Source organism: Micromonospora sp. WMMA1976 (assembly GCF_027497335.1).
GTDB lineage: Bacteria > Actinomycetota > Actinomycetes > Mycobacteriales > Micromonosporaceae > Micromonospora > Micromonospora aurantiaca.
Window position 1 is genome coordinate 2670098 of sequence record NZ_CP114912.1, and the last position, 57671, is coordinate 2727768.

A 57671-nucleotide genomic window follows, 5' to 3' on the forward strand; every position below is an offset into this window, starting at 1 on the left:
GAGCTGCCAGACGCAGGTGTCCGGGCAGTCCAGCGGGCAGGCACCGGGGTGGGTGGTGACGGGGGCCATGGGCGGATGCTACCCCCGGTTCGTGGTACTGCCGCCGCTCGTCGTGGCCGGGGGCGTTTGGCCTCGGCCCCGGCGGGTACCCGCCGGGGCCGAGCGGGGTGGGCGTGGTGCCCGCCGCCGGCGAGGGGAGGGGTGGGATGCGGTTCCCCCTGTTCGTCGAGGCGGTGGCGCGGCGGGCCGAGTTGCCCGCCGACGAGGCCGCGACGGTCTCCCGTGCCGTGTTGCAGACCCTCGCCGACCGGATCACCGCGGACGAGGCGACGGACCTGGCCGCGCAGCTGCCGGACGACGTGGGCGGCTATCTGGAGCCCGCCGGCACCGCCACCACGGGTGGCGCTGTCGACTTCCTGTACCGGGTGGCCGAACGCGCGGCGGTGGACCCGGCGGTCGCCGAGGTGGGTGCCGTCGCGGTGCTCGCCACCCTGCGCGACACGGTGACGGTGGGGGAGTTCCACGACCTCGTCGCGCAGCTCCCGAAGGGCTTCGACGCCATGGTGGACCCCATCCCGCGACCGCCGTACGATGTCTGAGCAGGCTCCCCGCGACCCGGGTCGAGCTGCGGCACCGAGGCCGTCTGCGGCGAAGATTCCACGGCCTGGAAGTATTTTCACCGTAAAATAACTTGTCGCCGGTCACCTACGCTGTAAATCGTCTACGCGCTAGAGGGATGATCGGACGAATTCCTCCGTCCGAGGTTCCAAGGTGCCGTCCCCTCTTCGGCTCGAGCCTCGTCGCCGCTCTTCCGGCGCAGGAATCGAGCCATATTCTGCTTCCAATGTGAAGTCCTGGGGGGGATCAATGATCACATTCGTCGATTGCTGCCTGCCTGCCCTCTGTGGAGCGCGACCCGCATCCTGACATGGCAGAGACGATGATCATCAATCGTTTCGGCGCGATCACGGCGGTACACGGCGGACGTCCGGCACTTCTCGGTGAGACCCACGAGGTCACCTACACCGAGCTGGCCGGGGCGGCCGGCGGGCACGCTGCCGTGTTCGCCGCCGCGGGCCTGCGCGCCGGAGACCGGATCGCGCTGCTCACCGCACACGGTGCACCGACCGTGGCGGCGATGCTCGGCGCCCTCGCGACCGGATGCGCGTACGTGCCGCTGGATCCGGGCTTCCCGGTCGCCCGGCTGCGCCACATGGTCGACGCCGCCGGCGTCACCGCAGTGGCCTGCGCCGCCGAGCACCGCGACCTGGCGTCCACACTGGCCGGCGAGCGGCCGGTCGTCCCGCTGGACGAGGTGCCGCCGGCGCCGCTGCACCCGGTCGCGGCCGACCCGGACGCGCTCGCGTACGTGCTGTTCACCTCCGGCTCCACCGGCGTGCCCAAGGCGGTCGGGCAGACCCACCGCAACCTGGCCCACGTCGTCGACAACCAGATCGCCGCGCTCGGTGTCGGGCCCGACGACCGGCTCAGCCTGCTCGCGTCGTTCAGCTTCGACGCCGCCATCCCCGACCTCTACCCGGCGCTACTCACCGGCGCCGCCGTCGTCCCGGTCGACCTGCGCCGTCAGGGGCTCGCGTACGCCGTCGAGCAGCTCGACCGGCATCGCGCCACGGTGCTGCACTGCACGCCCACCGTGTACCGCTTCCTGCTCGACACGCTCGGCGCGCGCCGGCTGCCCACGGTGCGGGCGGTGCTGCTCGGCGGCGAGCAGGCAACCTGGGCCGACGCGGCCCGCGGCCGGGACCGGTTCGCCCCCGAGTGCGTGCTCGTGAACGGCTACGGCGCGACCGAGATGACGTTCGCCGCCCGGCACGTGCAGCCGCTGTCCGAGGTGGACCCGGACGCCCGCGGGCCGCTGCCGGTGGGCGTCGCGTTCCCCGGCTACCGCCTGGACCTCGCCCCGGACACCGGCGAGATCGTGGTCCGCAGCCGCCACCTCGCCCCCGGCTACCTCAACCAGGACAGCGACCGGTTCGGCGTCAACGCCGACGGGCTGCGGTCGTACCGCACCGGTGACCTGGGCCGGCTGCTGCCCGGCGGGGAACTGGTCTGCCTCGGCCGGCTCGACCGGCAGGTCAAGGTGCGCGGCCACCGGGTCGAGCTGACCGAGATCGAAGCCGTGCTGTCCGCCCAGCCCGGCGTCGCGGGCGTCCGCGCCATCGTGCGCGACGGCGAACTGCTCGCGTACGCCCGGCCGGCCGGTGCCCGCCCGGACCCGGTGGCGCTGCGCGCGGCGCTGACCGCCGCGCTGCCCGACTACGCCGTGCCCCGAGCGGTGGTGGTGGTCGACGAGTTCCCGCTCACCGTCACCGGCAAGGTCGACGAGCGGGCGCTGCCCGACCCGGTGACCGAGGTGCCGGCCGAGGAGGCACCGGCCACCGACACCGAACGCGCCGTGCACGACATCTGGTGCGCGGTGCTCGGCCGCGACGCGGTCGCCCGCACCGCCAGCTTCTTCGACGTCGGCGGGCAGTCGCTGCTGCTGGGCCAGGTGCAGCAGCGCCTCGCCGAGCGGTTCGGCGTACGCCTGCCGATGCTGCGCCTGTTCGACCACCCGACCGTCGCCGCTCAGGCGGCGCTGCTGGACGCCCCGCCCGAGGCGGTCCGCGCCCCGGTGCTGCCCACGCCCGCCGCGCCGGTGCGCGCCGCCCGCGAGTACACCGGCGACGAGATCGCCGTGGTCGGCGTCGCCGGGCGGTTCCCCGGCGCGCCCGACGTGGCGACGTTCTGGTGGAACCTGTGCACCGGAGTCGACTCGGTGCACGACCACACCGACGAGGAGCTGGCCGCGCTCGGCGTCGGCCCCGGCCTGCGCGCCGACCCCCGGCACGTCCGCGCCGCCGGCCGGCTCGACGGGGTGGCCGACTTCGACGCCGAGTTCTTCGGGTTCGCCGCCGACGAGGCGGCCCGCACCGACCCGCAGCATCGGCTGTTCCTGGAGACCGCCTGGGAGGCGCTGGAGGACGCCGGGCACGACCCGGAGCGCTTCCCCGGGCTGGTCGGCGTCTACGCCGCCACCTCGGCCAACCGCTACTTCCTGTTCCACCTCATGGACAACCCGGCGGTGGTCGGCGACGTCGACCCGGACGACTGGGAGGCCCGGCTCGTCGGCCGCCAGTTCACCGACCACCTGCCCGGTCAGGTGGCCTACCGGCTCGGCCTGACCGGCCCGGCGATGGCCGTGCAGAGCGCCTGTTCCAGCTCGCTGGTCGCGGTGTGCGTGGCTGCGCAGAGCCTCGCCGACTACCAGTGCGACCTGGCGCTGGCCGGCGGGTCCACGGTGATGTGGCCCCGGCACCGCGCCACGCCGGGCGGGCTCGCCTCGCCCGACGGCCGGTGCCGCGCCTACGACGAGGGCGCCGCCGGTTCCGGGTTCGGCTCCGGCGCGGGCGTGGTGGCGTTGCGCCGGCTCGCCGACGCGCAGGCCGACGGCGACCGCATCTACGCGATCCTGCCCGGCTGGGCGGTCACCAACGACGGCCCGGACCGGGCCGGCTTCGCGGTGCCCGGCCCGGCCGGACAGGCAGCCGCCGTCGCGGGCGCGCTCGCCACCGCCGAGGTCGCGCCCGGCGAGGTCCGCTTCGTCGAGGGCCACGGCAGCGGTACGCCACTGGGCGACGCCATCGAGGTGGCCGCGCTGCACGAGGTGTACGCGGGCGCCGCGCCCGCCGAGTCCACAGCGCTCGGCTCGGTGAAGACCAACATCGGTCACCTCGACGCCGCGGCCGGCATCGCCGGGCTGATCAAGACGGTGCTCGCCGTCCGGCACGGGGTGATCCCGCCGAACCTGCACTTCACCCGCCCGCACCCGGAGATCGACCTGGCCGCCGGGCCGTTCTACGTGCCCACCAAGGCGCGGGACTGGCCGGACGACGCGCGCCGGGTCGCCGGGGTCAGCGCGTTCGGCCTGGGCGGCACCAACGCGCACGTCGTGGTGGAACAGCCGCCGCCCGCCGAACCGGCCGACCCGCCCGGCGAGGGACCGTGGCTGCTGCCGGTCTCCGCGCGTACCCCGGCGGCGCTGCGGGCCGCGCTCGCCCGCCTGCGCGGCCACCTGGCCGGGGTCGCCCCGGCACTGTCCGACGTGGCCGCCACGCTGGCGCTGGGCCGGCGGGCGTTCGCCCACCGCGCGGCGGTGATCGCCGCCGACCTGCCGGCCGCGCTGACCGCGCTGGACGTGCTGCTGGACACCGGCGCCCGCATCGCCGGTGACGGCGGCCCGCTGCGCGAGACGGCAGCCGAGTGGGTCGCCGGGCGCGACGTCGACTGGCACGCGCTGCACCCCGAGGGCACGGTCCGGCGCACCGGACTGCCCACCTACCCGTTCCAGCGCCGCCGGCACTGGATCGACCCCGTGCAGAAAGGTCCGCGGTGAACTGGTTCGTCTCCGCCGGAAGCCGACCCGAGGCGCCGGTGCGGTTGTTCTGCCTGCCCTACGCCGGAGCGGGCGCCAGCGCGTTCCGGCGCTGGGCGGCCGAGTTCGGTGCGAGCGTCGACGTGGTGCCGGTGCAACTGCCCGGCCGGGAGAACCGGATCACCGAGGACCCGCGCTTCAGCGTCGCCGAGGTCGCCGACGCCATCGCCTCCCGCGCCGACCGCCCGTACGCGATCTACGGCCACTCGATGGGCGGACGGCTCGGCTTCGACGTGGTCCGCGAGCTGCGCCGTACCGGCCGCCCGCTGCCGCTGCGGCTCTACGTCGGCGGCGCCCGCGCCCCGCACGTCGCCACGCCCGGCCCGTTCGACGGGCTGTCCCGGGCCGGCGACGACGAGCTGCTGCGCCGCCTCGGCGAGGGCGGCGGCCTGCCCGCCGAGCTGCTCGACCACCCGGAGCTGGTGGAGCTGCTGCTGCCGCTGCTACGCGCCGACTTCGGCCGGGTCGACGACTACCGCCACGTCCCCGGCGAGCCGCTGCCGGTGCCGATCGTCGTGTTCGCCGGCCGCACCGACCGGGCGGTCAGCCGGGAGCAGAGCGCCGCCTGGGCCGAGCACACCGCTGCCGGGTTCACCCTGCACGAGCTGGACGGCGGGCACTTCTTCCTGCACGACCGGCTGACCGAGCTGGCCGCGCTGATCCGGGCCGACCTGACCGCCGCGCCCACCGACACCCGCCCCGGCACGCCGGACGCGGGTCCGGACCCGGTGCGCGCCGCCGGCCGCGGGACCGCCGGCGCCGCGCACCGGGTTCCGCTCGGCGACACCGGCTGGTCGGTGTGGCGCGACGCGGTGCTGCGGACCACCGGCTTCCCGGCCGACGGGCTGGAGCTGTTCGCCGCGCCCCGGGCCGCCGCCGCGGCCGACGAGCTGCTGACCACCGGCGCGGATGAGGACCGGTTCACAAAGGAGTTCGAGGAGGCGCTGCGTGCCGGCGCGCAGCGGTTCAGCGAGCTGGCCGCCGATCCGCTGCTGCGCGAGGCGGTCACCTGGCAGAACCGGGGCGCGCTGGTGGCGTTCGACGGGCTGGTGCGCGGCGGCGCCGACGCGGCCCGCAACGTGCGCCGACGCGACCGGGAACGGGCGCTGCTGAAGTACTGGCAGCGCTACTGCGGCAAGAACGAGACCGTCGGCTTCTTCGGCCCCAGCTGCTGGGTCACTGTCGATCCCGCGCAGCCGGAGGTTGCCCGGGTCAACCCCGGCGACAGCCTGACCCGGCGGCGCTGGGTGTGGTTCGAGTCGTGGGCGCTGTCCGCGTACGCCGAACGGCTCGGCGCGGACCTGGCCGTACGCCGGTGGTGGCCGCCGATGCTGCGGGCCCACCTGGCGGTCCGGGACCGCGACGTGCTGCGGCCCGGCCGGCCGCCGCTGACGCTGACCCCGGTGGAGGCCGCCCTGCTGCGCGCGGCCGACGGCCGGCGCGGCGCCGCCGACCTGGTCGCCGACCCGGCGATCGGGCTGCGCCGCCCGGAGGACGGCTACGCGCTGCTCGACCGGCTGGTCGAGCGGGAACTGATCACCTGGGACGCGGCCCTGCCGGTGAGCCCGGACGCCGAGCGGGTACTGGCCGACCGGATCGACGCGATCGGCGACGAGCCGGCCCGCGCCGCCGCCCGCGCCGGGTTCGACCGGCTGCGTGCCGCCCGCGACGACGTCGCCGTCGCGGCCGGTGACGCGGACCGGCTGCGGACCGCCCTGGACGCGCTCGACGCCACGTTCACCGAGCTGACCGGCGTGCCCGCGGTACGCCGGGCCGGGCAGATGTACGCCGGCCGCACGGTCTGCTACGAGGACAGCGCCCGCGACCTCGACGTGGTGTTCGGCGCGCCGCTGCTGTCCGAACTGGCCGCCCCGCTGGACGTGCTGCTGCGTGCCGCCCGCTGGCTGGCCAACGCGCTCGCCCGCGCCTACCTCGACGTGCTGCGCGGCCTGTACGAGGAGCTGCGCGCCGAGTCCGGTGCCCCGGTGCCGCTGGCCGACCTGTGGTTCCTGGCCCAGGGCATGTTCTGGGGCGACGGGGAGCGGCCGGTCGACGCGGTGGCGGCGGACTTCGCGGCCCGTTGGGCCGGGTTGTTCGGCCTGGACACGCTGCCCGCCGGCACCACCGACGTGCGGCTGCGCGCGGCCGACCTCGCCGGCCGGATCGACGCGGTGTTCCCCGGCGAGGGGCCCGAGTGGTCGAACGCCGCCATGCACAGCCCCGACCTGCAGATCTGCGCCACCGACGCGGAAGCGCTGCGGCGCGGCGACTACACGGTGGTGCTCGGCGAGCTGCACGCCGCCTGGTCGTCGTTCGACTGCGCGGTGTTCACTCCGTCGCACCCGGACGTGGAGCGGCTGCGCGACGCGCTCGCGGTGGACATGGGGCAGCGGCGGGTCCGGCTGCTGTTCCCGGCCGACTGGCCGCGGCGGACCAGCCGTACCGCCGAGTCGCTGACCGGCCCGGCCGACCGGCACCTGGCGTTCCTCGACGCGCCGGGCGCCGACCCGGCCCGCGTGCTGCCCACCGTCGACCTCGTCGTCGACGAGGTGGACGGCGAACTGGTCGCCACCGCCTCGGACGGTCAGCGCTGGCCGCTCGTCGAGATCTTCGCCGAGCCGCTCAGCGCGCACGCCGTGGACGGGTTCAAGCTGGTCGCCGCCGCGCCGTACACGCCCCGGATCACCGTGGACCGGCTGGTGCTGGCCCGGCAGACGTGGCGGACCACAGTGGGCGAGAGCGGCCTCGCCGTGCCCAACGGCGAGCGGGACCGCTTCCTCGCCGTCCGGGACTGGCGGCGCCGCCTCGGCCTGCCCGAGCAGGTGTACGTCAAGTTCGGCACCGAGACCAAGCCGTGCTTCGTGGACCTGTCCGCGCCGGCGTTCGCCACCACGCTGTGCGCGATGGTGCGCGCCGCCCGGGTCGACGGCGGCGACGACGTGTCGTTCACGGTCAGCGAGATGCTGCCCGCACCGGAGCAGGCGTGGGTGCCCGACGGGGCGGGCCGCCGCTACTTCAGCGAGCTGCGCCTGCACATCACCGACGCCGGGCGGGAGGACCACCGGTGAGCCACCTGCTGCCCCTGGGCGACACCGGCTGGTCGGTGTGGCGGGACGTGGTGCTGCGTACCGCCGGGTTCCCGGCCGCCGGGCTGGACCGGTTCGCCGCGCCGGACTGCGCCGCCGCCGCGGACGCGCTGCTCGCCGGCGACACCGGCGCCGAGGTGTTCGGCAAGGCGCTGGCCGAGGCGTTCGCCGAGTCCTCCGCGGTAGCCGGTGAGCTGGCCGCCGACCCGCTGCTGCGCGAGGCGGTCACCTGGCAGAACCCGGACATGCTGATCGCGCTGGACGGGCTGCTGCGCACCGACCCGCAGGTCCGCAACGTGCGCCGCCGCAAGCGCGAGCTGAGCCTGCTGCGCTACTGGCAGCGCTACTGCGGCAAGGCCGAGACCATCGGCTTCTTCGGCCCGGTCTGCTGGGGCACGTTCGAGACCTCCCTCCGCGGGGTGCACACCGTGCCCGGCGACGCGCTGGTGCACCGGCGGCGGGTGTACTTCGAGGCGTGGGCGCTCATCGCGTACGCCGACCGGCTCGCCGACGACCTCGCGGTGCGGCGCTGGTGGGCGCCCGCCCTGCAGCCGCACCTGACCGTCGCCGGGCGGGAACTGCGCTGGCCGCTGCACCCGCCGATCGCGCTGACCCCGGTCGAAGCGCTGGTGCTCGGCGCCTGCGACGGGCGGACGCCCGCTGTGGAACTGGCGCAGCGGCTGTGCGACGCCGGCGAGGTACACGGCGCCGACGACGTCTACCTGCTGCTCGACCGCTGGGTCGAGCGCGGCCGGCTCAGCTGGGGCGCGAACCTGCCGATCGCGCCGGACGCCGAGCGGGTGCTCGAAGCGCGGATCGCCGCGATCGGCGACGAGCCGGTCCGCGCCGCCACGGCGGCCGAGTTCGGCCGGCTGCGCGCCGCCCGCGACGAGGTGGCCGCCGCGGCTGGCGACCCGGACCGGCTCGGCGCCGCGCTCGCCGCGCTCAACGCCGGGTTCACCGCCGTCACCGGGCGCCCGGCCACCCGGCACAGCGGGCAGATGTACGCCGCCCGCACCGTCTGCTACGAGGAGACCGCCCGCGACCTGGAGTTCCGGATCGGGTCGGCGGTCATCGACGCGCTCGCCGAGCCGATGGCGGTGGTGCTGCGTACCGCCCGCTGGTTCACCGGCGAGGTGGCCGCCCGCTGCGGCGAACTCTTCACCGAACTGCACGAGGAACTGGCCGCCGACGGCCCGGTGCGGCTCGCCGACCTGTGGCTGCTGGCCCAGGGCACGCTCGTCGCCCCGGACGGCCCGATCGGCCGGGCCGGCGCCACGCTCACCGCGCGCTGGGCCGAGCTGTTCGGCCTGGCCGACCTGCCTGAGGGGCAGGCGGAGCTGCGGCTGCGCGCCGCGGACCTGACCGAGCGGGCCCGGGAACTGTTCCCGGCGACGCGGCCCGGCTGGCCGTCGGCCCGGCTGCACAACCCCGACGTGCAGCTCAGCGCCGCCTCGCCGGAGGCTGTCGAGCGCGGCGACTTCCTGCTGGTGCTCGGCGAGCTGCACCCCGCCTCGGTCGCCTTCGACAGCGCGGTGCTCAGCCCGTTCCACCCGGACCCGGCCGCGCTGCGCGCCGACCTCGACGCCGACCTGGGTCCGGTCCGGCTGCGGGTGCTCTGGCCGGACAGCTTCCCCCGCCGCACCACCCGCACCACGTACGCGCTGACCGGCCCGGCGGACCGCCAGCTCGGCATCGACACCGCGCACGGCGCCGACGTGGACCGCCTGGTCCCGGCCACCGCAGTGCTGGTCGAGCGCACCGGTGACCAGCTCACCGCGGTCTTCCCCGACGGCGCCCGCTGGCCGCTGATGGAGGTCTTCGCCACGCTGCTCGGCTCGCTGCTGCTCGACGCGTTCAAGCTGCTCGGCGCCGCCGCGTACACCCCCCGCATCACCATCGACCGGCTGGTAGTGGCCCGGCGTACCTGGCGCACCACGGCCGGGGCGTGTGGGCTGGGCGGCCACGCCGACGAGACCGCCCGCTACCTGGCGGTACGCCGCTGGCGCGCCGGGACCGGCCTGCCCGAGCGGGTGTTCGTCAAGGTCGGCACCGAGATCAAACCCTGCTACGTGGACCTGACCGGCCCGCTGTACGCGCAGTCGCTGTGCGCGATGGTCGACGCCGCGCTGCGCACCGGCCCGGACGTGCCGGTGGTGGTCTCCGAACTGCTGCCCGCACCCACCGAGGCGTGGGTGCCCGACGCCCGGGGCCGCGGTTACGTCAGCGAACTGCGCCTCCAGATCACCGACCCGGCCGAGCACCTTGGAGCACTCCGGTGACCGACACCCTGACCGTCAGCGCCGTCCACGGCCCGGACCTGCCGTGGCCGGACGCCACCCTGGCCGACCTGATCACCGCGCAGGCGGCCCGCACCCCGGACGCGGTGGCGGTGCGCCAGTGGGACACCCGGCTCACCTACCGGCAGCTCGTCAACCGGGCCGCCGGGGTGGCCGCCGCGCTGCGTGAGCACGGCGTCGGCCCGGGCGACCGGGCCGGCGTGTGCGGCGCGCGCACCCCCGACCTGGTGGTCACAGTCGTCGGCGTGCTGCTCGCCGGCGCCGCGTACGTGCCGCTGGAGCCGGGCGGCCCCCGGGCCCGGCTGCGCGGGATCGCCCGCGACGCGGGCGTCCGCGTGGTGGTCGGCGACGCGGCGGCGGCCGAGTTCGGCGACGAGCCCGGCGTGACGGCGCTCGGCCTGCCCGGCCCGGCCCCGCTCGCACCCTGCCCCGCCCGACCCGGCGATCCGGCGTACGTGCTGTTCACCTCCGGCTCCACCGGCCGCCCGAAGGGCGTGCTGACCACCCACCGCAACGCGGTCGAGTTCGTCACCGGAGTGAGCGCGCTGACCGGCGCCGACGCCTCGGTGCGCAGCCTCGGCATCGCCTCGCTCGGCTTCGACGCGGCCACCATGGACCTGTTCGTGCCGCTCACGCTCGGCGGCGCGGTGCAGCTGCTCGGCGCCGACGACCGGGCCGACCCGGTACGGCTGGCCCGGTTCGTCGCCGAACACGAGGTCACCTGGGGCTTCATCACCCCGACCGTGCTGTCGCTGCTGGACCCGGCCGGGTTCCCGTCGTGGCGGGTGCTGCTCTGCGGCGGCGAGGCGGTCCCGGCCGAACTGGTCGCCCGCTGGGCGCCGGGCCGCCGGTTCCTCAACGGCTACGGCCCGACCGAGACCACCGTGCTGGCGGTCACCTGCGACCTCACCCCGGTCGACACCGACCCGATGCCGATCGGCCGGCCGCTGCCCAACCACCGGGCGTACGTGGTCGACGCCGACCTGTGTCCGGTGCCGGCGGGGGAGACCGGCGAGCTGCTGATCGGCGGGCCCGGCCTGGCCGACGGCTACCTGAACCGGCCCGGCCTGACCGCCGAGCGGTTCGTGCCCGACCCGTTCGGCGGGGCACCCGGCGAGCGGCTCTACCGCACCGGTGACCTGGTCCGGCAGGGCCCGGACGGCCGGATCGTCTACCTCGGCCGCGCCGACCGGCAGGTGAAGGTGCGCGGCCAGCGCATCGAGCTGGGCGAGATCGAGGCGGTGCTGGCCGCCTGCCCCGGCGTCGAGCGCGTCGCGGTGGAGGCGGTGCCCGGCCCGGCCGGCGCCGAGCTGGTCGCGTTCCTCACCCCGGCCGGCGCGCCGGACGACGACGAGCTGCGGGCGTACGCGGCGACGCGGCTGACCACCGCGATGCTGCCGGCCCGGACGGTGCGGCTGGACGCGCTGCCGGTCAGCGCGACCACCGGCAAGCTGGACCGGCCGGCGCTGCGCGAGCTGGCCGCGACCGCCCCGGCCGCCGTCGCCGACGCGCCCGGCGACGACGACCCGGTGACGGCGGCGGTCCGGCGCGTCTGGACCCGGCTGCTCGGCGCCGCGCCCGCCCCGGACAGCGACTTCCTCGCCGCCGGCGGCAACTCCATCGCCGCGATGCGGCTGGTCGCCGCGCTGCGCGCCGAGCTGGGCCGGCGGGTCGACACCCGGGTGCTGTTCGCCGACCGCACGTTCGCCGCGCTCGTGGACCGGGTCCGCGCCGCCGACCCCGCCGACGCCGACGGGCTCACCACCGGCAACCCGCCGACGCTGTCCCCGCCGCAGCGGCGGCTGTGGTTCATGGACCAGCTCGCCCCGTCCAGCGCGCCGTACAACATCGCCGTCGCGCACCAGCTGCGCGGGCCGCTGGACGTCACCGCGCTCGGTGCCGCGCTGCGGGCCGTCGCGGAACGGCACGACGTGCTGCGCTGGCGCATACCGCAGAACGGCGGCGTGCCGTACGCGGTCCGCGAGGAACCCACCGACGTGGCGGTGCCGGTGGTCGACCTGACCGGCGCCGCCGACCCGGACGCCGAACTGGCCGGCATGCTCGCGGCCGGCGCCGGGCACGCGTTCGACCTGGCCACCGGGCCGCCCTGGCAGGTGGCCGTGTACCGGCTCGCCGCCGAGGAGCACGTGCTCGCGGTGACTGTGCACCACGCGGTCTTCGACGGCTGGTCGGAGGCGCTGCTCTACGACGAGCTGGCGCTCGCGTACGCCCGCGCGCTCGGCCGGTCCGTGCCGGGCCGCCCGCCGCTGCCCGCCACGTACGCCGACTACGCGGTGTGGCGCGCCGACCGGGACCGGCGCCGGGGCGAGACGGACCTGGCCTGGTGGGCCGCGCACCTGGCCGGTGCGCCCACGGTGCTGGACCTGCCCCGCGACCGTCCCCGCCCGGCCGTGCAGACGTACGCCGGCGCGGAGGCCGCGGTGCGGCTGGACGAGACCGCCGACCGGGCCGTGCGCGACCTGGCCGGCCGGCGCGGCACGACTGTCGCGGCGGTGCTGCTGGCCGCGTTCGGCGAGCTGCTGCGGCGGGTCACCGGCGACGACGAGCACGTGCTCGGCGCGATCGTCGCGGACCGGCGGCTGGCCGCGTTCGACGAGGTGATCGGGTTCTTCATCGACACCGTGCCGGTGCGGGTCCGCTCCGGCGGCGCGAGCTTCGCCGAGCAGGTCGACCGGGCCGCCGCCGAGCTGCACGAGGTCACCGCCCACCCGGGCGCGCCACTGGAACGCATCGTCGAGGCGCTCGGCGTGGGCCGGGACACCTCCCGCGCCCCGCTGGTGCAGGTGCTGTTCAACGTGCTCAACTTCGTCGCGCCCCGGCTGACGCTGACCGGCCTGGCCGTCGAGCCGGTGCCGGTGCCCAAGCCCGGGTCGCCGTTCGACCTGACCGTCTACGTGGTGGAGCGCGACGGGCGGGCCGGCGTCGAGGTGGTGCACAACCCGGACCTGTTCACCGGCGACCGGATCGAAGCGCTCCTGACCGACCTGGCCGCCCTGGTCGGCGCGCTCGCCGCCGACCCGGACGCCCCGGCCGCCGAGGTCGCGCCCGAGCTGCCCCGCCCGGCGGTACGGGTCGCGGCGCTCGGCGCGATGAGCGTCGCCACCGCCGAACCGGCCCGCGCGCCGCTGCCCGCCGGGTCGGACGCGCTCACCGCGACCGAGGAGCTGATCGCCGGGATCTGGCGGGACGTGCTCGGCCGCGACGCGGTCGGCGTGAGCGACAACTTCTTCGACATCGGCGGCCACTCGATGGCCCTGGCCGCCGTGCACGCCCGCCTCACCGAGGCCACCGGCCGCTCGATCACCATGCTCGACCTGTTCCGCCACCCGACCGTGCGGGCGCTCGCCGCCAGCCTCGACGGGGCCGCCGACCGGCCGGAACTGGCCCGCGCCGCGATGCGCGCCGCCGCCCGGCGGGGACGCGCCCGCCGCACCCCGCCACCACGCCGACCTCACCCGTGACGCGATCCCTTGTGAATGAAGGAACCCCCATGCAGAACGACATTCCCGCCGACGACGGCGTCGAGCCCATCGCCATCGTCGGGCTCGCCGCCCGCCTGCCCGGCGCGGCCGACGTCGACGAGTTCTGGCGCAACCTGGTCGACGGCGTGGAGTCGACGACCGAACTGACCCGCGAGGAGCAGCTCGCCCGCGGCGCCCAGCCGCAGGAGGTCGACGACCCGGGGTGGGTCAACCGTGCCCCGCTGGTGGACGGCTACGACGAGTTCGACGCCGGCCTGTTCGGGATGACCGCCCGCGAGGCCGAGATCACCGACCCGCAGCACCGGCTGTTCCTGGAGACCTGCTACACCGCCCTGCAGAACGCCGGCTACGACCCGGGCCGCTACGACGGCGCGGTGGGCGTGTACGCCGGCACCGGCGGCAACACGTACCTGCACCGCAACGTGTACCGCAACAAGCGCGTCGGCGGGAACCCGCACGGCGCGGTCTCGCTGGCCACCGGGAACTCGCCGAACTACGTGGCCACGAACGTGTCGTACCGGCTGGACCTGCGCGGGCCCAGCATGACCGTGCACACCGCCTGCTCGACCTCGCTCGTCGCGTTCCACCTGGCCTGCGAGGCGCTGCGCAACGGCGAGTGCGACATGGCCCTGGCCGGCGGCGTCAACATCGAGCTGCCGCACGTCGGCTACCTCGGCATGGACGGCTTCACCTCGCCCGACGGGCGGTGCCGGCCGTTCGACGCCGGAGCGAACGGCACGGTGTGGGGCAGCGGCGTCGGCGTGACGCTGCTCAAGCGGCTCTCCGACGCGATCGCCGACGGCGACACCATCCGCGCGGTAGTGCTCGGCAACGCCATCAACAACGACGGCGCCGGGAAGGTCGGCTTCACCGCCCCCAGCATCGACGGGCAGATGGAGGCCGTCGCCCAGGCCGTCGAGCTGGCCGGCGTCGACCCGCGCAGCATCAGCTACGTCGAGGCGCACGGCACCGGCACCGCGCTCGGCGACCCGATCGAGGTCGCCGCGCTGTCCGCGGTCTACACCAAGGACACCGACGAGCGCGGCTGGTGCGGCATCGGCTCGGTGAAGTCGAACATCGGCCACCTCAGCCAGCCCTCCGGCATCGTCAGTGTGATCAAGACGGTGCTGGCGATGGAGCACGGGCTGATCCCGCCGACCATCAACTACGAGTCGCCGAACCCGGCCATCGACTTCGCCGACACCCCGTTCTACGTGGCGAACACGCTGACCAAGTGGGACACCGACGGTGGACCGCGCCGTGCCGGCGTCAGCTCCTTCGGCATCGGCGGCACCAACGCGCACGTGGTGCTGGAGGAGGCCCCGGCCGCCGACCGGCACGAGCCGCCGGCCCGCCCGGCGCAGCTGCTCCAGGTGTCGGCGAAGACCCCGACCGCGCTGGACACCGCCGTGCGGCGGCTCGCCGACCACCTGGAGAGCGGCAGCGACGTGGCGCTCACCGACGTGGCGCACACGCTGCGCGTCGGCCGCCAGGTGTACGCCCACCGCGCCGCCGTCGTCGCCGGTGACCCGGCGTCCGCGGCCGCCGCGCTGCGCGAGCGGCGCAAGGGCCACCGGGGTGCCGCCGAGGGCGCCGCGCCCCGGGTGGCGTTCCTGTTCAGCGGTCAGGGCTCGCAGTACGCCGGGATGGGCGCCGAGCTGTACGCGCAGGACACCGCGTACGCCGCCGCCGTCGACGAGTGCGCCGAGCTGCTCCGTCCCGAGCTGGGCCTGGACATCCGCGACCTGATCCTGGGCCGCGACCCGGAGGCGGCGGACAAGCTCACGCAGACCCGCTACACCCAGCCCGCCCTGTTCACCGTCGAGTACGCCCTCGCCGCCGCCTGGCGGGCCGCCGGGGTCACCCCGGCCGCGATGATCGGCCACTCCATCGGCGAGTACGTGGCCGCGACGGTCGCCGGGGTGCTCGACCTCGCCGACGCGCTGCGCGTGGTGGCCGCCCGGGGCCGGCTCATGCACTCCCTGCCCGCCGGTTCGATGCTGGCGGTCACGCTCGACGAGTCGGAGGTGACCGGCAAGCTGCCCGAGGGCCTGTCGGTGGCGACGGTCAACGGCCCCGGCACCTGCGTGGTCGCCGGTGAGACGGCGCTCGTGGAGGAGTTCGCGGCGAGCCTCGGCGGCAAGAACAAGTCGAAGGTGCTGCGCACCTCGCACGCGTTCCACTCGCCGATGATGGACCCGATCCTGGACGAGTTCACCGCGCTGATGGCCACCGTGCCGCTGCGCGCCCCGGCGGTGCCGTTCGTCTCGAACGTGACGGGCACCTGGATCACCGAGGCGCAGGCCACCGACCCGGCGTACTGGGCCGCGCACCTGCGCCGCCCGGTCCGCTTCGGCGCGTGCGTGGCGACGCTGCTCGCCGAGGGCACCTGGGCGCTCGTCGAGTGCGGCCCGGGTCGGCAGCTGGCCAACCTGGCCCGGATGCAGGTCGCCAAGGCCGCTGAGGCGCAGCGCGCGCTGACCCCGCTGGGCAGCCTGCCCGGCCCGGGCGAGCCGACCGGTGACCTGGCGGCGCTGCTCGGCACGGCCGGCGCGCTGTGGTGCGCCGGGGTGCCGGTGAGCGTCCCGGCCGACCCGCACGCGCGGCGGGTGCCGCTGCCCACGTACCCGTTCGAGCGGCGCCGCTACTGGATCGACCCGGACCCGGAGCACGAGCCGGCGGCGGCGCCCGTCGAGACCGGCCCGCGCCCGCTGCCGGAGTGGTTCGCGGTGCCGGTGTGGCGGCAGGCCGCGCCGGCCCGCACGGCCGAGCCGCTGGGCCGCTGCCTGGTGCTGGCCGACGGTCCGCGCGGCGACGCGCTCGTGGCCGCGTTGCGCGCCGCCGGCGACGACCCGGTCGAGGTACGCGCCGGCGAGGCGTTCACCGCCACCGCCAACGGCTTCCGGCTGCGCCCCGGTGTACGCGCCGACGCCGAGGAACTGGTCGCCGCGCTCGGCGCCGACCTGCCCCGGCGGATCGTGCACGCGTTCGCGCTCGACGGTGACCCGGCCGGCACCGACGCGGCGGCCGCCTGGGCGGCGCAGGAGCGCGGCTTCCTCGGCGCGCTGCACCTGGTGCAGGCCCTGGCCGGCGCCGGTGTGACGGCCGACGAGGCGGGCGTCCGCCTGGACCTGGTCACCGCCGGCATCGGCGACGTCCGCGGCGACGACCTGACCCGCCCGGAGCACGCCACGCTGGCCGGCCTGGCCCGGGTGCTCCCGGCCGAGCTGCCCGGCCTGACCGTGCGGCTGCTCGACACCGACCCGGCCGCGCGCGGCGTCGCCGCCCTGGTGGCCGAGCTGCGCAGCCCGGTCGACGCCGAGCACCCGGAGGTGGCGCTGCGCGGCGACCGCCGCTGGCTGGCCGGCTACGAGCAGGTCACAGTGGCCGCCGAGGACGAGCCGGGCGTGCTGCGCGAGGAGGGCCGCTACCTGATCACCGGCGGCCTCGGCGGCATCGGCGTCACCCTCGCCGAGGACTTCGCCCGCCGGGCCCGCGCCAAGCTGGTGCTGCTGGCCCGCTCCGGGCTGCCCGAACGGGACGAGTGGGACGCGCACCTGGCGGTGCACGGCGGCGCCGACCGGGCCGGACGGGCCATCGCGGCGATCCGCCGGATGGAGGCCGCGGGCGCCGAGGTGCTGGTGCTCGCCGCCGACGTCACCGACACCGACGACCTGCGCCGGGTCCGCGACGAGGCGGAGCGCCGGTTCGGCGGGCTGGACGGCATCGTGCACGCCGCGGGTCTGCCCGGCGGCGGCATGGCCGAGGTGAAGGACCGCGACGAGGCGCAGCGCGTGCTGGCCCCGAAGCTGGCCGGCACCCTGGCGCTGGCGCGGGTCTTCGGCGACCTGCCGCTGGACTTCGTCGTGCTCTGCTCCTCGATCACCGCGGTGATCGGCGGGTTCGGCCAGGTCGACTACTGCGCCGCGAACAACTTCCTGGACGCGTTCGCGCGTTCCGGCACCGGGTTCCGCGCGCCGGTGGTGTCGCAGAACTGGGGCGGCTGGGCCGAGGTCGGCATGGCGGTGGAGACCGCCGCCCCGGCTGCGTTCCGGGCCGCCGGGCGGGACACCGTGACCACGGCGGTCGCCCACCCGGTGCTCACCACGATGGTGGCCGGGCCGGACGGCACGGTGCTGCACGGACTGGTCTCGGCGGACACCCACTGGCTGCTCGACGAGCATCGGATCGGTGGGGTGCCGGTGGTGCCGGGCACCGCCCACCTGGAGTCGGTGCGCGCCGCGGTGGTCGCCGCGCTGCCCGCGCCGGGGCCCGACGCCGCGGTGGAGCTGCGGGACGTGGTGTTCCTGGAGCCGTTCTCGGTGCCGGACGGCACCGTGGCCCAGTACCGGGTCGAGCTGACCCCGGCCGAGGACGGCACCGACTTCACCGTCGCCAGCCTCGCCGCCGGGCAGGCGCGCACCCACGTCCGCGGCACCGCCGGGTGGACCACCGACGCGGCCCCGCCGGCCGCCGTGCCCGCCGTCGCCGGGCGGCGGGTCGACGACGACGCCTCGTTCGGCCGGGGACGCACCAGCATGCTCACGTTCGGCCCGCGCTGGGCGGCGCTGGCCGAGCACCACCTCGCCGACGGCGAGGAGCTGGCCCGGGTGCAGGCCCCCGCCGCCGCGGTCGGTGACCTGCCCTCCTGGGGCATGCACCCGGCGCTGCTGGACGTGGCCACCGCGTTCGGCCGTGGGCAGGGCTCCGGCACCTACCTACCGCTGTCGTACGGCCGGATCGTGGTGCGCGGCGCGCTGCCGGCGACGTTCCACAGTCACCTGCGGCACCGGCCCGCCGCCACCGACGAGGTGGTCGCCGCCGACCTGTCGCTGCGCGACCCCGACGGGCGGGAGCTGGTCTCGATCAGCGACTTCGTGCTGCGCCGGGTCGACCAGGACGCGGTCACCGGCAACCTGGGCGAGTCCCCGGCGGCGGACGCGGACGCCGCGGCGCCGGTCACCGAGGACATCCGCCCGGTCGACGGCGCGGAGGCGTTCCGCCGCAGCCTCGCCGCCGGTCTCGGCGCCCAGGTGGTGATCACCACCCGCACCGTCGCCGACATCCGGCGCCGCGCGGCCCGGGTCACCACCGACAGCCTCGCCGAGGAGACCGACGCGCCGGCCGGCACGACGGCGGCCACCGGAGGCGGCTCGGCGGCGCCCGGCACCGAGCTGGAGAAGACGATCGCCCAGGTGTGGCGCGACGGCCTCGGCGTCACCGACGTCGGCGTGGACGACGACTTCTTCGCCCTCGGCGGCAACTCGCTGGTGGCCGTGCAGCTCATCGCGGCCATGCGCAAGGCGACAGGCGTACGGCTGCCGATGCGCAGCCTCTTCGAGACCCCCACGGTGGCCGGCCTGGCCGCCCGGATCGAGGAGCTGCGCGCCGAGGCGCCCGCCGACGCACCGGCCGCCCCGGCGGCGATCCCGGCCATCCCGCGGCTGCCCCGCGGCTGACACCCCCGATCCAGAACCAGGAGACACCGCACCATGAGCGAGACAACCACGACGCTGCCGGTGGTCGTCGAGAGCGACGGCCGGGCGCTGACCGACCTGATCGCGGCCCGGCGCGCCGAGCTGCGGGACACCCTCGTCACCAGCGGCGGGCTGCTGTTCCGCGGCTTCGACGTGGGCGGCGTGGACGGCTTCGACCAGGCCGTCCGCGCACTCGCCGGCGAGCCGCTGACCTATACCGAGCGCTCCTCGCCCCGGCACTCCATCAAGGGCCGGGTCTACACCTCGACCGACTACCCGCCGGACGAGGAGATCTTTCTGCACAACGAGAACTCGTACCAGGCGCGCTGGCCGCTGACGCTGTTCTTCTACTGCGTCACGCCGCCGGACACCCAGGGCGCCACGCCGCTGGCCGACGTGCGCCGGGTGTACGAGCTGATCGACCCGGCGGTCCGCGAGGAGTTCATCCGCCGCCGCTGGATGCTGGTGCGCAACTTCCACGGCGACTTCGGCACCCGCTGGCAGGAGGTGTTCAACACCGAGAGCCGCGCCGAGGTCGAGGCGTACGCGGCGGACAACGGCATCACCGTGGAGTGGGTCGGTAAGGACGGCCTGCGTACCCGCGCGGTCCGCGACGTGGTGCACCACCGGCCCGGCTCGGACACCCCGCGCTGGTTCAACCACGCCACGTTCTTCCACCTCAGCACCCTGCCCAAGGACTACCAGGAGGGGCTGCTGGCCATGTTCGGCGCCGCCGGGCTGCCGTCGAACACCTACTACGGCGACGGCGGCGAGATCCCCGCCGACGTCATGGACCACCTGCGCGCCGCCTACCGGGCCGCCACCGTCCGCTTCGACTACCAGCGCGACGACGTGCTGGTGGTGGACAACATGACCGCCGCGCACGGCCGGGAACCCTTCACCGGTCCCCGCAAGATCGCCGTCGCGATGGCCGAGCCGTACACCCCCGAGACCGCAGGAGCGAACTGACATGGCCGAACCCCGATTCCTGGTCGTCCGCAACGACGAGGAGCAGCACTCGATCTGGTCGGCCGACCGGGACCTGCCCGCCGGCTGGCACGACACCGGTTTCGCCGGCACGCGCGAGGAGTGCCTGGCCCACGTCGACGAGGTGTGGACCGACATGCGTCCCCGCTCCGTGCGCGAGGCCCTCTCATGAGCACGAGCCAGGAGTGGACCTTCCCGGCCTCGTACGCCCAGGAGCGGGTGTGGATGGCCAACCAGCTCGACGCCGGGTCGCCGGTGTTCAACGTCTCCTTCCCGTGGCTGTTCCCGGCCGGCGTGGACGCCGACACGGCCGGTGACGTGGTCAACCGGGTGATCGCCCGGCACGAGGCGCTGCGTACCCACCTGCGGACCGACGACGGCGCGCTGGTGCAGGTCGTGCGCGCCCACGAGCCGGCGTCGCTGCCCGTCACCGACATCACCCACCTGCCGGCCGGTGAGCAGCGGGCCGAGTTCGAACGCATCCGCGGCGAGATGGCCCGCACGCCGATCCCGCTGGACGCGGCACCGCTGTGGCGGGCCCGGCTGATCCGGATGGAGGAAGGGCTGGCGCTGGCGTTCGTGGTGCACCACGCCGTCTTCGACAGCCACTCGGCGGTGCTGTTCCACGCCGAGCTGGTCGCGTTCTGCGAGGCCGCGCGCACCGGCGCCGAGCCCGCCGTGCCCGAGCTGCCCATCCAGTACGCCGACTTCGCGGTCTGGCAGCGTCAGCAGCTCACCGGCGAGGAACTGGACCGGCAGCTCGCGTTCTGGACCGGTCACCTGGCCGGCGCGCCGCCGGTCACCGGGCTGCCGCTGGACCGGCCCCGCCCAACCCAGCTCGGCTTCGCCGGTGACGAGGTGCGCTTCACGCTGCCCGACGGGCTGCTGGACCGCGTCGGCGCGCTGGCCACCGGCGCGCAGGCTACGCCGTACATGGTGCTGCTGGCCGGTTTCGCGGCGCTGCTGTCGCGGATCTCCGGCGACGCCGACGTGGTGGTCGGCGTCTCCACCGCGGGCCGGGACAATCCGGAGCTGACGCCGCTGATCGGCATGTTCGTCAACCCGGTGGCGCTGCGCTGCGACGTCTCCGGTGACCCGACCTTCGCGGCGCTGCTCGGCCGGGTCCGCAACGGCCTGATCGACGCGATGGAGCACGGGCAGACGCCGTTCCAGAAGATCGTCGAGGCGGTCGACCCGCAGCGTGACCCGTCGGTGCAGCCGATCTTCCAGACCGCGCTGAACTGGATCCCGGACTCCGGCCTCGACCCGGTGGAGCTGGGCACCACGAAGGACGACCTGGCCTTCGACATCACCACCGGCGACTGCCGCCTGGTCTACCGCACCGAGTTGTTCGACCGGGCCACGGCCGAGACGGTGGTCGACCGCTACGTACGGCTGCTCGCCGCCGCGGTCGCCGAGCCGGAGCGTACGGTCGGCGCGCTGCCGCTGCTCACCGACACCGAGCGGGAGCGGGTGCTCGGCACCTGGAACGACACCGTCCACGACGTGCCGGTGACCACTGTGGTCGACGAGGTGCAGCGGCAGGCCGCCGCCACCCCGGACGCGGCGGCGCTGGTCTGCGACGGCGTGACGCTCGGCTACGGCGAGCTGAACACCGCCGCGAACCGGCTGGCCCGGCTGCTGGTGGCGCGCGGCGCCGGCCCGGAGACCCGGGTCGCGCTGGCGCTGCCCCGCTCCTGCGACCTGGTCGTGGCGATGCTGGCGGTGCTCAAGGCCGGTGCCGCGTACGTGCCGGTGGACACCGCGTACCCGGCCGGCCGGATCGCCTACCTCCTGGCCGACGCCGCGCCCGCGCTGGTGGTGACCGCGCCGGACACCGCCGCCCTGGTGCCCGGTGACGCGCTGGTGCTCGACGGCGAGGTCGGCTCGGACCAGTCCGGCGACGACCTCACCGACGCCGACCGGGTCGCGCCGCTGCGCCCGGAGCACCCGGCGTACGTGCTCTACACCTCCGGCTCCACCGGCCGCCCGAAGGGCGTGATGGTCGAGCACCGGGCGGTGACCGCGTACCTGGCCTGGGCCCGCGCCACCTACCCGGGGCTGGCCGGGGTGGCGCTGCTGCACTCGCCGGTGTCGTTCGACCTGACCGTGACCGGCCTGCTCGGCACGCTCACCGCCGGCGGCACGGTACGGCTCGCCGCGATCGACGAGCCCGCCGCCCGCGCCGGTGGCCGGCCCGCGTTCCTCAAGGTCACGCCGAGCCACCTGCCGCTGCTCGACGGCGAGCTGTCGCCGACGGCCGACCTGGTGATCGGCGGCGAGGCGCTGACCGGCGAGCAGCTCGCCGCATGGCGGGCCGCGCACCCCGACGTGGCCGTCATCAACGAGTACGGCCCGACGGAGGCCACTGTGGGCTGCGTCGCGGCCCGGATCGCCCCCGGTGAACCGGTCCCGGCCGGTCCGGTGCCGATCGGCACGCCCACCTGGAACACTCGGGCGCTGCTGCTCGACGCCGCGCTGCGGCCGGTGCCGCCGGGCGTGGTGGGGGAGCTGTACGTCACCGGCACCCAGCTCGCGCGCGGCTACCACGACCGGCCCGCCCTGACCGCCGAGCGGTTCCTGCCCTGCCCGTACGGCCCGCCCGGCGCGCGGATGTACGCCACCGGCGACCTGGCCCGCTGGCGTGCCGACGGCACGCTGGACTACCTGGGCCGCCGCGACGACCAGGTCAAGGTGCGCGGCATGCGCATCGAACTGGGCGAGGTGGAGGCCGCGCTGCTGGCCCACCCGGACGTGCGCGCCGCCGCCGCGGCGGTACGCACCGACGGCGGCGAGCCGACGCTCGTCGGCTACCTGGTGGGCCCGGCCCACGAGGACTCGGTCCGCGCCGAACTGGCCCGCGAGCTGCCCGCGCACCTGGTGCCGGCCGCCCTGGTCCGGCTGGACGCGCTGCCGCTGACGCCGAACGGCAAGCTGGACCGTGCCGCGCTGCCCGCCCCGGCGACGACCGAGGCGGCGCAGGACAGCTACGTCGCGCCCCGCACCGACGCCGAGGCACTGGTCGCCGAGGTGTACGCCGAGATCCTCCAGGTGGAGAAGGTCGGCGCCCACGACGACTTCTTCGCCCTCGGCGGCAACTCGCTGCGCGGCATGCGGGCGATGGCCCGGATCCGCGCCGAGGTGGACGTCGACCTGCCCATGCGGGCGCTGTTCAGCAGCCCCGTGGTGGCCGACCTGGCCGCCCAGATCGAACAGCGGATCGCCGCCGAACTCGACGGGCTCTCCGACACCGAGGTCGCCGCGCTGCTCGCGGCGGAAGAGGGAACCAACTGATGACGGACCTGAAGGATCCGGCCCGCGAGGCGGCCCGGCAGGCGCTGATCGCCAAACGGCTACGCGCCCGCCAGGCCGCCCCCGCGGCCCGGATCACCCCCCGCCCGTCCGGCGCCGAGGTGCCGCTGTCCTACGCCCAGGAGCGGGTCTGGTTCATGGACCAGCTCGCCCCGGGCGAGGCGGCGTACCACATCGCGGTGCCGCTGCGGGTGCGCGGACCACTCGACGTGGACGCGTTGCGCGCCGCCCTGACCGCCCTCGCGGACCGGCACGAGTCGCAGCGCACCCGCTTCCCGGCCGACGCCGACGGCCGCCCCACAGTGGTCGTCGCGGACACCGCCGACGTGCCGCTCACTGTGGTGGACGCGCCCGACGAGGCGGCCGCGCAGGCGCTCGTCGACGCGGCGGCGGCCGAGCCGTTCGACCTGGCGAACGGGCCGCTGCTGCGGGCCCTGCTGATCCGGCTCGCCGCCGACGACCACGTGCTGTTCCTCGCCCAACACCACATCGTCGGTGACGGCTGGTCGGTGGACGTGCTGCTGCGCGACCTGATCACGCTCTACCGGGGCGGCGAGCCGCCGGCCCTGCCGATCCAGTACGGCGACTTCGCCGTCTGGGAGGCCCAGGAGCTGGACGGGCCGCAGGCGCGGGCGCACGTCGACTACTGGAAGCAGCGGCTGGCCGGCATCACGCCGCTGGAACTGCCGCTGGACCGGCCCCGCCCGGCCACCCAGACCTACCGGGGTGACTTCGTCGAGTTCCAGCTCGACCCGGCCGCCACGGAGGCGCTCAACGCGCTCACCCGCGACAGCGGCGGCACGCTGTTCATGACGCTGCTCGCCGCGTACCAGGTGCTGCTGGCCCGGCACGCCGGCCAGGACGACTTCGCCATCGGCGCGTCGGTGGCCGGCCGGTCCGCGCCGGAGCTGGAGAACGTCGTCGGCATGTTCATCAACATGCTGCCGCTGCGCGCCGACCTGGCCGGCGACCCGACGTTCGCCGAGCTGCTGGAACGCACCCGCCGTACGGTGCTCGACGGGTTCGAGCACGCCGAGGTGCCGTTCGCCAAGGTGGTCCACGAGCTGGGCCTGCCGCGCGACGTCAGCCGCTCACCGGTGTTCCAGACCATGTTCGTGCTGCAGAACTACGAGATGGGCCGCTTCCGCGGCGTGTCCCGCACCGACGAGGTCACGTTCTCCTGGACCCCGATGGAGTTGCAGGCCACCCGGTTCGACTTCGAGCTGCACGCGGTGGAGACCGTCGACGGTCTCTGGGGCAAGCTGGTCTTCAACACCGACCTGTTCGACCGTGCCACGGTGGAGCGGATGGCGCAGCGGTGGACCGCGCTGCTGGACGCGGTCGTCGCCGCGCCGGACACCCCGGTGTCCCGGCTGCCGCTGCTGCCCGCCGCCGAGCGGGACCTGCTGGCCGCCTGGAACGACACCACCGCCGACTTCCCGCGCGCCGAGACGCTGCACGGCCCGATCGAGGAGCGCGCCGCGGCCACCCCGGACGCGGTGGCGGTCACCATCGACGGGCACAGGCGCACGTACGCCGAGCTGAACGCGCAGGCCAACCGCGTCGCGCACCGGCTGCGCGTGGCGGGCGTCGGCCCGGAGACCCTGGTCGGGGTGTGCGCGGAACGGTCGGTGGAACTGGTCGCCGGCCTGCTCGGCGTGCTCAAGGCCGGCGGCGCGTACCTGCCGCTGGACCCGGAGTACCCGGCCGACCGGCTCGCGTTCATGGTCGGCGACGCGGACGCGCCGGTGGTGCTGGTCCAGTCGCACCTGCGTGACGTGCTGCCCGACACCGGCGCCACGGTGCTCGAACTGGACGACGCCACCGTGTGGAGCGGTCAGCCCGAGACCGACCCCACGCCGGCCGCCGGGCCGGAGAACCTGGCGTACGTCATCTACACCTCCGGCTCCACCGGCCGCCCGAAGGGCGTGCCGAACACGCACCGGGGCATCGTCAACCGGCTCGACTGGATGCAGAAGACGTACGGCCTCGGCGCCGACGACGCGGTGCTCCAGAAGACCCCGGCGAGCTTCGACGTGTCGGTGTGGGAGTTCTTCTGGCCGCTGCGCACCGGCGCCCGCCTGGTGCTGGCGAAGCCCGGCGGTCACAAGGACGCCGGCTACCTGCGCGACCTGCTGGTGTCCGAGCGGATCACCACCGCCCACTTCGTCCCGTCGATGCTGACCGTCTTCCTCGCCGAGGACGGCGTGGAAGCGGCCACCGCGCTGCGCCGGGTGATCTGCTCCGGTGAGGAGCTGCCGCCGGCCTCGGCGGCCGACTTCACCGCCCGGCTGCCCTGGTGCGGCCTGCACAACCTGTACGGCCCGACCGAGGCGGCCATCGACGTGACCGCCTGGGCGTGCGAGCCGGACCGGCTGGCCGAGGTGACCAGCGTGCCGATCGGCGCGCCGATCGCCAACCTGCGGCTGCACGTGCTCGACCCGTCCGGCGCGCAGTGCCCGGTCGGGGTGGCCGGGGAGCTGCACATCGGCGGTGTCGGGCTGGCCCGCGGCTACCACCGCCGGCCGGCGCTGACGGCGGAGAAGTTCGTCCCCGACCCGTTCTCCGGCGAGCCGGGCGCCCGCCTCTACCGCACCGGTGACCTGGCCCGCTGGGTCGCCGGCCCGGACGGCGCCGGGGTGATCGAGTTCCTCGGCCGCATCGACCACCAGGTCAAGCTGCGTGGTCTGCGCATCGAGCTGGGCGAGATCGAGAGCGCGCTGCGCGACCAGCCGGGCGTCACCGAGGCCACGGTGATCGTCCGCGAGGACAGCCCGGGCGACAAGCGGCTCACCGCGTACCTGGTGGGGGAGGCCGAGCACGCCGCGCTGAAGGCGGCGCTGAAGGACACGCTGCCCGAATACATGGTGCCGGCCGCGTTCGTCACGCTCGACGCGCTGCCGCTGACCCCGAACGGCAAGCTGGACCGCAAGGCGCTGCCCGCGCCGGTGGTCACCCGCGAGGCGTCGGTGGCGCTCGTCGAGCCGCGCGACGACACCGAGCGGGCGCTCGCAGCGATCTGGTCCGAGGTGCTGGGCGTGGACACGCTCGGCATCGACGACGACTTCTTCGACCTGGGCGGGCACTCGATGCTGGCCACCCAGGTGGTCGCCAAGATCCGCAAGGCGGAGCTGGGCGGCCGGGCGGTCGGCGTGATGGACCTGTTCCAGCAGCGCACCATCCGGGACCTCGCCGCGTTCATCTCCGGTGACGCCGCGCACGAGGGGCCGCGCCGGCTGCTCTACGAGCTGACCAAGCCGATCCCGGCGGGCAAGCGGGTGCTGACGTACGTCTGCGTCCCGTACGGCGGCGGCAGCGCCATCGTCTACCAGCCGCTTGCCGACGCGCTGCCGGCCGGGTACGGGCTGTGGTCGCTGGCGATCCCCGGCCACGACGTGGGTCTGAGCGAGGACGCGTTGCCGTTCGACGAGCTGACCAGCCGGGTCGCCGACGAGATCCTGGAGCGGGTCGAGGGGCCGATCGCACTGTACGGCCACTGTGGCGTGGGCAGCGCCATCCTCGCCGACGTGGCCCGCAAGGTCGAGGCGGCCGGCCGGGACCTGGAGGCCGTCTACATCGGCGCCATGTTCCCGTTCGCCCGTCCGAAGGGCGTGATCGCGGCGCTCCGCGACCGCCTCGAGCGGCTCAGCAGCAACAGGCACTCGGCGAGCTGGCTGAAGTCGATGGGTGTGGACACCGACGAGCTGGACCCGGAGCAGGCCGACCGGATCATCAGCAACATGCGGGCCGACTCCCGCGCCTCGGAGGAGTACTTCACCCGGCTGCTGGACCAGCAGGCGGCGAAGCTCCGGACGCCGATCATCTCGGTGGTCGGCTCCGAGGACCCGGTCACCGACTACTACCGCGAGCGGTACGCCGAGTGGCAGTTCCTCAGCGACACGCTCGGCCTCGTCGTCCTCGACCAGGCCGGGCACTTCTTCCTCAAGTACCGCGCCGAGGAACTCGCCGAGATCGTCACGCAGGTGCACCCGGCGGTGGTCGCCGGTGACGTCGGCGCGCTGACGCCGGAGGCCCGTGGTGAGGACGCCGGCTGGGTGGTGGCCGACACGCTGCGGGTGGGGGAGGCCCGCAAGCCCACCAAGACGGTCAAGCCGAGCATGGGCCGGTTCATGGCCATCACGACCGGCCAGCTCATCTCCAGCACCGGTTCCGCGCTGACCGCGTTCGCGCTGCCGATCTGGTTGTTCAACCGCACCGGCTCGGTGGCGAACCTCGGCCTGCTCTGGGCGCTTGCGCTGATCTGCGGCGTGCTCATGCTGCCGGTGGCCGGCGCGCTGGTCGACCGGGTCAGCCGGCGGCGGATCATGATGACGGCGAGCTGCTTCGCCGGGTCCGTCCAGCTCGTGCTGGCGACCCTGTTGTGGACCGACAACCTGGTGCTCTGGCACATCTACATGCTGGTGGCGCTCAGTTCGGTGGCCGGTTCGTTCCAGCGGATCGCGTTCCAGTCGGCGGTGCCGCAGCTGGTGCCCAAGCGCTACCTCGGGCACGCCATGGGCATCACCCAGCTCTCCACCGGTGTGGCCACGCTGCTCATGCCGGCGTTCGCGGCCGGCCTGCTCGCCACCATCGAGCTGAAGGGCATCCTGCTGGTCGACGTGGCCAGCTACGTGTTCGCGGTGCTCACCCTCGCCGTGGTCCGCTTCCCGGACGCGCTGGGCTGGCGGCCCCGGGAACGCCTGCTGGTGGCCATCGCCAACGGCATGCGCTACTCGTGGCGGCATCGCGGGTTCCGGCTGATGCTCGGCTACTTCGCGTTGGGCAACATCTTCCTGGCGCCCGCACTGGTGCTCATCACGCCGCTGGTGCTGTCGTTCGGCAGCCCGACCCAGGTGGCGCAGGTGGCGCTGGCCGAGGCGGTCGGCGCGGTGCTCGGCGGCGTGCTCATGTCGCTGTGGGGCGGTCCGCGCAAGCGCCGCATGATCGGCGTGCTGATCGGCAACCTGGGCACCGCGATCGGGTGCGTGCTGATCGGCCTGGACGCGTCGGTGGCGATGATCTGCGTCGGCTTCTGCTGGCTGGCCATGTCGATGACCACCGCGCAGTCGATCTACGCGACGATCGTCCAGGTGAAGGTGCCGCAGCGCTTCCACGGCCGGGTGTTCAGCCTCAACCAGACCATCTCCTGGTCGACGCTGCCGATCGGGTTCGCGCTGCTCGCGCCGGGCGCCACCGCGCTGTTCGAGCCGATGCTCGCACCCGGTGGGGCGCTCGCCGGCTCGGTGGGCGCGGTGATCGGCACCGGACCGGGCCGGGGCATCGGTTTCGCGTACATCTGCTTCGGCGCGGCGCTGATCCTCATCACGCTGGGCGGTTTCGCGATCCGGCTGCTCCGCCGGTTCGACCTGGAGGTGGAGGACTCCCTGCCGGACGACCTCATCGGTGCCCAGGAGCGTGAGAAGCGCCTGGCCGCCAAGGCCGAGAAGAAGGAACTCGTCTCGGTCTGACCCCGCCTCCCATCCGGTTGATCAAGGAGTTCGTGTCCGGTCCGGGCCTCCCCGGCCGGCACGAACTCCTTGATCACCGGGGCTAGCATCGGTGCGATGAGCGAGGACGTCACCGACGCGCTGTTGCGGGAGATAGGGCGCCTCGATCCGTGCGCCGCCGTGGTCGAGGCCGGTGAGCAGGACGTCGACGGCCTCACCGACTACAGCCCGGACGGTCACCAGGCCCGCGCCGACCTCGCCGCCCGCGCCCTGCGCCGGATCGAGACGCTGCCCGCGACCCCGCTGCACGCTCACCTCGCCGAACGGCTGCGCGCCCGGATCGCCTTCCACGACGCCGGGGAGGACCTGCGGGAACTGCACGTCGCGGCCACCGGCCCGCTCCAGCTCATCCGCCAGTGCGTCGAATCAGCGGTGCCGGGCCGCGACGCCGGGCGCGCGGCCTCCGAGGACGGCTGGGCCCGCGTCGGCGCGCGCCAGGCCGCCGTCCCGGCCGCACTCGACGGGTACGCCCGGAGCCTGCTTCTCGCCGCCGGGCGCGGTCACCTGCCGGCCCGGCGTCAGGTGGAGCTGGTGACGCGGCGCTGCCGCACCTGGATCGACGAGGACACGGCGCTCGTGCAGCGGTACGGCGACGGCCCGCAGCGCGCCTCGTTGCAGGCTGCGGCGCAGGGCGCGCGGGAGGCGTACCGGCGGTTCGCCGCGACGCTCACCGCGGACCTGGCGCCGCTCGCGCACGACGACGAGGCGTTCGGCCCGCAGCGGTACGCCCTCTGGGTGCGGACCTTCCTCGGCACCGAACCGGACCTGCGCGAGCTGTACGAGTGGGGCTGGGACGAGTTCGCCGCGATCGAGGCGGACCTGGTCGCCGAGGCGAAGGCCCTGGGCGGCACCGTGCCCGAGGTGCGGGACCGGCTCGACCGCCCCGACGCGCCGGGCGCGCTGGCCAGCCGGGACGAGTTCGCCGCCTGGCTCCAGGAGCTGCTGGAGGCCACCACCGAGCGGATGCACGGTGTCCACTTCGACATCCCCGCGCCGCTGCGGCGCATCGAGTCAAGGGTCACCACGTCCGGCGGCACCGCCTACATCGCGCCGTCGCGGGACCTGACCCGGCCGGGCCGGGTCTCGTGGCTGCTGCCCGACGGGCAGGAGTACTTCTCCACCTGGTGGGCGTACAGCACCGCGTACCACGAGGGCGTCCCCGGCCACCACCTGCACCTCGGCTCTGAGGCGTGCCGGGGCGGCCCCGGGCAGCGGCTGAACCTGCTCGGCGGGCTCTCCGGCGCGCAGGAGGGCTGGGCCCTGTACGCCGAGCGGTTCATGGACGAACTCGGACTCTACGAGCAGCCGGGCGCCCGGCTGGGGCACCTGTTCATGCAACTGCTGCGGGCGGCCCGGGTGGTGCTCGACATCGGCCTGCACCTGAAGCTGCCGATGCCCTCCGGCGGCGCGCCGTGGACGCCGGACGCCGCGCTGGACCTGTTGCGCGACCGCTGCCACCAGGGCCCGTACGCACCACTGGAACTGGCCCGCTATCTGGGCCGGCCGGGGCAGGCGCTCACCTACAAGGTGGGGGAGCGGGTGTGGCGGGACGGCCGCGCGGCGTTCCCCGGCGATCGGCGCGCGTTCCACAACCGGGCGCTGGAGCTCGGCTCCTTGGGACTGGACCAGCTCACCAGCGCGCTCGCGGCCTACCCGGCGTCGCCGGCGGGCAGCTCCTCCGGGTCGGCCACCCAGGCGGAGTAGACAGGCAGCGCGTGCCACGGCCCACCGGCCGGGTCCGTGGTCACCGCGACCACCGCGTACGGGTGACCGAAGCGCAGCTCCGCGATGCGGGCGACCCGCTCCGGCGGCGCGCTGGTCACCGTGAAGAACCCGGTCACCGCGGCCGCCTCGAAGCCGTAGCGGCCGAACCGGGCCACCGCGGACTGCGCGGCGTCGAACCCCGGCCCGGTCATGCCCAGCAACTCGCCGAGCGCCCGGGCCGCCGCGTCGAAGCCGAACCCGGGCGCGGTCAGGTCGTGCCGGTTACGCGCCGACCAGCAGGGCAGCACCGCGGTGGCGCGTTCCACCCGGGCGTCCGCCGCGTACGTTTGGATCGGCTCCTCCCGCACCGTCCACAGCGGCGTCTCGTCCAGCGGAAGGTCGTACAGCGAACGGCGGTCCGGCGTGGAGTCCGGGATGAGCGCGGCGGCGCTCGCCAGTTCCTGCGCGGCGGCCAGCACGTCGGCGGCGGGCACCTCGGGTGCGGCGGCCACCGAGACCACGAGCATCCCGGCGCCGTCGTCGCCGGTTTGCGCCGGCACCGCGTGCACCGCCACGTCACCGGCGCGGTCGGTGGCCGCCACCCAGCAGCGGTGCCCGGACGGCGGCGTACGCAGCACCCGGCTCAGCCGCCCGGACCAGGCGCTGCCCGCGCCCAGCTCCGCGCCCGGGGCGGTGTCGAACGGGTCGGCCCACGACACCCGGGTCGCGAGCGCGCTGGCCAGGACCAGCAGGGTGTCCGGGGCGAGGTCGACCGGGAAGCTGTCGATCAGCCCGCCGGTACGCTCCCGGGCCCAGGCGTCCAGCGCCGCCTGGTCCGGCAGCGGACCGCGTTCGGTGCTCGCCGGCAGGGCGGCCCGCCAGGCGGCCAGTTCCGCCGCCGGGGCGCGTTCCCACAGCGCGGTGGCGGCGGCGACCATCGAATGCGGGGCGGCGAGCAGCGCCCGGGCCTCGGCGGCGGCGTCGTCCGGGTCGGCGTCGAGTGCCTCGGCCAGCGCCGCCCGGGTCTCACCGGTGGCGGCCGGGCCGGTCAGCGCCAGCAGCAGCCAGGCACCGAGCGGCGAGGCGACGTGGTGGGTGTCACCGGCGGCGCGGTGCAGCCGCTCGGCGTAACGGGCCAGGGGTGCGCGCAGGGGAGTCACGGCTCCACTCTGCCCGCCGGCGCGCCCCGTGTCAGGACCACAGCTCGAACGGCTCGTCGATCTCCGTCCCGGCCAGGAACGCGGGCAGCAGGTCCGGCAGTCGCCCGGGATAGCAGCGCGGCCGTTCGGCGAGCACCTCGGCCAGCGGCCACCAGCGGAACCCGAAGTAGTCCTCCACCTCGTAGTCCAGCCGCAGCGCCTCGTCCACGTCCGGTCCGGGGCCGGGCAGCCGTACCGTCACGACGACCTCGTCCTGGAGGTGGCGGCGTTGCCGGTGCCGGAAGCTGGCCCGCCGCCGCCACGTCGGCGCGCCCACCTCGTCCGGGCCGATGACGATGCCGGTCTCCTCGCGCAGTTCGCGTACCGCCGCCTCCCGGTACGTCTCGCCCGGGTCCAGGCCGCCGCCGGGTAGCTCCCACCACACGCCGAGGTCCGGGTGGTCCGGGTCGCGGGTGTGGAACAGCAGCAGGTGGTCGGCGGCGTCGAGCACCACCAGCCGCACCGCGCTGCGCTCGAACAGCGGCAGATCGTCCGGCAACTCCACGCCCCCACTGTAAGGAAGGGCCTCCTGTTAACGCCTCCGGTAGTAGAAAAGCCCCTATTGACAGCGCGCCTCGCGGCGCCCGCCCGGTGCCGGGGTCGCTCAGCCGGCGTCGACGATCCGGGCCACCTCGACCGGCAGCGGGTACGGCCGCTCCACCGGCAGCGGCGCCAGCCGCAGCGAGCGTTCCGGGTCCCACTGCACCCGCACCGGGCTGACCCGCAGGCTGTGCCGCCAGGCGTCCCGGTCCGGGTGCAGGCGTGGGTCGTAGCTGCTGAGGCAGGCGTGCCGCAGGGCCCACTCGAAGCCGGACCGGCTGATGTCGACCGCCAGCACCCGTTCCTGGCCCGGCTTGAGCGCCCAGCCGCAGCGGTACATCATCCAGCGGAACGACGGCTTGATCCAGGTCATCCGCTCCCGCTTGAACGGCGGCACGAACCGCCCCGCCCGCAGCGCCGCGTCGGCGATCTCCGGCGGGTACGCCTGGTAGACGGTGACCGACGTGTCGGTGTACGCGGCGCGGATCTGGTGGCGGGGCACTGTCACCAGGGCACGATGGCACCGCGTACCCGCTCCGGCGACCCGATTCCGGGCCCGGCGCCCCGGCCGATAGGCTGCCCGCCGTGGCAGGTCTGTTGAGGAACGTGGCGTCGAAGCTCGGCCGGATCACCCGGGGCGTGCCCGCCCCCGCCCGCCCCGGCGGACCGATCCCGGCGCAGGTCGCGCGCCGCCGCCAGGTCAGCGCGTTGCAGCGTCGCGAGCTGTCGTACGCCCCGGAGCCGGACGGGCAGGCCGACCCGGGCGAGATCGTCTGGACCTGGGTGCCGTACGAGGACGACCCGCGCCAGGGCAAGGACCGCCCGGTGCTGGTGGTGGGCCGGCACAGCCGCACGCTGTTCGGGCTGATGCTGTCCAGCCAGAGCGACCGGGACGGCCAGCGGCACTGGCTGGCGCTCGGCCCGGGGGAGTGGGATCGGGACGAGCGGCCGAGCTGGGTTCGCCTGGACCGGGTGCTCACCATGCGCGAGGACAGCATCCGCCGCGAGGGCGCGGTGCTGGACCGGCCCCGGTTCGACCGGGTCGGGCAGGCGTTGCGCGCCGGCTACGGCTGGCGCTGACCCACCGGACAGAGCCGCCCCGGCGACCCCGCGACGAGCTGGCGGACGAGCCGCTCAGCACTCCGCGACGAGCTGGCGGGTCGGGCGGGACGCGCCGAGCGTCTTCGCCTCGTACATGGCCGCGTCGGCGCGGCAGAGCGCGTCGGCGAGCTGCGTGGGGCAGTGCACCGGCGCCAGCCCGACCGAGGCGGTGACCTGGATGCTGCGCGCGCCGAGCGGGATCGGCGCGGCGAGCGCCTCGCAGAGCCGCCGGGTGGCGTGCTCGATCCACCGGCGGTCCGGCGTGGGGCTGGCGAGCAGTCCGGCGAACTCGTCGCCGCCGAGCCGGGCAACCAGGTTGGGGCCGGCGAACGCGGCGAGCCGCTGCGCGACGCAGACCAGCACCTGGTCCCCGGCGGCGTGCCCGTAGCGGTCGTTCACCTGCTTGAAGTTGTCCAGGTCGAGCACGACCGCGACGAGCGGCTGGCCGGCGGGGTCGGTGAGCAGGGCGGCGGCCAGCCGGAAGAACGCGCGGCGGTTGGGCAGCCCGGTGAGCGGGTCGTGGCTGGCGGCGTGCCGTTCGGCGGCCAGCTCGGCCTGGAGCAGCTCGATCTCGGCTTCGGCGCGCAGCGCGCGGCGGCGTAACTGCCAGGCGGAGACGAGTGCGCCAGCCGCGGAGATGCCGGAGGCGATGGTCATCGGATCCGCCAACGCGTCCTCCTCACCGCAGTCCCGAAGCCGCGCGGAGCGGCGTCCCCGGGGCCGGGTTCAGGTCACCGTACGTGAGCGAACCGGCACACCGTATTTCGAGTATCATCCTCTCCGTCCATTGCAGATGCAATAGCAGATGCACGTGCATCTCACTCCTCAGTCGACAGACGTCGCCACCCACCGCTCCTCCCCGCGGCCTCGGCTGGCTCATCCCGAAGGACGCCCATGCAGCATCCCCCGAACGGCGTGCCCGTGACCGAGTTGCCACCGATGCGCTGGCTGAAGAGCCGCCGCAGCAACCCCAGCGGCAACTGCGTCGAACTGGCCGAGCTGCCCGACGGCGGCGGCATCGCGGTCCGCAACTCGCGGCACCCGGAGGGCCCGGCGCTCATCTACACAGTGGACGAGATCGCGGCCTTCGTGCTCGGCGCGCGGGACGGCGACTTCGACCACCTGATCCCGCCGTCCCGTACACGGGACTGACTCCGTCCGTCCGGAGGAGTTCACCTCACTGTCGGTTCATGGCATGCTTACTCGTCGGTCCGGGAGGGTGCCCGGCCGGGTCGGTCGGGATGCGAGGGCGGTCAGGTGGCGACGGTGCCCGTCGAGGGTGGTCCGACAAGCGGTCCGACAGTGCTGCGCATGCTGCTCGGCGGGCAGCTGCGCCGGCTGCGGGAGAGTGCCGGCGTCAGCCGGGAGACCGCAGGCTGGGAGATCCGCTCGTCGGAGTCGAAGATCAGCCGGATGGAGCTGGGCCGGGTCGGCTTCAAGGAGCGCGACGTGGCCGACCTGCTCACGCTCTACGGCGTCACCGCGCCGGAGGACCGCGACGCGCTGCTCAAGCTGGCCCGCGACGCGAACAGCCCGGGCTGGTGGCACCGCTACGGCGACGTGCTCCCCGCCTGGTTCCAGTCGTACCTGGGCCTGGAGGCGGCCGCCGCGCTGATCCGCACGTACGAGGTGCAGTTCGTACCCGGCCTGTTGCAGACCGCCGCGTACGCCCGGCAGGTGATCCTGCTCGGCCACCGCGGCGCGTCGGCGGCGGAACTGGACCGGCGGGTGGAGCTGCGGATGCAGCGCAAGGAGCTGCTGCGGCGGCCCAACCCGCCGCAGCTGTGGGCGGTGCTCGACGAGGCGGTGCTGCGCCGCCCGATCGGCGGCGCCGCGGTGATGCGCGAGCAGATGGACGCGCTGATCGAGGCGACCTCGGGCCCGCACGTACGGTTGCAGATCGTCCCGTTCGCCGCCGGCGGGCACGCCGCGGCCAGCGGCGCGTTCAGCATCCTGCGCTTCGGTGACGCCGACCTGCCCGACATCGTCTACATCGAGCAGCTCACCAGCGCCATCTACCTGGACAAGCGCGACGACCTCGACTTCTACGCCGAGGCGATGGAACGGTTGTGCGTGGAGGCGGCGCCGCCGGAGCGGACCCCGGAACTGCTGGCCCGCCTGCGCGACGAGCTCTACCCGGCCTGACCGGCGCGGTGGCGGGCAGTAGCATGACCGCCGACCGGAGACAGCGGACGGTGGCACCCGAGTCGTGGAGGCGGCCTTGACCAGCGACGCACCAGGTACGGCACCCGAGTCGGGCCGGATCGACACCACTGTCGCGCATCCCGCCCGCCGGTACAACTACTGGCTCGGCGGAAAGGACAATTTCCAGGCCGACCGTGACTCCGGCGACGCGATGGCCGCGCGGTTCCCGACCATCCGGATCAGCGCGCTGGAGAATCGGCGGTTCCTGCGCCGCGCGGTGCGCCACCTGGCCGGTGAGGCGGGCATCCGGCAGTTCCTGGACATCGGCACCGGCATCCCCACCGCCGACAACACGCACGAGGTGGCGCAGGCGACCGACCCGCGCGCCCGGGTGGTCTACGTCGACAACGACCCGATCGTGCTGGCCCACGCCCGCGCGCTGCTCACCAGCTCCGCCGAGGGCGCCACCGCCTACCTCGACGCGGACCTGCGCGACCCGGAGCGCATCCTCGCCCACCCCGACCTGCGCCGCACGCTGGACTTCTCCCAGCCGGTCGCGTTGATGCTGCTGGCGGTGCTGCACTTCGTGCCCGACGGCGAGGACCCGTACGCGATCGTCGGCCGCCTGCTGGACGCCCTGCCCGCCGGCAGCTACCTGGCCGCCTCGCACGCCACCCACGACTACCTGCCGGCCGAGGTGGCCGCCGAGGCGAAGGCGGCGGCCCGCGGCGGCGGCCCGCACGGTGTGATCAACCTGCGCAGCCGGGAGGAGGTCGTGCGCTTCTTCGACGGCCTGGAACTGGTCGAGCCGGGCATCTGCTCGGTCGCCGAGTGGCGCGCCGACGGCGAGCCCGAACCGCGCCCGTCGGTGATCGACGTCAGCATGTACGGTGGGGTCGCCCGCAAGCCCTGACGCCGGGCTCCGGGCCGGGCGGTTGACGGGCACGGGGACCGGACGGGCACACTGGAGGCATCATGTCGCCGTTCACGCCCGCCCTGCGCTTGCACGACCGGTACGTCCTGCGCGAACGCATCGGCCTCGGCGGGATGTCCGAGGTGTGGCGCGCCGACGACGAGGTGCTGCACCGGCCCGTCGCGGTCAAGGCCCTCGCCGGGCAACTCGCCGCCGACCCGCAACTGCGCGCGGTCATCCAGCGCGAGGCCCGCGCGGCGGCGCGGCTCACCCACCCGCACGTGACCCAGGTGTACGACTACGGCGAGGCGACGCTGGACCGCGGCGTCGTCGTCCCGTACCTGGTGATGGAGCTGGTGGAGGGTCAGACGCTCGCCGACCGGCTGAACGGCGGGCCGCTGGCCTGGCCGGACGCGGTCCGTACGGCCGGGCAGGTCGCCGGGGCGCTGGCCGCGGCGCACCGGATCGGCGTGGTGCACCGCGACGTCAAGCCGGCGAACGTGATGCTCACCGAGACCGGCGCGAAGGTGCTCGACTTCGGCATCGCCGCGCCGGCCGGCCCGCACCCGGTCACCGGGCAGACCGGCGCGCTGCTGATGGGCACCCCCGCCTACTTCGCCCCGGAACGTCTCGACCCGGGTCCGGCGAACCCGGCCGGCGACGTGTACGCGCTCGGCGTGCTGCTGTATCGCAGCCTCACCGGCCTGGCGCCGCTGCCGGTACGCAGCTGGGACGACGTGCTGGACGTGCGGCGCAACCGGCCGCCGGTGCCGCCGCCGCGGGTGCCCGGTCTGCCGCCGGAGATCGCCGACCTGGTCCTGGCCTGCCTGGACGTGGACCCGGAGCGGCGGCCCACAGCGGCCCGGCTCGCCGACCGGCTCGGCGCGGGCCGCCCGGTCGACCCGCCGACCGCGATCCTGCCCACAGTGGCGCCGGCGGCGCACCCGCCCACCCTGGTCGAGCGGTCCCCGGCCGCCGCGTCCCGCTCGGTCCCGCCGGCACGTCCCGTCGCGCCGCCGCGCCCGGCGGTCTCGTCGAACCGGCTGCTCGGACTGCTCGTCGCCGGTGCCCTGGTGCTGCTGCTCGCGGTGGTGGGCTCGCTGGTGTGGGGTGACGGCTCCGGCACGCCGCCGGCCGCCGCGCCCACCGCCGGCCCGTCGACCGGCGCCGCCGAGCCGCCCGCCCCGGAGCCCAGCAGTGCCGCGCCGCCGTCGACTGTGCCCGAGCCGGTGACGCTGCGTCAGCTCGGCGATCGGTTCGGTGAGCTGATCGACCGGGCCGAGTCGATCGGGCTGGTCGACCGCAAGACCGCCGACGACCTGCGCAAGAAGGCCGCCGAGCTGGACCGGGGCAAGCCGAAGGACCGGGGCAAGCGGGTCGAGGACCTGCGCGAGAAGATCGACGACGCGGCCGAGGACGAGAAGATCGACCCGGTCACCGCCACCGCGCTGCGCAAGCTGCTCGACGGTTACGAGCGGCTGCGCGGCGGCACCGACGAGGGCTGAGCCGCCGCCGGCCCGACAGTTCTGATCATCTCTGTGACGAGGACGGCCGCCTCGGGCAGCAGCTCCGGATCGGGCGCGCGACCGGCGGCCCGGTGCCGGACCGCCTCCATCAGCCGGTCGAGCGGCCCGGACACGGCGACGTACGCGGACAGCAACTCGCCCGCCGCCACCCGCAACGGGTGCCCCGGAGTGACGGCGACCTCCGCGAGGATCAGCGCTGTCGTCGTCCGGTCCAGTGCGGGCGGACCCTCGGCGCTGTCGGTCCAGTCGATGACCACCGGACCGGTGGCCGTCAACAGCACGTTGTCCGGGTGCAGATCGAGATGCAGGATGCGGACCGCCGGATCGGCCGACCGAAGGGCCGGCAGCGCGTGCAGGCGGGCGTGCAGGTCGGCCAGCATGCGGGCGCCCGCCGGCGCGGTGACGGTGCCCGCGCGGAACGCCTCCACCAGCGTCGGGCCGGTGATCCGGTCGAGCACCAGGTCGGCGCCGTCGGCGTGATGCACCCGGGGCACCGGATAGCCAGCCCGGCGCAGGTGCCGCATCACCTCGGCCTCGGCCCGCACGTCGCCACCGGCGCGGTAGCGGCGCAGCACCCGGCCGCCGGGCAACAGCCACACGTCGGCGGTGCGGCCGGTGGCGAGCGGGGCCGGCGGCGGGCCGCCCGCCGCAGCCGGTTCCGGGGCGGCGCCCTCTGACGATGCCATCGTTACCAGCGTAGGTGATCCGTCCTCAGTGAAGCGTCGCCGCGAGCACCTCGCCGGTGCCCGTACCGGCCCGGGCCACCGGCTCGCCGTCCGGCGACCAGATCCCCGAGCCACCCGCGGCCCGCGCGTACCCGCCCCCGGTCGAGCCGGCGAAACTCGCCGTGACCACCCACACGCCGTGCGCGGCGGCGACCCGGCGGGCGCGTTCGTCCGGCACCGCCGCGTCGTCCGCCGACTCCAGCACGCCGGCCAGGTAGGCGTCCGCGCCCAGCGCCACCGTCGCCGCCGCGTGCTCCGGCGTGCCGGTGTCCTTGCACACCGCAAGCCCCAGCCGCCAGCCGTCCACATCGAGCACCGCAGGCTCCCGGCCCGGTCGCATGTGCCGCGGCTCCGCGCCACCCAGGCACATCTTCCGGTACGCGACCCGTACGCCCCCGGCGTCGACCGCGAGCACCCCGATGTGCGGGCCGGGCACCGGCGCCCCGGCCAGCGCCAGCGTGCCGGTCTCGGCGCAGGCCGCCCGCAGCGGCGCGAGCCTCGGGTCGGCCGGGTCCAGCGGCGCGGCGGTCAGCTCGTACCCGGTCAGGGACATCTCCGGGAAGACCACCACGCGGGCCGCGGCGGCGCGCACCGCGTCGGCGTGGCGGGCGGCGTTGCCCTCGACGTCGTGGGAGCGGGTGAGCGGCTGGGCGACGGCGATCCGCAGCGGCGTACGCATGGCGTACACGATAATGGTTTCCATGACGCGTGGTCGTCCGCGGCTTCGCCCCGTAACGTTGGTCCGATGATCGGAAACGCACAGCTGCTCGCCGTCCCCCGGGTGAGCACCGCGCGGGCCGCGGAACCGTCCGGCGACGGGGTGACCGGATGGGTCACCGGCCTGATGGAACGGCTCGGTGGCCCGGGCGCCGGCCTCGCGGTGGCGCTGGAGAACCTGTTCCCGCCCATCCCCAGCGAGGTGATCCTGCCGCTGGCCGGCTTCACCGCGAGCCAGGGCAGGATGAGCCTGGTCGGCGCGATCGTCTGGACCACGATCGGGTCGATCGTGGGCGCGCTGGCGCTGTACTACATCGGCGCGGCCCTCGGGCGGGACCGGATGCGCGCCCTCGCCGCGCGGCTGCCGCTGATCAAACTGGAGGACGTGGACCGCACCGAGGCGTGGTTCCTGCGCCACGGCGTCAAGGCGGTGTTCTTCGGCCGGATGATTCCGATCTTCCGCAGTCTCATCTCCATCCCGGCCGGGGTGGAACGGATGCCGGTGCCGGTCTTCCTGCTCTACACCGCGCTCGGCAGCCTGATCTGGAACACCACGTTCGTGCTCGCCGGGTACTTCCTCGGCGAGCAGTGGCACGTGGTCGAGGCGTACGCGGGCACGTTCCAGAAGCTGGTCATCGTGGCCGTGCTGGCCGGTGCCTGCTGGTTCGTGGTCAGCCGGGTCCGCCGCTCCCGCCGCACCGCCGGGGCCGCGCCGCAGGAGGCGGAGGCGCCGCCGGAGCCGCAGCCGACCCCGCAGGGCACCGTCTACCGGGGCGGCTGGTACTCCCGCGCCGAGGACTGAGGCGGGCTCAGCACGGCGGGTAGAGCGGGCGGGTGCCGGTGCCGGCGGCCCGGGCCGCCCGGTCGCTGAACCGGCAGCCGAAGTCCGGCGCCGCCACCGCGCGCCGGTCGGTGACCGCGTCACCGGCCGGCCGCTTCCCGGTACGCACCCAGCGGACCAGGTCGTCCCAGGCGGCACCGGCCTCGGCCGGGCTGAACTCGCAGTGCTGCGCGGTGCGCACCGCCCGCTGCACCAGCAGCCGGGACCGGCCGTGCCGGGCCACGTCCCGGGCGTACGCCTGCTCCATGCCGAACGGCACGAACAGGTCGCCGAGCCCGTGCAGGCTCAGCACCGGCACGGTGGGCCGCCCGGCGATCCGGGGCACCTCCGTCAGACTCGGCGAGAGCCGCTGGCGCAGGTTCTCCGGCGCGACCCGCTGCACCGTCGCGTTCAGGTTGACCGGCTGGTTCGGCGCGTACCTGGTGAACAGGTTCGTGGCGAGCTGGCCGGGCCGCCGGGCGGGGGAGCCGTCCGCCTCGCCGACAGCGATGCCGAACAGGAAGTCCTTCCAGACCGCGAACGCGGCGTCGGCGCCCGGCCGCGGCCCGCCGGAGCGCTCCGCGGTGACCGCGCGCAGCTGCTTTCCGAGGTCGTTGGTGGTGTCCGGGCCGCCCGGGGTCAGCCCGGCCAGGCCGAGCGTGACCTGGATCCGGGGCACCGCCGAGGTCAGGTAGTCGGGCGGCGTCGGGTATGCGCGCACCCCCGCGAGGGCCTGCGCCACCAGGTTGTAGTCCAGGAAGAAGTCGAACAGCTCCTGGTCGCCGAGCACCCCGCACATCGGCAGCGCCCCGGCGTAGAAGCCCGGGTACTGCTCCAGCGACCGGCCGATGACGTGACCGCCCATCGACACCCCGGCGATCAGCACCCGGTGCGGGCGCCGGACGGTACGGCTGAACAGGTCGGCCAGGGCGCGGGTGCTGCGCACCCCGGAGCGCACGTCGTAGCCGTTGCGGTCGTACGACGACGACGCCCACGCGTACCCCTGCGCCACCAGGCGCTGCCGCAGGTCGTAGGCGGGCGGCTCGGGCGACAGCTCGGTGCCCTGGCCACGGTAGCCGTGCGACCACATCACCAGCTCGCCGTTCCAGCGCGCCGGGATCTCGATGACGTACCCGGCGTTCGCGTGCACGCCCTGCCGCACGGTGGTGGCGGCCCCGCCGACGACGAGCGGCGGCAGCGGCGGGTTGACGATGGTGTAGCCGGGCAGCGGGCCGCTGCCGTCGTCGCGGCCGGTGGCGGCGGCGGGGGCCGCGCCGGCGAGGCCGAGCGTCAGCGCGAGGGCAGCGCCGACGGCGAGCACCCGGCGGCGGACGGGTGAGGGCTGCATCGCTGCTCCCCGGGGGACGGGTGCCACCCCGGGACGGGGGTGACGACGCGGGACGGATGCCTACCAGCCGGTAGCGACCTGAACCTAGGCCGGGCGTCGAGGGCTGTCAATCACTGATTGACCACGCCGTCAGCGTCCGTCCCGTCGCCCGCTCACACCAGGCCGTGCGCCAGCATCGCCTCGGCCACCCGCCGGAACCCCTGGATGTTCGCCCCGGCCACGTAGTCGCCGGGCAGGCCGAACTCCTCGGCGGTCGCCCAGCACCTGTCGTGCACGTCCCGCATGATCTCGCGCAGCCGCTGCTCCGACTCGCCGAACGTCCACGTGTCGCGGCTGGCGTTCTGCTGCATCTCCAGCCCGCTCACCGCCACACCGCCGGCGTTCGCCGCCTTGCCCGGGGCGAACCGCACCCCGGCCCGGCCGAGGATCCGCACCGCCTCCGGCGTGGTGGGCATGTTCGCCCCCTCCACCACCGCGACGCAGCCACCGGCGACCAGCGCGGCCGCCTCCGCGCCGCCGATCTCGTTCTGCGTGGCGCAGGGCAGCGCCAGGTCGCAGGGCACCTCCCACACGTTGCGGTCAGCGACCGCCACGGCGTTGCGCGCGTGCTCCGCGTACTCGGCCAGCCGGCCCCGGCGCTGCTCCTTCAGCTCGCGCAGCAACGCGAGGTCGATGCCCTTCTCGTCGACCACGTAGCCGCCGGAGTCCGAGCACGCCACCACCGTGCCGCCGAGCTGATGCACCTTCTCGATCGCGTAGATGGCCACGTTGCCGGAGCCGGACACCACGACCCGCTTGCCCTCCAGGCTGTCCCCGGCCTGGCGGAGCATCTCGTCGGCGAAGAACACCGCCCCGTACCCGGTCGCCTCCCGGCGCACCTGCGCGCCCCCGTACGCCAGGCCCTTGCCGGTGAGCACGCCCGCGTCGTACCGGTTGGTGATCCGCTTGTACTGCCCGAACAGGTAGCCGATCTCCCGGCCGCCCACCCCGATGTCACCGGCCGGCACGTCGGTCTGCGGGCCGATGTGCCGGTACAGCTCGGTCATGAAGCTCTGACAGAACCGCATCACCTCGCGGTCGGAGCGGCCCTTCGGGTCGAAGTCCGCGCCGCCCTTGCCGCCGCCGATGGACAGCCCGGTCAGCGCGTTCTTGAAGATCTGCTCGAACCCGAGGAACTTCACGATGCCCAGGTAGACCGACGGGTGGAAGCGCAGACCGCCCTTGAACGGGCCGAGCGCGCTGTTGAACTCCACCCGGAATCCGCGGTTCACCCGTACCCGGCCCTGGTCGTCCTCCCACGGCACGCGGAAGATGACCTGCCGTTCCGGCTCGCAGACGCGTTCGACCACCTCGGCGTACTCCGGATGCCGGGCCAGGGCCGGACCGATGCTCTCCAGCACCTCGCGGACCGCCTGGTGGAACTCGGGCTCTCCCGGGTTCCGGGCGACCACGCCGGCGAACACCGACTCGACGGTCTCTGGCATCACGGGCACCTCCTCTCGCCTGGGACGCGGGCCCCCTGGCCTGCGTCGCCCCAGGATACGAACGGTGCGCGGGGTGGGGTTCACTGGTCGGCGTGGACGCCACCATCTGGACGACGGCGCGGGACGCGCGCGCCTGGCTCGACGCCGCGAACGGCCGCGGCGACACCGAACTGACCTGTCGCATCCTCAAGATCGGCGAGGAGGCCGGCGAGGTCGCCGCGGCCTGGATCGGGCTGCTCGGGCAGAACCCGCGCAAGGGGGTGACGCACACCCGCGAGGAGGTCGCCGCCGAACTCGCCGACGTGGCGTTCACCGCGCTCGTCGCGATCGAGAGCCTCGGCCTGGACGCGCAGGCCGTGCTGGCCGCCTGCGCCGGCAAGGTGCGGGAACGGACCGGAGTGGGAATGAACCGGGACGCCGACACGGACGTATGACCCCAGGGGGACCGGCGAGAGGGGACGACCATGACCGTATCCGAGGACGACCCCGGCCGGGCCCGGCCCCGCTGGTCCGGCGGAGCCCGGCTGCTCGCGGCGGCGGCGGTGCTCGTGGTGGTGCTCGGCGCGGTGGCGGTGGCGGTGACGCTGTCCAACCCGGCTCGGCTCGGCGTGGTCTTCTCCGGCGGCGCCCCGCCGTCGTCCGCTCCCGGTGGCGGCTCCGGCGGGGCCGGCGCCGCCGAGGTGGCCGGCGCCGAGACGCTCGCCGCGCCCCGCGGCGACCGGCAGCGCGCCCAGTTCGAGCTGGTCGACGGGCTGACCCGGTTCACGCTGCGGGCCGCCGACCTCGGCGACGACCTGTACCGGATCGGCGCGCCGGACGGCTCGGGTGTGACCCCGCGCCCGCAGCTCGTGGGCGACCGGGTCCGGCTGAGGATCGAGGAGAACGGCCGCCCCGGCCCGGCCGCCGTGGAGGTGGTGCTCAACTCCCGGGTCACCTGGCGGCTGCGGCTGATCGGCGGCGTCAGCGAGCAGCGGCTCGACCTGGGTGAGGCCCGCCTCGCCGGGATCGACCTGGTCGGCGGCGCGTCGCGTACCCGGCTGCTGCTGCCCCGGCTCGACGGCTCGCTCATCGTCCGGATGACCGGCGGGGTCAGCGAACTGACAGTCACCGTGCCCGGCGGGCCGCCGGCCCGGGTGCGGGTGGCGTCCGGCGCCGGCTCCCTGACCCTGTACGACGAGCGTCGCGGCGGGATCGCCGCCGGTGACCTGGTCAGCTCGCCGGGCTGGGACCGGGCCGCCGACCGGCTCTACCTCGACCTGGTCGGGGGCGCCAACGCGGTGAGCGTCACCGCGGAGTGAGCGTACAGTCGGGGCGGTGGACCGCACCGAATCCCTGCCCGCGCAGACGCTCCCACCGGGCGTCGGCCCGACCGACCCGGGCAGCGTGCTGCTGCCCGGCCACGACGTCCCGCTCGGCCGCTACACCACTGTGCGCCGGCTGCTGCCGCAGCGGCAGCGCCGGATGGTCGGCGCCTGGTGCTTCGTCGACCACTTCGGGCCCGACGACGTCGCCGACCGGCCCGGCATGGAGGTGCCGCCGCACCCGCACACCGGGCTGCAGACCGTCACCTGGCTGCTCGACGGGGAGATCCTGCACCGCGACAGCCTCGGCAACGTGCAGCCCATCCGCCCGGGCCAGCTCAACGTGATGACCTCCGGGCGCGGCATCGCCCACTCCGAGCGCTCCCCGCTGGTGCACCCGCCCCTGATGCACGGCGTGCAGCTGTGGGTGGCGCTGCCCGACCCGGCCCGCGCCGGTGACCCGGACTTCGCCCACCACGCCGACCTGCCCCGGTTCCGCGACGGCGACCTGGACGTCACGCTGCTCGTCGGCGACCTCGGCGGGGAGCGCTCGCCCGCCGTCGTGCACACCCCGCTGGTCGGCGCGCAGATCGAGGTCCGCGGGCCGGCGCCGGCCACGCTGCCGCTGCGCCCGGACTTCGAGTACGGGCTGCTCGCCATGTCCGGCGCCGCCGAGTGCGACGGCACGGCGCTGGCCCCCGGCGCGCTGCTCTACCTCGGCCTCGGGCGGAACGCGCTGACGCTGCGCGCCGAACCGGGCACCCGGCTGCTGCTGCTCGGCGGTACCCCGTTCGAGGAGCCGCTGGTGATGTGGTGGAACTTCGTCGGCCGCTCGCACGAGGAGGTGGTGGCCGCCCGGGAGGACTGGATGGCCGGCCGCCGCTTCGGCGTGGTCGCCGACGACGCGGCGCCGCCGCTGCCCGCGCCCGCGCTGCCCACCACCCGGCTCAAGGCGCGCGACCGCGGCGGCGACGTACGGGGCTGACCGTCGTACCCCCGAATGCCGCGCCGTCGCCGGGGTAGTCGGCGGCATGCCGACAACCACCGCCCCGCGCGACGTCGCGGAGAAGAAGCGGCTCGCCCGGCGGCTCGCCGGAGACGGCCGCGGGTTCGCCGAGTGCTTCGGGTTCCGGGTGACCAACAACCCGGCCCAGTTGTTCCAGGTGCTGTACCTGGCCGTCCTGCTGGCCCGCAGGGGCGACTTCCACCGCGCCGTCGACGCGGCCGGCGCGCTGCGCGACGCCGGCTGGGACACCGCGGCCCGGATGGCCCGCTCCCGCCACGAGGACCGGGTACGTGTGCTGCGCGCCGCCGGACTGCGCGGTGATCTGGCCGGGATCGCCGACACCATCGGCGACCTGGCCCGCACGGTCGTCGAGACGTACCGGGGTGACCTTCGGCGGCTGCGGACCGCCGCGCACCAGGACCCGGGCGAGGAACGGCGGCTGCTGACCGCGCTGCCCGGAGTGGACGACGAGGTGTGCGACCTGTTCCTGCGCGAGGCGCAGGCGCTGTGGCGCGAGGCGGCGCCGGTGGCCGACCGGCGGGCGCTCGCGGCGGCCCGGCGGCTCGGGCTGGGCCGCACCGCCCGCGACCTCGCCGGACTCACCGGCAGCGGGGAGTCGGAGCAACTGTCGTGGCTGGTCGGAGCGCTGGCGCGAGTGGACCTGGAGCGGCGCTACGCGGAGGTGACCGCCTGAGCGCACGTGCGCCCGGCCACAATTCCGCGATTCTCACCCGTTCGGCTGATGTCGCGTCGTATGATGATCGTGGCAGCGATGCCCGCCCGGTTCGGGCGAACATCTCACCGCTGCGCGGTCGCGACCCGGTTCGGGCGTGAACCGCGCAGGACAGGTGCTGCGTGGCGCCCCAGGTCGCGGTTCGTGACCCGGGGCGCTCGCCTGTCCGGGCACGCCGACCCGCCACAGGGGAGTGCCCACGCGCGACAGTCGTACACCGGCCCTTCTCCGCACGCGCGGAGGCCGGCGGCCGTGTCGCCCGCCGGCCCGCCGCGGTGCTCAGATGCCGCGCAGGTGCTGCGACACGCGCGGGTGGTCGACCCGGGCCTGCGCCGCGCGCTGCGACGGGCTCACCTCGGGCGCCGCGTCGATGCCGGCCGAGCGGGCCACCTCGGTGCCGTTGGCGTAGTCCACCGGGGGTAGCGCGCGCAGCGCCCGCAACACGTCCGGCGGTGCGCCCTCCCGTTCCGCCTCGCGGATGACGTCGTCCTTGCCGGCCGGGTAGTCCAGCGCGGACAGGTACTCAAGGACATCCGTGTAACTCGCCATGGGTCGGGCTCCTCGTGGCAGTAGTCGGGGTCATGACCGGGCGGCGGATACCCGTCGCGCCGCCCCTCACGCCCGCAAGCGCGGAAAACCCGCAGTCGCCGCGCGCCGGTCGCCGGCGCCGTTTCCGGCGCGCCGTCGCGGGTAGCCGCGGTGGGCGCACCGAAGGGGGTACCACGGATGCACTACCTGACCTTCGTGAGCCGGGTCGCCCGGCTCACCGGCACGAGCGAGGACCGGGCCGCCGCACTCACCGGGGCCACGCTGGAGACGCTCGCCGAGCGGCTGACCGGCGGCGAGGTGATGGACCTCGCCGCGCAGCTGCCCAAACAGCTCCAGGGGCTGCTCCGGCCCTATCCGCGCGACGAGGCGGCCGAACGGTTCGGCGCGGCCGAGTTCGCCGCCCGGGTCGCCCGCCGGGCGGACTGCGACGAGAACACCGCCCGGGACGCCGTACGTGCGGTCTTCGTCACGCTGCGCGAGGCGATCCGGGGCGGGGAGTTCCAGGACGTCGTGGTGCAGTTCCCCCGCGACTACCGGGACATGGTGGAACCGGCCCTCGCCCCGGCCGCCGCGCGCCGCTGAACCGGCGGCCGGTCAGCCGATCACGCCGGCGTCGCGCAGCGCGGCGATCCGGCCGGCGTCGACCCCGGCGTCGGCGAGCACCTCGTCGGTGTGCTCGCCCGGCGAGGGCGGTGGGCGCCGCACCGACGTCGGGGTGGCCGAGAAGCGCGGCGCGGGGGCGGGCTGGGTGACCCCGTCCGGCGCGACGAACACGTCCCGGGCGCGCAGGTGCGGGTGCTCGGGCGCCTCGGCCCAGTCGAGCACCGGCGCCACGCAGGCGTCCGTGCCGGCCAGCAGCGCCGTCCACTCGTCGCGGGTACGGGTGCGGAACAGCCGCGTCCAGGCCGCCCGCAGCGCCGGCCAGTTCGCCGGATCGTCCCGGTCCAGCGCGTCCTCCGGCGCGTCCTCGCCGTCCAGCGGGAAGCCGGTGAGCCGGACCAGTTCGGCGTAGAACTGCGGCTCCAGCGCGCCCACCGCGACGTACCGCCCGTCGGCGCACTCGTACGTGTCGTAGAACGGCGCGCCGCCGTCGAGCAGGTTCACCCCGCGCGGGTCCTGCCACAGCCCGATGTCGCGCAGCGCGTGGATCTGCGTCGCCAGCACCGACACACCGTCCACGATGGCCGCGTCGACCACCTGGCCGGGCGCGCCGCCGCGCACCGCGTACAGCGCCGCGACCACGCCGAGCGCCAGCATCATGCCCCCGCCGCCGTAGTCGCCGAGCAGGTTCATCGGCGGCACCGGGCGTTCCCCGGCCCGGCCCACGCCGTGCAGCGCACCGGTCAGCGCCAGGTAGTCGATGTCGTGCCCGGCGCGCTGCGCCAGCGGCCCGTCCTGCCCCCAGCCGGTCATCCGCCCGTACACCAGGCCGGGGTTGGCGGCGAGGCAGTCGTCCGGGCCGAGGCCGAGTCGTTCGGCCACGCCGGGCCGGAAGCCCTCCAGCAGCGCGTCCGCGCCGGCGACCAGGTCGAGCACCAGGTCACGCCCCGCGGGCTGCTTCAGGTCGACGGCGATCGAGCGGCGGTTGCGGTTCAGCAGGTCGCCGGGGAAGGCGCCGAACCCGCCCCCGCCGGCCCGGTCGACGCGCACCACGTCGGCGCCGAGGTCGGCCAGCATCATCGCCGCGAACGGACCGGGGCCGATGCCGGCCAGCTCGATCACCCGTACGCCGGTCAGTGGTCCCTGGTTGGTCACCCGCGTCACCATAGGGGCAGGTGTGGCCCGGCGCCACGCCCTCCGCCGGCGCCCAGTGGTTGACCAGGGCAATCATGCGTGTCCCGACTTGGCGTCCGGTCCGGCGGTGACCTAGCCTTGTGCAGGCGAGGGGAGTACTTCCCACGAATCATTCCGGTCAGTACGGCGAGCCTCCGAGGCGAGCCCCGGGTGGTTGCCCACGAAACGTGGGTGAAGGAGACCTCGAACATGACACGGTGTTCGAGGAGGCTCCATGCCCGAATTGTCGCCCCTGGCTGCGGCCGGGTTGTCGTCTGTCGGCACGCCCACGCTGTGGGCCGTGACGATCGTCGGTGTGCTCGTCCTGCTGGTGCTCGACTTCCTGGTCACCAGGAAGCCGCACGAGGTCTCCATCCGTGAGGCGCTGGGCTGGTCCGCCTTCTACATCGCCCTGCCGCTGGCCTTCGGCGCCTGGATCTGGTCCCGGTACGGCAGCCAGCAGGGCGTCGAGTACCTCACCGGCTACCTGGTCGAGAAGTCCCTCTCGGTCGACAACCTGTTCGTCTTCATGCTGCTGCTGGCCGCGTTCGCGGTGCCCGCCGTGCTCGCCCAGCGGGTGCTGCTCTACGGCATCGCCGGCGCCCTGGTGCTGCGCGGTGTGTTCATCGCGCTCGGCGCCGCCGCGCTCCAGACGCTCGACTTCGCCTTCCTGCTGTTCGCGCTCATCCTGATCGCCACCGCGGTCAAGCTGCTGCGCGACGCCCTCTCCGGGCACGAGCAGGAGGTCGACATCAACAAGATGCGGTCGGTCCGGCTGCTCCGCAAGATCATGCCGGTGGTCGACGACTACCACGGCACCCGGATGACCATCCGGCAGGCCGGCCGGCGGGCGCTCACCCCGTTCGCGCTGGTCGTGGTCGCCGTGCTGGCCACGGACATCGTGTTCGCCGTCGACTCGGTGCCCGCCGTCTACGGCATCACCGAGGACCCGTACCTGGTCTTCGCCACCAATGCCTTCGCGCTGCTGGGCCTGCGCGCGCTGTACTTCGTGCTGCACGCCGCGCTCAGCCGCCTCGTGCACCTCAGCTACGGCCTGGCCGCCATCCTGGCGTTCATCGGCGTCAAGCTCGGCCTGCACTGGGCGCACGGCATCTGGAAGGGCGTGCCGGAGATCCCCACGCTCGCCTCGCTCGGCGTGATCATCGGCGTCCTGGTCATCGTCACCATCACCAGCCTGCGGGCCACCCGCAACAGCGGCGACGGCAAGCGCACCGTCGTGCACGAGGTGCAGGGCGGGGGTTCCGCCTGACTCGGCGGGAACCCCTGCCCCGGCGGTACCGGCGGTGGTACGACTGACGGGTGGGAATCGTCTCGCCCGGCTTCCAGGGCCGGCCCCGTACGTCCGCGCCCGACCTGCCGCCGGGGCAGTACCTCACCGAGGACTTCCCGGTGCTCTCCGCCGGTCCGACGCCACGCGTGCCGCTGGACACCTGGGAGTTCGTGCTGACCAGCGAGACCGGTGCGGAGTACCGCTGGTCCTGGGACGAGCTGATGGGCCTGCCGCAGGACACCCCGACGGTGGACCTGCACTGCGTCACCCGCTGGTCCAAGCTCGGCACCACCTGGCAGGGCGTCTCCCTGGACACGCTGCTCGACGGCGTCGACACCGAGGCCCGGTACGCGCTCGCGCACTCGTACGGCGGCTACACCACCAACCTGCCGCTGGACGACCTGCGCGGCGGGCGGGCGTGGGTGGTGCACACGTACGACGGGGGGCCGCTGCCGGCCGAGCACGGCGGACCGGCGCGGCTGCTCGTACCGCACCTGTACCTGTGGAAGTCGGCGAAGTGGGTGCACGGCATCCGGCTGCTCGCCGACGACCGGCCCGGCTTCTGGGAGACCGCCGGCTACCACGACTACGGCGACCCGTGGCGCGAGCAGCGCTACCAGGGCGACTGAGGTGACCGCGCAGGCGCAGGGCCGCCGCGTCGCGCCGCTGATGTGGCGGGTCGCCCGGCTGGTCGAGCGGCGGATCGAGACGCCCACCGCGCAGACGCTGGTGCTGGACGTGCCCGGCTGGCCCGGACACCTGCCCGGGCAGCACGTCGACCTGCGCCTCACCGCCGAGGACGGCTACCAGGCCGCCCGGTCGTACTCGCTGGCCGGCCCCGCCGACGGCGAGCGGATCGAGGTGACGGTGCAGCGGGTGCCCGACGGTGAGGTGTCGCCGTACCTGACCGACACCTACGCCGAGGGCGACCCGGTGGAGGTACGCGGACCGGTCGGCGGCTGGTTCGTCTGGCGTACCGACGACACCGCGCCGGTGCTGCTCGTCGGCGGTGGATCCGGCGTGGTGCCGCTGATGGCGATGATTCGCGCGCGCCGGGCCGCGGGCAGCCGCACACCGTTCCGGCTCGTCTACTCGGTGCGCACCCCGGACGACGTCATCTACGCCGACGAGCTGCGCCGCCGCGCCCGCGACGACCAGGGCCTGGACGTCGCGTACGTCTACACCCGGTCCGCGCCCGAGGGCTGGCGCGGCGAGCCGCACCGCATCGGCCTGGCCGACGTGAACAGCCACGGCTGGCCGCCCGACCTGGAGCCGCTGTGCTACGTGTGCGGCCCCACCGGATTCGTGGAGACCGTGGCCGACCTGCTGGTGGGGCTGGGTCACCCGACCCGGCGCGTGCGGACCGAACGGTTCGGCCCGACCGGCTGAGACCCGAGGAGGGCGTATGACCGACCTGTCCTACGTGGATGGCAACATGCTCGACGGGCCGCTGCGCGAGTTGTTCGCGGTCGACCTGAGCGCCACCACCGGGCGCTGCGACACCTGCGGCATGACCGGCCCGATGGCCGGGCTACACGTCTACTCGCACGCCCCGGGCCTGGTCGGGCGCTGCCCCGCCTGCGCCGGGGTGATGGTGCGGCTGGTCCGGGCGCCGCAGCGGGCCTGGCTGGACCTGCGCGGCACCACGTACCTCCAGGTGCCCATGCCGGCCGAGCAGGGCTTCCGCGCCGCGCCCTGACGCCTGCGCCGTGGCTGGGCCGCGTCCGGACGTCTGCGCCGTTACCGGTCCGCGCCTGCCGCGCCGGCGCAGCCGCCCGACGAGCTGACCCACAGTGACCGGCACCACGGAGAGCACGAGCTGACCGTTGCGCGGGTCGACGGTCGCCGTCACCCCGTACAGCCGGGCGCCGTGCCGCAGCAGCCGGGGCCGCCCGGCGGCGAGCCGAGGTGCGCGCACCGCGGCCCCGCCGCGCCCGTGACCGCCGTCCACCTCGGCGCGTACCGGATGGCGCTGCCCGCTGGCGGCGCTGGCGGCCAGGAGCCGGTCCAGCGCGAAGTCCGTGCGCAGGGTGCGGCCGGCCGGATCGCCGGCGTCCATCCGGGTGGCGCCCACGACCGGACCGGCCAGCATCCGCACCGGCCCGGCCTCGGTGGCGAACCGGGGGTACGGGCTGCGCGTGGTCACCGTCAGCGTGTGCCCGTCGACCCAGCTCACGTCGACGGTGTCCAGCCGCGCCAGCCAGTCGGCGCGCACGTCGGTGACGTCGGTCCACCGGGCCGGAGCGCCCGGGTAGCCCGCGTGCCAGCGGTCACCGGCGAACACCGTCGCCGGCACGCCCCGGCCGCTGTCCTGCTCGATCACCGCCAGCAGGTCGTCCACCCCGCCCACGGTGACCGCGCCCAGGCGCAGCCGGGCCTCGATGTCGAGCCGGTCCCGCAGGCGGTCGGTGACGTGCCGCCGTACCAGCCGCGCCACCGTGGCGTGCACCCGCTCCTGCGCGGCCCGGTCCAGGTGCCGGAAGTCGTCGCCGACCAGGTTCGCCAGTTCCAGCCCGGCGTGGCGGCGCAGCACCGCGTCCCGGCGCTCCCCGGCGGGGATCAGCTCGGCCACGTACGCGACCAGCCGCTCCACGCTGACCAGGCGCTGCTCGATCCGGCTGTGGTAGGTGATGTTGCGGGCGTCCAGCCGGCGTACGGCGTGGTAGTAGTCGTAGTCGGCGAGCACCGAGATCCGCCGGGCGTGGTAGCAGGCGGTGAGCGTGAACGGCTGGTCGCTGAGCACCGGCATGTCCTCCGGGAACCGCAGCCCGAGCCGGTCCACGAGGTCGCGCCGGAAAAGCTTCGTGTTCGCCAGCGACCACGGCAGGGCCGAGTCGAACAGGCTCACGTCGACCGCGTTGCCGTCGGCGAACACGTCCGAGAAGACGTGCCGGCCGTTGACCCCGACCACCTTCCCGAGCACCACGTCCGAGCCGTACCGGTCGGCGGCGGCGACCAGACGCTCCAGGGCCTCCGGGCCGAGCCGGTCGTCCGAACCGAGGAAGAAGACGTACCGGCCGGTGGCCAGGTCCAGTCCCCGGTTGCAGGGCGACGCCGGGCCACCGGAGTTGGGTTGGTGCACGACCCGCATGGTGCCGGGGTGCTTGGCGGCGTACCGGTCGAGCAGGCGGCCGCTGCCGTCGGTGGACCCGTCGTCCACCGCCACGATCTCCATCCGGTCCGGCCCGATCGTCTGCCGCAGCACCGAGTCGAGGCAGGACCGCAGGTAGCGCAGCGTGTTGTAGACAGGCACGACGACACTCACGTCGGGGCGGCTCGTGGTCGGTGGGTGGTGCGTCGCCTCCTCGGCTGCCACGGCTGCTCCTTCACGGTCGCCCGGACGATCCGGCGCGACCCAGCGTGGTGGAGCGAGCCGTCCGGGTGACGACACCGGCGTGACGGCGAGGTGACCGGAAGGCAGCCGTTGGACACGCGGAAGGGCCCGACCCGTGTTCTGGGGTCGGGCCCTTCGGCATTGTCACTCGGTCAGGAGCTGTAGCCGCGGCTGGCGATCCAGTGGGCCAGGGCGTCCACGTCCATGCGGTACGAGGCCTGGTTCGGGTTGGCCGAGTCGGCGATCGTCACGACCTTCCCGCCGTCGCGGTAGCCGACCACGCTGATGTAGTGGCCACCCTCGAACGAGTGGGCGTTGCCGTCGGTGTCGGTCGCGGTGCCGGCGATGTTCGCCACCACGGCCCGGCCGTCGTCCACCGTGCGCACCACGTCGGCGCGCAGCTTCTCCACCTTGTCACCGGCCTTGTCCACCGGGATCTCGGTCGACTTGTAGACGTCCTTACCGGTCTCCTTGTTCAGCACCGGCGTGATGTCGTTGATGGAGTTGGTGCCGTCCTCGGTGGTGCCCATCTCCTCGGCCATCGCGTGCACGTCGATGTTCTTGCCCTGCACGCTCAGTGCGTTGCGGGCCGCGGCCGGGCCACAGAAGTAGAAGTTGGGCTGCGCCTCGTAGCGTACGTCCAGTTCCCGCTCGCCGTGCTTGCGGTCGGTGGTGACCTGGGCGGCGGCGCGCTCGGCCGGGGTGGCCTGGGCGGCGATGGCGGGGCCGGCGATGCCACCAGCGGTGGCGACGACACCAGCAGCGGTCAGAACGGTCTTGCGCAGCAGAGTGGTAGCCATGATGGTTGCCTCCCTGAAGTGGGGGATCACGCGGCGATGGGGGTGCCGCGCGAAAGGGGGAAAGTCTGGGGTGCCCGTCGAAACCGGGCTGGCGCGCGGGCGACCCGGGGGGCCTGCTCCGCGGCTCGGGGGTTTAACGACGCGCGGGCCGGGGTCATTCCCGGAGACGGCGGGGTGCCCGTCGCTCGGGGATGTAACGACGACCGGGCCGGGTCGATTCCCTGACCTGCCGTGGGTGCCAGGCGGGCCGGTGTCCGGCGCTCGACCCTGCTGCCTGGGCGGTCAGCCATGTACAACGCCCCGCGCCCGCCACCGATTCCACCCGCACGATGGCACCGACCACAGCCACGCCAGGCCAGCACAGCGAACCGGACATCGCCCACCGAACACCCAGCGGCGGTGCGAGCCGCCGTCACAATCCACCCGCCCGCCCACGCGATCTTGCAATTTGGTCCCCAGCGAACCTCGCAAAGCGGGCATCCTCGGGGCATCAGGTGCAAGATCGCGCGAAGCGCCGATCCAAGATCTACTGGGCCGGTGGACCGGCCGGGCGGGCGGCACGTCCGGGCCGGACGGGTGGCCTCACGTCGGGCTGGGACGGGGGCGGGAAGGTCGTGCCGCAAGGGGCGCTGGTGGGGAACACGAACTCCTGCGGCGGCCCGTGTGGCGGTGGGAGAGTGCACCCCGGGTGGGGTGGGGTGGACGCGGTGGCGGAGAGTGGCGCTGTGCGATATCTGCGCAGTGACGGACGCGTCGCCATCCGCCGTCCCCGACCGGCTGACGAGGCGGAGTTCGTCGCCGCCGCCCGGCGCAGCCGCGACCTGCACCATCCGTGGCTCTCCGCGCCCGACGACGCGCAGCGCTACGCGGCCTACCTGCGCAAGATCCGGGGGCGGGACAGCTCCGGGTTCCTGCTCTGCGACCGGGCCACCGGGGACATCGCCGGATACGCGAACATCAGCGGCATCGTGCTGGGCGCGCTGCGCGGCGGTTACCTCGGATACGCGGCGTTCCGCCCGTACGCGGGCACCGGGCACGCCTCGGCCGGGGTGCGGCTGGTGATCGAGTACGCGTTCGGGCCGCTCGGTCTGCATCGGCTGGAGGCGAACATCCAGCCCGGCAACGAGCCGTCGAAGCGGCTGGCGCGGCGGCTCGGCTTCCGGCTCGAGGGGTTCTCCCCGGACTACCTGTTCGTCGACGGTGCGTGGCGGGATCACGAGCGCTGGGCGGTCACCGCCCCGGATCGGGTGGACCCGGCGCCGGGGCGGTGACCGGCCGGCCTCAGCTGCCGGGCTTCGGGAAGGCGACCGGGCTGCGGTGCCCGTCCCGGTCCACCGCCCGTACGCCGAAGAACACGTTGTCCTTGGACAGGTCGATGGTCACCTCGGTGACGTCGCCGACCGGCAGCACCTTCTGCCACTGGTCGGCGGTGGTCTCCCGCCACACCACCTCGTACCCGGCCAGGTCCGGCTCGGGGCCGCGCTGCCACCGCAGGGTGGTGTCGTTCGTCAGGTTCGTGGTCACCACCGTGACGCCCTTGGGCGTGCCCGGCGCCTGGGCCAGTGACCACAGCGTCGCGGCGTTCACCCGCGCCACCCGGGTGATGTAGCCGAAGTCGCAGAACTCGGGCAGGTCGCCGTACTGCACCCCGTCGACCACGCGCACGTCCTGGTGCTGGTGGGCGAAGTCCTCGTTGGGCTCGGTGAACCGGCCCGCCGGCCAGCCCTCGCGCAGGAACGAGATGTGGTCGCTGCCGCGCAGGTAGCGGTCCCGCCGGTAGATGACGCGCACGTCCATGCCGGTGGCGGAGTTCTCGGCCACGTCGGTGACGAAGCGGGCGAGCTGCCGCGACGGCGAGTCGTTCTCGCCGCCGACGGACTGCCGCACGCTCGCCTCGGCCGGGGTCTCGGCGGTCGGCACGCCCTCGGCGAACAACCGCACGGTACGCGGGTCGCGGGTGCCGTCGTCGGCGGTGCTGGACCCGACGATGTCGTTGCTGAACATCGCCTGCACGTCGGCGCCGGCCGCCTTCAGCTGCGACGCCAGGTACGCCGAGCCGTACAGTCCCTGCTCCTCGGCGGCGACGGCGGCGAGCACGATGGTGGCCTCGGTGCGGCGGGTGGACAGCACCCGGGCCAGCTCCATCACCACCGCCACGCCGGAGGCGTCGTCGTCGGCGCCCGGCGCGTCGCTGACCGCGTCCATCACGTCGGTGGCCCGGGAGTCGTAGTGGCCGGTGATGACGTACACCCGCTCGGGCGTGACGTCGCCGCGCACTGTCGCCACCACGTTGGTGATGGTGGTGGGGACGGGGATGCGGGAGGCGGGCTGCTGCACGTACGACTGCAGTTCGACGCTCATCCGCCCGCCGGACGCGCCCGCGTACCCGGAGAGCTGGGCGTGGATCCAGTCGCGGGCGGCGCCGATGCCGCGTACCGGATCGGTCTGGCTGGACAGGGTGTGGCGGGTGCCGAACGCGGCGAGCCGGCGCACGACGGCCTCGATCCGGCGGCTGTCGATCTCGCGCAGCAGCGCGGTCAGCTTGCGGCCGGGCCGCTGCGGCCGGGCCGGACGGCCCGGGCCCGGGGGAGCGCCGGTCGCGGCGGCGGCCGGGGCGGCGGTGAGCGGGGTGGCGACGGCGGCGGCGGTGGCCGCCGCGGAGGCGGTGAGGAAGGTACGCCGGCTGGACCTCGTGGGCCGACCCTCGGCGGTCTCGTGGTTTCCCATCCCGGCATCCTCGCGCCGATCACGAGGAATGTCCATATAGCCGCTGATGGATGGATCATGGGCACGTTTGTCGCAGGTCTGCCCGGGAACGGCAGCAGGCATGACGAAACCACGTGTGGTGATCGTGGGGGCCGGGTTCGCCGGGTACCACGCGGCCAAGACGTTGCGCCGACTGGCCCGCGACCGGGCCGAGATCGTCCTGCTGAACACGACCGACTACTTCCTCTACCTGCCGCTGCTGCCCGAGGTGGCGGCCGGCGTGGTGGAGCCGACCCGGATCGCCGTGCCGCTCGCCGGCACGCTCGACGGCGTCCGCGTGGTGGTCGGCGAGGCGGACCGGGTCGACCTGCAGAACCGGTGGGTCGGCTACCGCTCGATCGAGGGCGAGCACGGGCAGCTCGCGTACGACCGCCTCGTGCTCAGCGTCGGCAGCGTCAACAAGCTGCTGCCGATCCCCGGCGTGACCGAGTACGCCCACGGCTTCCGCGGCCTGCCCGAGGCCCTGTTCCTGCACGACCACGTGGTCCGGCAGGTGGAGCTGGCCGAGCTGACCGCCGACCCGGCCGAGCAGCGGGCCCGCGCCACGTTCGTGGTGGTAGGCGCCGGCTACACCGGCACCGAGGTGGCCGCGCACGGGCAGCTGTTCACCGACCGGCTGATGGCCCAGCGCCCGCACCTGAACGTCCGGCCGCGCTGGATGCTGCTGGACGTGGCGCCCCGGGTGCTGCCCGAACTGGACCGGCGGATGTCGGTCACCGCCGACCGGGTGCTGCGCAGACGCGGCGTGGACGTGCGGATGGGCACCTCGGTCGCCGAGGCCACGCCGGACGGGGTGATGCTCACCGACGGCGAGTACGTCCCGACGTGCAGCCTGATCTGGTGCGTCGGCGTACGTCCCGACCCGTTCGTGGCCGAACTGGGGCTGCGCACCGAGAAGGGCCGGCTGGTGGTCGACGAGTTCCTCAACGTCCCCGGCTACCCGGAGGTGTTCGCCTGCGGCGACGCCGCCGCCGTGCCCGACCCGACCCGCCCCGGGCAGGTGTGCGCGATGACCGCGCAGCACGCCCAGCGGCAGGGCAAGCTGGCCGCGCACAACATCGCCGCCTCGTACGGGCAGGGCGTGCGCAAGTCGTACAAGCACCACGACCTGGGCTGGGTGGTGGACCTGGGCGGCAAGGACGCGGCGGCGAACCCGTTGAAGGTGCCGCTCGCCGGGCTGCCCGCCAAGGCCGTCACCCGCGGTTACCACCTGCTCGCCATGCCCGGTAACCGGCCCCGGGTCGCGGCGGACTGGGCGCTGGACGCGACGCTGCCCCGGCCCGCCGTGC

At 74.8% G+C, this 57671-nt stretch carries 41 protein-coding genes and 1 pseudogene (2 of these 42 running past the window's edge); 28 read left to right on the forward strand and 14 right to left on the reverse strand.

The genetic code is table 11. The annotated features are described in order from the left end of the window. A protein-coding gene (locus O7546_RS12345; RefSeq protein ID WP_281600930.1) for a molybdopterin-dependent oxidoreductase crosses the window boundary here: on the reverse strand, window positions 1-69 show its 5' end (the start). It extends 2046 nt beyond the left edge of the window; only the first 69 of its 2115 coding nucleotides appear in the window; it begins with the start codon at window positions 67-69; the stop codon falls past the left edge of the window. Window positions 70-206: 137 nt separating this feature from the next. Here O7546_RS12345 and O7546_RS12350 point away from each other — a divergent pair, with 137 nt between their 5' ends. The 11 genes from O7546_RS12350 (at window position 207) to O7546_RS12400 (ending at window position 30311) form a co-directional block, all read left to right on the forward strand. Beyond that, a complete protein-coding gene (locus O7546_RS12350; protein WP_194801725.1) occupies window positions 207-599 on the forward strand; it encodes a DUF2267 domain-containing protein in 393 nt (130 codons plus the stop codon). 329 nt (window positions 600-928) lie between these two features. Continuing rightward, window positions 929-4396 (forward strand): AMP-binding protein, encoded by a 3468-nt coding sequence (locus O7546_RS12355; protein WP_281600931.1) that lies wholly within the window; start codon window positions 929-931, stop codon window positions 4394-4396. Next, window positions 4393-7503, forward strand: a complete 3111-nt coding sequence (locus tag O7546_RS12360) for a thioesterase domain-containing protein (protein ID WP_281600932.1) — start codon at window positions 4393-4395, stop codon at window positions 7501-7503. Before O7546_RS12355 ends, O7546_RS12360 begins: the two co-directional genes overlap by 4 nt. After that, window positions 7500-9803, forward strand: coding sequence for a lantibiotic dehydratase (locus O7546_RS12365; RefSeq protein ID WP_269696836.1), 2304 nt, complete (start codon window positions 7500-7502; stop codon window positions 9801-9803). Before O7546_RS12360 ends, O7546_RS12365 begins: the two co-directional genes overlap by 4 nt. Next, the gene (locus O7546_RS12370; protein ID WP_281600933.1) at window positions 9800-13303 is read left to right on the forward strand and encodes an amino acid adenylation domain-containing protein; all 3504 of its coding nucleotides are present in this window, start codon (window positions 9800-9802) and stop codon (window positions 13301-13303) included. The genes O7546_RS12365 and O7546_RS12370 overlap by 4 nt, the downstream gene beginning before the upstream one ends. A gap of 29 nt (window positions 13304-13332) precedes the next feature. Then, window positions 13333-18783 carry a type I polyketide synthase gene (locus O7546_RS12375; protein WP_281600934.1) on the forward strand — a complete coding sequence of 1817 codons (5451 nt, stop codon included), beginning with the start codon at window positions 13333-13335 and terminating at the stop codon, window positions 18781-18783. Between the two features lie 33 nt (window positions 18784-18816). Then, window positions 18817-19770 carry a TauD/TfdA family dioxygenase gene (locus tag O7546_RS12380; protein ID WP_194801719.1) on the forward strand — a complete coding sequence of 318 codons (954 nt, stop codon included), beginning with the start codon at window positions 18817-18819 and terminating at the stop codon, window positions 19768-19770. 1 nt (window position 19771) lies between these two features. After that, the gene (locus O7546_RS12385; RefSeq protein ID WP_281600935.1) at window positions 19772-19960 is read left to right on the forward strand and encodes an MbtH family protein; all 189 of its coding nucleotides are present in this window, start codon (window positions 19772-19774) and stop codon (window positions 19958-19960) included. Next, on the forward strand, window positions 19957-23082 hold the full coding sequence (locus O7546_RS12390; RefSeq protein ID WP_281600936.1) for an amino acid adenylation domain-containing protein: 3126 nt from the start codon (window positions 19957-19959) through the stop codon (window positions 23080-23082). Before O7546_RS12385 ends, O7546_RS12390 begins: the two co-directional genes overlap by 4 nt. Beyond that, entirely contained in the window at window positions 23082-28568 is a 5487-nt protein-coding gene (locus O7546_RS12395; protein WP_281600937.1) for a non-ribosomal peptide synthetase/MFS transporter, read from the forward strand. Before O7546_RS12390 ends, O7546_RS12395 begins: the two co-directional genes overlap by 1 nt. 96 nt (window positions 28569-28664) lie before the next feature. Then, a complete protein-coding gene (locus O7546_RS12400; RefSeq protein WP_281600938.1) occupies window positions 28665-30311 on the forward strand; it encodes a DUF885 domain-containing protein in 1647 nt (548 codons plus the stop codon). Here O7546_RS12400 and O7546_RS12405 read toward each other — a convergent pair. The 3 genes from O7546_RS12405 to O7546_RS12415 form a co-directional block, all read right to left on the reverse strand. Beyond that, entirely contained in the window at window positions 30257-31471 is a 1215-nt protein-coding gene (locus tag O7546_RS12405) for a hypothetical protein (RefSeq protein WP_281600939.1), read from the reverse strand. The two genes, O7546_RS12400 and O7546_RS12405, sit on opposite strands and share 55 nt — an antisense overlap. Before the next feature lie 31 nt (window positions 31472-31502). Beyond that, window positions 31503-32015 carry an NUDIX domain-containing protein gene (locus O7546_RS12410; RefSeq protein ID WP_194801714.1) on the reverse strand — a complete coding sequence of 171 codons (513 nt, stop codon included), beginning with the start codon at window positions 32013-32015 and terminating at the stop codon, window positions 31503-31505. A 99-nt stretch (window positions 32016-32114) separates the two neighbouring features. Further along, entirely contained in the window at window positions 32115-32558 is a 444-nt protein-coding gene (locus tag O7546_RS12415; protein WP_194801713.1) for a DUF4291 domain-containing protein, read from the reverse strand. Window positions 32559-32635: 77 nt separating this feature from the next. Here O7546_RS12415 and O7546_RS12420 point away from each other — a divergent pair, with 77 nt between their 5' ends. Continuing rightward, window positions 32636-33130: a type II toxin-antitoxin system PemK/MazF family toxin gene (locus O7546_RS12420; RefSeq protein ID WP_194801712.1), complete on the forward strand. Its 495-nt coding sequence runs from the start codon at window positions 32636-32638 to the stop codon at window positions 33128-33130. A gap of 54 nt (window positions 33131-33184) precedes the next feature. Here O7546_RS12420 and O7546_RS12425 read toward each other — a convergent pair whose 3' ends face one another. Beyond that, window positions 33185-33820 (reverse strand): GGDEF domain-containing protein, encoded by a 636-nt coding sequence (locus O7546_RS12425; RefSeq protein ID WP_194801711.1) that lies wholly within the window; start codon window positions 33818-33820, stop codon window positions 33185-33187. Window positions 33821-34045: 225 nt separating this feature from the next. On the opposite strand from O7546_RS12425, the gene O7546_RS12430 reads away from it, so the two are divergent. From O7546_RS12430 to O7546_RS12445, 4 genes are all read left to right on the forward strand, one after another. Beyond that, complete coding sequence (locus tag O7546_RS12430; protein ID WP_194801710.1) at window positions 34046-34303, forward strand: DUF397 domain-containing protein; 258 nt, start codon at window positions 34046-34048, stop codon at window positions 34301-34303. A 105-nt stretch (window positions 34304-34408) separates the two neighbouring features. After that, window positions 34409-35296, forward strand: coding sequence for a helix-turn-helix transcriptional regulator (locus O7546_RS12435; RefSeq protein ID WP_194801709.1), 888 nt, complete (start codon window positions 34409-34411; stop codon window positions 35294-35296). 76 nt (window positions 35297-35372) lie between these two features. Further along, window positions 35373-36209: an SAM-dependent methyltransferase gene (locus tag O7546_RS12440; protein WP_135239838.1), complete on the forward strand. Its 837-nt coding sequence runs from the start codon at window positions 35373-35375 to the stop codon at window positions 36207-36209. Between the two features lie 62 nt (window positions 36210-36271). Then, a complete protein-coding gene (locus tag O7546_RS12445) occupies window positions 36272-37714 on the forward strand; it encodes a serine/threonine-protein kinase (protein WP_194801708.1) in 1443 nt (480 codons plus the stop codon). Here the strand turns inward: O7546_RS12445 and O7546_RS12450 are convergent. Then, window positions 37678-38421: a phosphotransferase gene (locus O7546_RS12450; RefSeq protein ID WP_194801707.1), complete on the reverse strand. Its 744-nt coding sequence runs from the start codon at window positions 38419-38421 to the stop codon at window positions 37678-37680. The two genes, O7546_RS12445 and O7546_RS12450, sit on opposite strands and share 37 nt — an antisense overlap. Window positions 38422-38446: 25 nt before the next feature. Then, entirely contained in the window at window positions 38447-39139 is a 693-nt protein-coding gene (locus O7546_RS12455) for a carbon-nitrogen hydrolase family protein (protein WP_281600940.1), read from the reverse strand. 66 nt (window positions 39140-39205) lie between these two features. Here O7546_RS12455 and O7546_RS12460 point away from each other — a divergent pair, with 66 nt between their 5' ends. Further along, a complete protein-coding gene (locus tag O7546_RS12460) occupies window positions 39206-39979 on the forward strand; it encodes a DedA family protein (protein ID WP_194801705.1) in 774 nt (257 codons plus the stop codon). 7 nt (window positions 39980-39986) lie between these two features. Here O7546_RS12460 and O7546_RS12465 read toward each other — a convergent pair whose 3' ends face one another. Both O7546_RS12465 and gdhA read right to left on the reverse strand, forming a co-directional pair. Next, window positions 39987-41345 (reverse strand): hypothetical protein, encoded by a 1359-nt coding sequence (locus O7546_RS12465; RefSeq protein ID WP_194801704.1) that lies wholly within the window; start codon window positions 41343-41345, stop codon window positions 39987-39989. A gap of 152 nt (window positions 41346-41497) precedes the next feature. Then, the gene (gene gdhA / locus O7546_RS12470; protein ID WP_194801703.1) at window positions 41498-42829 is read right to left on the reverse strand and encodes an NADP-specific glutamate dehydrogenase; all 1332 of its coding nucleotides are present in this window, start codon (window positions 42827-42829) and stop codon (window positions 41498-41500) included. A 92-nt stretch (window positions 42830-42921) separates the two neighbouring features. On the opposite strand from gdhA, the gene O7546_RS12475 reads away from it, so the two are divergent. Genes O7546_RS12475 through O7546_RS12490 form a run of 4 tightly spaced genes read left to right on the forward strand, consistent with a single transcriptional unit; the run spans window position 42922 to window position 45830 of the window. Continuing rightward, the gene (locus tag O7546_RS12475) at window positions 42922-43263 is read left to right on the forward strand and encodes a MazG-like family protein (protein ID WP_194801702.1); all 342 of its coding nucleotides are present in this window, start codon (window positions 42922-42924) and stop codon (window positions 43261-43263) included. Window positions 43264-43293: 30 nt separating this feature from the next. Continuing rightward, the gene (locus O7546_RS12480) at window positions 43294-44127 is read left to right on the forward strand and encodes a hypothetical protein (RefSeq protein WP_194801701.1); all 834 of its coding nucleotides are present in this window, start codon (window positions 43294-43296) and stop codon (window positions 44125-44127) included. Between the two features lie 16 nt (window positions 44128-44143). Next, a complete protein-coding gene (locus tag O7546_RS12485; RefSeq protein ID WP_030269116.1) occupies window positions 44144-45115 on the forward strand; it encodes a pirin family protein in 972 nt (323 codons plus the stop codon). A gap of 46 nt (window positions 45116-45161) precedes the next feature. Further along, window positions 45162-45830 (forward strand): hypothetical protein, encoded by a 669-nt coding sequence (locus tag O7546_RS12490; RefSeq protein ID WP_194801700.1) that lies wholly within the window; start codon window positions 45162-45164, stop codon window positions 45828-45830. A 318-nt stretch (window positions 45831-46148) separates the two neighbouring features. Here O7546_RS12490 and O7546_RS12495 read toward each other — a convergent pair whose 3' ends face one another. Continuing rightward, window positions 46149-46418 carry a DUF2795 domain-containing protein gene (locus O7546_RS12495; RefSeq protein WP_091427162.1) on the reverse strand — a complete coding sequence of 90 codons (270 nt, stop codon included), beginning with the start codon at window positions 46416-46418 and terminating at the stop codon, window positions 46149-46151. 177 nt (window positions 46419-46595) lie between these two features. Here O7546_RS12495 and O7546_RS12500 point away from each other — a divergent pair, with 177 nt between their 5' ends. Beyond that, entirely contained in the window at window positions 46596-47000 is a 405-nt protein-coding gene (locus tag O7546_RS12500) for a DUF2267 domain-containing protein (protein WP_194801698.1), read from the forward strand. A 12-nt stretch (window positions 47001-47012) separates the two neighbouring features. On the opposite strand, the gene O7546_RS12505 is transcribed toward O7546_RS12500, so the two are convergent. Then, window positions 47013-48185: a CaiB/BaiF CoA-transferase family protein gene (locus O7546_RS12505; RefSeq protein WP_269696843.1), complete on the reverse strand. Its 1173-nt coding sequence runs from the start codon at window positions 48183-48185 to the stop codon at window positions 47013-47015. A 241-nt stretch (window positions 48186-48426) separates the two neighbouring features. On the opposite strand from O7546_RS12505, the gene O7546_RS12510 reads away from it, so the two are divergent. The 4 genes and pseudogenes from O7546_RS12510 to O7546_RS12525 all read left to right on the forward strand — a co-directional run. Further along, window positions 48427-49461 (forward strand): TerC/Alx family metal homeostasis membrane protein, encoded by a 1035-nt coding sequence (locus O7546_RS12510; RefSeq protein WP_194801696.1) that lies wholly within the window; start codon window positions 48427-48429, stop codon window positions 49459-49461. 50 nt (window positions 49462-49511) lie between these two features. Continuing rightward, window positions 49512-50111 (forward strand): sulfite oxidase-like oxidoreductase, encoded by a 600-nt coding sequence (locus O7546_RS12515; protein ID WP_194801695.1) that lies wholly within the window; start codon window positions 49512-49514, stop codon window positions 50109-50111. Window positions 50112-50151: 40 nt separating this feature from the next. Beyond that, window positions 50152-50871: a ferredoxin reductase gene (locus O7546_RS12520; protein ID WP_269698083.1), complete on the forward strand. Its 720-nt coding sequence runs from the start codon at window positions 50152-50154 to the stop codon at window positions 50869-50871. Between the two features lie 46 nt (window positions 50872-50917). Next, window positions 50918-51088 (forward strand): annotated as a pseudogene (locus O7546_RS12525) (DUF6510 family protein); the annotation flags it as partial. On the opposite strand, the gene O7546_RS12530 reads toward O7546_RS12525, so the two are convergent. Continuing rightward, window positions 51014-52798, reverse strand: a complete 1785-nt coding sequence (locus tag O7546_RS12530; RefSeq protein ID WP_281600941.1) for a glycosyltransferase family 2 protein — start codon at window positions 52796-52798, stop codon at window positions 51014-51016. The pseudogene O7546_RS12525 and the gene O7546_RS12530 sit on opposite strands and share 75 nt — an antisense overlap. Before the next feature lie 170 nt (window positions 52799-52968). Next, window positions 52969-53616, reverse strand: a complete 648-nt coding sequence (locus tag O7546_RS12535; protein WP_194801693.1) for a C39 family peptidase — start codon at window positions 53614-53616, stop codon at window positions 52969-52971. Between the two features lie 725 nt (window positions 53617-54341). Here O7546_RS12535 and O7546_RS12540 point away from each other — a divergent pair. Further along, window positions 54342-54887, forward strand: coding sequence for a GNAT family protein (locus O7546_RS12540; protein ID WP_269696845.1), 546 nt, complete (start codon window positions 54342-54344; stop codon window positions 54885-54887). Between the two features lie 10 nt (window positions 54888-54897). Here the strand turns inward: O7546_RS12540 and O7546_RS12545 are convergent, their stop codons facing one another. Further along, window positions 54898-56343, reverse strand: a complete 1446-nt coding sequence (locus O7546_RS12545) for a M20/M25/M40 family metallo-hydrolase (RefSeq protein WP_281600942.1) — start codon at window positions 56341-56343, stop codon at window positions 54898-54900. 100 nt (window positions 56344-56443) lie between these two features. Here O7546_RS12545 and O7546_RS12550 point away from each other — a divergent pair, with 100 nt between their 5' ends. Further along, window positions 56444-57671 carry the 5' portion of an NAD(P)/FAD-dependent oxidoreductase gene (locus O7546_RS12550; RefSeq protein WP_269696847.1) on the forward strand. The gene runs 71 nt beyond the window's last position, so only the first 1228 of its 1299 coding nucleotides appear in the window; it begins with the start codon at window positions 56444-56446; the stop codon falls past the right edge of the window.

Excerpts from the sequence above, each read along its gene's own strand:
- O7546_RS12350 (WP_194801725.1), top strand. The coding sequence starts at position 207 with ATGCGGTTCCCCCTGTTCGTCGAGGCGGTGGCGCGGCGGGCCGAGTTG.
- O7546_RS12355 (WP_281600931.1), top strand. The coding sequence starts at position 929 with ATGGCAGAGACGATGATCATCAATCGTTTCGGCGCGATCACGGCGGTA.
- O7546_RS12375 (WP_281600934.1), top strand. The coding sequence starts at position 13,333 with ATGCAGAACGACATTCCCGCCGACGACGGCGTCGAGCCCATCGCCATC.
- O7546_RS12380 (WP_194801719.1), top strand. The coding sequence starts at position 18,817 with ATGAGCGAGACAACCACGACGCTGCCGGTGGTCGTCGAGAGCGACGGC.
- O7546_RS12385 (WP_281600935.1), top strand. The coding sequence starts at position 19,772 with ATGGCCGAACCCCGATTCCTGGTCGTCCGCAACGACGAGGAGCAGCAC.
- O7546_RS12390 (WP_281600936.1), top strand. The coding sequence starts at position 19,957 with ATGAGCACGAGCCAGGAGTGGACCTTCCCGGCCTCGTACGCCCAGGAG.
- O7546_RS12395 (WP_281600937.1), top strand. The coding sequence starts at position 23,082 with ATGACGGACCTGAAGGATCCGGCCCGCGAGGCGGCCCGGCAGGCGCTG.
- O7546_RS12400 (WP_281600938.1), top strand. The coding sequence starts at position 28,665 with ATGAGCGAGGACGTCACCGACGCGCTGTTGCGGGAGATAGGGCGCCTC.
- O7546_RS12430 (WP_194801710.1), top strand. The coding sequence starts at position 34,046 with ATGCAGCATCCCCCGAACGGCGTGCCCGTGACCGAGTTGCCACCGATG.
- O7546_RS12445 (WP_194801708.1), top strand. The coding sequence starts at position 36,272 with ATGTCGCCGTTCACGCCCGCCCTGCGCTTGCACGACCGGTACGTCCTG.
- O7546_RS12450 (WP_194801707.1), bottom strand. The coding sequence starts at position 38,421 with ATGGCATCGTCAGAGGGCGCCGCCCCGGAACCGGCTGCGGCGGGCGGC.
- O7546_RS12455 (WP_281600940.1), bottom strand. The coding sequence starts at position 39,139 with ATGCGTACGCCGCTGCGGATCGCCGTCGCCCAGCCGCTCACCCGCTCC.
- O7546_RS12460 (WP_194801705.1), top strand. The coding sequence starts at position 39,206 with ATGATCGGAAACGCACAGCTGCTCGCCGTCCCCCGGGTGAGCACCGCG.
- O7546_RS12465 (WP_194801704.1), bottom strand. The coding sequence starts at position 41,345 with ATGCAGCCCTCACCCGTCCGCCGCCGGGTGCTCGCCGTCGGCGCTGCC.
- gdhA (WP_194801703.1), bottom strand. The coding sequence starts at position 42,829 with ATGCCAGAGACCGTCGAGTCGGTGTTCGCCGGCGTGGTCGCCCGGAAC.
- O7546_RS12480 (WP_194801701.1), top strand. The coding sequence starts at position 43,294 with ATGACCGTATCCGAGGACGACCCCGGCCGGGCCCGGCCCCGCTGGTCC.
- O7546_RS12490 (WP_194801700.1), top strand. The coding sequence starts at position 45,162 with ATGCCGACAACCACCGCCCCGCGCGACGTCGCGGAGAAGAAGCGGCTC.
- O7546_RS12495 (WP_091427162.1), bottom strand. The coding sequence starts at position 46,418 with ATGGCGAGTTACACGGATGTCCTTGAGTACCTGTCCGCGCTGGACTAC.
- O7546_RS12500 (WP_194801698.1), top strand. The coding sequence starts at position 46,596 with ATGCACTACCTGACCTTCGTGAGCCGGGTCGCCCGGCTCACCGGCACG.
- O7546_RS12505 (WP_269696843.1), bottom strand. The coding sequence starts at position 48,185 with ATGGTGACGCGGGTGACCAACCAGGGACCACTGACCGGCGTACGGGTG.
- O7546_RS12510 (WP_194801696.1), top strand. The coding sequence starts at position 48,427 with ATGCCCGAATTGTCGCCCCTGGCTGCGGCCGGGTTGTCGTCTGTCGGC.
- O7546_RS12520 (WP_269698083.1), top strand. The coding sequence starts at position 50,152 with ATGTGGCGGGTCGCCCGGCTGGTCGAGCGGCGGATCGAGACGCCCACC.
- O7546_RS12535 (WP_194801693.1), bottom strand. The coding sequence starts at position 53,616 with ATGGCTACCACTCTGCTGCGCAAGACCGTTCTGACCGCTGCTGGTGTC.
- O7546_RS12545 (WP_281600942.1), bottom strand. The coding sequence starts at position 56,343 with ATGGGAAACCACGAGACCGCCGAGGGTCGGCCCACGAGGTCCAGCCGG.